This is a genomic window from Calothrix sp. PCC 6303 (genome assembly GCF_000317435.1).
Lineage (GTDB): Bacteria > Cyanobacteriota > Cyanobacteriia > Cyanobacteriales > Nostocaceae > PCC-6303.
Genome location: NC_019751.1, coordinates 1,903,161 through 1,960,831, shown reverse-complemented (window position 1 = coordinate 1,960,831; position 57,671 = coordinate 1,903,161). Strand labels below are relative to the sequence as shown.

The 57,671-nt window shown below is 39.7% G+C and carries 42 protein-coding genes (2 of these 42 cut by a window edge); 23 read left to right on the top strand and 19 right to left on the bottom strand.

The features are described from left to right. From CAL6303_RS08050 to argH, 4 genes are all read left to right on the top strand, one after another. A protein-coding gene (locus CAL6303_RS08050) for a hypothetical protein (protein ID WP_015197345.1) crosses the window boundary here: on the top strand, positions 1-394 show its final stretch. 944 nt of this gene lie to the left of the window's left edge; 394 of the gene's 1,338 nt are visible here — the last part of the coding sequence; the start codon falls outside the window, past its left edge; its stop codon occupies positions 392-394. 581 nt (positions 395-975) lie between these two features. Further along, a complete protein-coding gene (locus CAL6303_RS08045) occupies positions 976-1,395 on the top strand; it encodes a pentapeptide repeat-containing protein (RefSeq protein ID WP_015197344.1) in 420 nt (139 codons plus the stop codon). Positions 1,396-1,621: 226 nt separating this feature from the next. Then, positions 1,622-1,828, top strand: a complete 207-nt coding sequence (locus CAL6303_RS08040) for a hypothetical protein (protein WP_015197343.1) — start codon at positions 1,622-1,624, stop codon at positions 1,826-1,828. Positions 1,829-1,926: 98 nt separating this feature from the next. Next, a complete protein-coding gene (argH, locus tag CAL6303_RS08035; protein WP_015197342.1) occupies positions 1,927-3,321 on the top strand; it encodes an argininosuccinate lyase in 1,395 nt (464 codons plus the stop codon). 140 nt (positions 3,322-3,461) lie between these two features. Here the strand turns inward: argH and CAL6303_RS30705 are convergent, their stop codons facing one another. After that, entirely contained in the window at positions 3,462-3,626 is a 165-nt protein-coding gene (locus tag CAL6303_RS30705; protein WP_015197341.1) for a hypothetical protein, read from the bottom strand. Positions 3,627-4,089: 463 nt separating this feature from the next. On the opposite strand from CAL6303_RS30705, the gene CAL6303_RS08030 reads away from it, so the two are divergent. After that, positions 4,090-4,560: an NUDIX hydrolase gene (locus CAL6303_RS08030; protein ID WP_015197340.1), complete on the top strand. Its 471-nt coding sequence runs from the start codon at positions 4,090-4,092 to the stop codon at positions 4,558-4,560. Between the two features lie 483 nt (positions 4,561-5,043). Here the strand turns inward: CAL6303_RS08030 and CAL6303_RS08025 are convergent, their stop codons facing one another. Next, positions 5,044-5,901 (bottom strand): hypothetical protein, encoded by an 858-nt coding sequence (locus tag CAL6303_RS08025; protein ID WP_015197339.1) that lies wholly within the window; start codon positions 5,899-5,901, stop codon positions 5,044-5,046. Between the two features lie 80 nt (positions 5,902-5,981). Between CAL6303_RS08025 and CAL6303_RS08020 the strand changes: the two genes are divergently transcribed. Continuing rightward, on the top strand, positions 5,982-6,803 hold the full coding sequence (locus CAL6303_RS08020) for an alpha/beta fold hydrolase (protein WP_015197338.1): 822 nt from the start codon (positions 5,982-5,984) through the stop codon (positions 6,801-6,803). Here CAL6303_RS08020 and CAL6303_RS08015 read toward each other — a convergent pair. Beyond that, positions 6,793-7,590 carry a pantothenate kinase gene (locus tag CAL6303_RS08015; RefSeq protein ID WP_015197337.1) on the bottom strand — a complete coding sequence of 266 codons (798 nt, stop codon included), beginning with the start codon at positions 7,588-7,590 and terminating at the stop codon, positions 6,793-6,795. The genes CAL6303_RS08020 and CAL6303_RS08015 overlap by 11 nt on opposite strands. Positions 7,591-7,770: 180 nt before the next feature. On the opposite strand from CAL6303_RS08015, the gene CAL6303_RS08010 reads away from it, so the two are divergent. From CAL6303_RS08010 to CAL6303_RS07990, 5 genes are all read left to right on the top strand, one after another. Continuing rightward, the gene (locus CAL6303_RS08010; RefSeq protein WP_015197336.1) at positions 7,771-9,489 is read left to right on the top strand and encodes a diflavin flavoprotein; all 1,719 of its coding nucleotides are present in this window, start codon (positions 7,771-7,773) and stop codon (positions 9,487-9,489) included. A gap of 220 nt (positions 9,490-9,709) precedes the next feature. Beyond that, positions 9,710-11,422 (top strand): diflavin flavoprotein, encoded by a 1,713-nt coding sequence (locus tag CAL6303_RS08005; protein ID WP_015197335.1) that lies wholly within the window; start codon positions 9,710-9,712, stop codon positions 11,420-11,422. A gap of 492 nt (positions 11,423-11,914) precedes the next feature. Continuing rightward, positions 11,915-16,246 carry a beta strand repeat-containing protein gene (locus CAL6303_RS28400; RefSeq protein ID WP_015197334.1) on the top strand — a complete coding sequence of 1,444 codons (4,332 nt, stop codon included), beginning with the start codon at positions 11,915-11,917 and terminating at the stop codon, positions 16,244-16,246. 571 nt (positions 16,247-16,817) lie between these two features. Then, entirely contained in the window at positions 16,818-17,741 is a 924-nt protein-coding gene (locus CAL6303_RS07995) for a phosphate/phosphite/phosphonate ABC transporter substrate-binding protein (RefSeq protein WP_015197333.1), read from the top strand. 536 nt (positions 17,742-18,277) lie between these two features. Then, positions 18,278-19,600, top strand: a complete 1,323-nt coding sequence (locus tag CAL6303_RS07990) for a serine/threonine-protein kinase (protein ID WP_015197332.1) — start codon at positions 18,278-18,280, stop codon at positions 19,598-19,600. 6 nt (positions 19,601-19,606) lie between these two features. Here CAL6303_RS07990 and CAL6303_RS07985 read toward each other — a convergent pair whose 3' ends face one another. Both CAL6303_RS07985 and CAL6303_RS07980 read right to left on the bottom strand, forming a co-directional pair. Further along, a complete protein-coding gene (locus CAL6303_RS07985; RefSeq protein WP_015197331.1) occupies positions 19,607-20,653 on the bottom strand; it encodes an ABC transporter permease in 1,047 nt (348 codons plus the stop codon). A 282-nt stretch (positions 20,654-20,935) separates the two neighbouring features. Then, entirely contained in the window at positions 20,936-21,454 is a 519-nt protein-coding gene (locus tag CAL6303_RS07980; RefSeq protein WP_015197330.1) for an adenine phosphoribosyltransferase, read from the bottom strand. Positions 21,455-21,897: 443 nt separating this feature from the next. Here CAL6303_RS07980 and CAL6303_RS07975 point away from each other — a divergent pair, with 443 nt between their 5' ends. From CAL6303_RS07975 to rpmB, 3 genes are all read left to right on the top strand, one after another. Beyond that, positions 21,898-22,524, top strand: coding sequence for a DUF3038 domain-containing protein (locus CAL6303_RS07975; RefSeq protein WP_015197329.1), 627 nt, complete (start codon positions 21,898-21,900; stop codon positions 22,522-22,524). A 6-nt stretch (positions 22,525-22,530) separates the two neighbouring features. Next, positions 22,531-24,048: a DUF4335 domain-containing protein gene (locus CAL6303_RS07970; protein ID WP_015197328.1), complete on the top strand. Its 1,518-nt coding sequence runs from the start codon at positions 22,531-22,533 to the stop codon at positions 24,046-24,048. Positions 24,049-24,168: 120 nt separating this feature from the next. Then, positions 24,169-24,405 (top strand): 50S ribosomal protein L28, encoded by a 237-nt coding sequence (gene rpmB, locus CAL6303_RS07965; RefSeq protein ID WP_015197327.1) that lies wholly within the window; start codon positions 24,169-24,171, stop codon positions 24,403-24,405. Between the two features lie 233 nt (positions 24,406-24,638). Here the strand turns inward: rpmB and CAL6303_RS07960 are convergent, their stop codons facing one another. The 4 genes from CAL6303_RS07960 to CAL6303_RS07940 all read right to left on the bottom strand — a co-directional run bounded on the left by CAL6303_RS07960 (position 24,639) and on the right by CAL6303_RS07940 (position 30,635). Then, positions 24,639-26,561, bottom strand: coding sequence for a lectin-like protein (locus CAL6303_RS07960; protein ID WP_015197326.1), 1,923 nt, complete (start codon positions 26,559-26,561; stop codon positions 24,639-24,641). A 907-nt stretch (positions 26,562-27,468) separates the two neighbouring features. Next, positions 27,469-28,512, bottom strand: a complete 1,044-nt coding sequence (gene speB, locus CAL6303_RS07955) for an agmatinase SpeB (protein WP_041739238.1) — start codon at positions 28,510-28,512, stop codon at positions 27,469-27,471. 171 nt (positions 28,513-28,683) lie between these two features. After that, positions 28,684-29,961 carry an RNA-guided endonuclease InsQ/TnpB family protein gene (locus CAL6303_RS07950; protein ID WP_015197324.1) on the bottom strand — a complete coding sequence of 426 codons (1,278 nt, stop codon included), beginning with the start codon at positions 29,959-29,961 and terminating at the stop codon, positions 28,684-28,686. Positions 29,962-30,200: 239 nt separating this feature from the next. Then, positions 30,201-30,635: a hypothetical protein gene (locus CAL6303_RS07940; RefSeq protein WP_015197323.1), complete on the bottom strand. Its 435-nt coding sequence runs from the start codon at positions 30,633-30,635 to the stop codon at positions 30,201-30,203. A gap of 120 nt (positions 30,636-30,755) precedes the next feature. On the opposite strand from CAL6303_RS07940, the gene CAL6303_RS07935 reads away from it, so the two are divergent. Both CAL6303_RS07935 and CAL6303_RS07930 read left to right on the top strand, forming a co-directional pair. Then, positions 30,756-31,367 (top strand): hypothetical protein, encoded by a 612-nt coding sequence (locus tag CAL6303_RS07935; protein ID WP_015197322.1) that lies wholly within the window; start codon positions 30,756-30,758, stop codon positions 31,365-31,367. 329 nt (positions 31,368-31,696) lie between these two features. Continuing rightward, positions 31,697-34,156: a hypothetical protein gene (locus CAL6303_RS07930; RefSeq protein WP_015197321.1), complete on the top strand. Its 2,460-nt coding sequence runs from the start codon at positions 31,697-31,699 to the stop codon at positions 34,154-34,156. Between the two features lie 217 nt (positions 34,157-34,373). Here the strand turns inward: CAL6303_RS07930 and CAL6303_RS07925 are convergent, their stop codons facing one another. Further along, positions 34,374-35,462 (bottom strand): HlyD family secretion protein, encoded by a 1,089-nt coding sequence (locus CAL6303_RS07925; RefSeq protein ID WP_015197320.1) that lies wholly within the window; start codon positions 35,460-35,462, stop codon positions 34,374-34,376. A gap of 329 nt (positions 35,463-35,791) precedes the next feature. On the opposite strand from CAL6303_RS07925, the gene CAL6303_RS07920 reads away from it, so the two are divergent. Further along, positions 35,792-36,142: a Rieske (2Fe-2S) protein gene (locus CAL6303_RS07920; RefSeq protein WP_015197319.1), complete on the top strand. Its 351-nt coding sequence runs from the start codon at positions 35,792-35,794 to the stop codon at positions 36,140-36,142. Between the two features lie 126 nt (positions 36,143-36,268). On the opposite strand, the gene CAL6303_RS07915 is transcribed toward CAL6303_RS07920, so the two are convergent. After that, on the bottom strand, positions 36,269-37,312 hold the full coding sequence (locus CAL6303_RS07915; RefSeq protein WP_015197318.1) for a glycerate kinase: 1,044 nt from the start codon (positions 37,310-37,312) through the stop codon (positions 36,269-36,271). A gap of 402 nt (positions 37,313-37,714) precedes the next feature. Beyond that, entirely contained in the window at positions 37,715-38,044 is a 330-nt protein-coding gene (locus tag CAL6303_RS07910; RefSeq protein ID WP_015197316.1) for a DUF565 domain-containing protein, read from the bottom strand. A gap of 1,032 nt (positions 38,045-39,076) precedes the next feature. Here CAL6303_RS07910 and CAL6303_RS07905 point away from each other — a divergent pair. Beyond that, the gene (locus CAL6303_RS07905) at positions 39,077-39,667 is read left to right on the top strand and encodes a hypothetical protein (RefSeq protein WP_015197315.1); all 591 of its coding nucleotides are present in this window, start codon (positions 39,077-39,079) and stop codon (positions 39,665-39,667) included. A 46-nt stretch (positions 39,668-39,713) separates the two neighbouring features. Continuing rightward, the gene (locus CAL6303_RS07900) at positions 39,714-40,496 is read left to right on the top strand and encodes a nucleoside phosphorylase (RefSeq protein ID WP_015197314.1); all 783 of its coding nucleotides are present in this window, start codon (positions 39,714-39,716) and stop codon (positions 40,494-40,496) included. A gap of 46 nt (positions 40,497-40,542) precedes the next feature. Here CAL6303_RS07900 and CAL6303_RS07895 read toward each other — a convergent pair whose 3' ends face one another. Next, a complete protein-coding gene (locus CAL6303_RS07895) occupies positions 40,543-41,751 on the bottom strand; it encodes a NupC/NupG family nucleoside CNT transporter (protein ID WP_015197313.1) in 1,209 nt (402 codons plus the stop codon). 348 nt (positions 41,752-42,099) lie between these two features. On the opposite strand from CAL6303_RS07895, the gene CAL6303_RS07890 reads away from it, so the two are divergent. Further along, the gene (locus CAL6303_RS07890) at positions 42,100-43,866 is read left to right on the top strand and encodes an ATP-binding protein (protein WP_015197312.1); all 1,767 of its coding nucleotides are present in this window, start codon (positions 42,100-42,102) and stop codon (positions 43,864-43,866) included. Positions 43,867-44,124: 258 nt separating this feature from the next. Here the strand turns inward: CAL6303_RS07890 and CAL6303_RS07885 are convergent, their stop codons facing one another. The 5 genes from CAL6303_RS07885 to CAL6303_RS07865 form a co-directional block, all read right to left on the bottom strand. Further along, positions 44,125-45,795 carry an iron uptake porin gene (locus CAL6303_RS07885; RefSeq protein ID WP_015197311.1) on the bottom strand — a complete coding sequence of 557 codons (1,671 nt, stop codon included), beginning with the start codon at positions 45,793-45,795 and terminating at the stop codon, positions 44,125-44,127. 768 nt (positions 45,796-46,563) lie between these two features. Further along, positions 46,564-47,178 (bottom strand): Crp/Fnr family transcriptional regulator, encoded by a 615-nt coding sequence (locus CAL6303_RS07880; RefSeq protein WP_015197310.1) that lies wholly within the window; start codon positions 47,176-47,178, stop codon positions 46,564-46,566. Between the two features lie 1,329 nt (positions 47,179-48,507). Further along, the gene (gene phoU, locus CAL6303_RS07875) at positions 48,508-49,176 is read right to left on the bottom strand and encodes a phosphate signaling complex protein PhoU (RefSeq protein ID WP_015197309.1); all 669 of its coding nucleotides are present in this window, start codon (positions 49,174-49,176) and stop codon (positions 48,508-48,510) included. Between the two features lie 49 nt (positions 49,177-49,225). Beyond that, positions 49,226-50,563 carry an ATP-binding protein gene (locus CAL6303_RS07870; RefSeq protein WP_015197308.1) on the bottom strand — a complete coding sequence of 446 codons (1,338 nt, stop codon included), beginning with the start codon at positions 50,561-50,563 and terminating at the stop codon, positions 49,226-49,228. Between the two features lie 211 nt (positions 50,564-50,774). Beyond that, positions 50,775-51,527: a response regulator transcription factor gene (locus tag CAL6303_RS07865; RefSeq protein ID WP_015197307.1), complete on the bottom strand. Its 753-nt coding sequence runs from the start codon at positions 51,525-51,527 to the stop codon at positions 50,775-50,777. A 1,109-nt stretch (positions 51,528-52,636) separates the two neighbouring features. Here CAL6303_RS07865 and CAL6303_RS07860 point away from each other — a divergent pair. Further along, entirely contained in the window at positions 52,637-54,364 is a 1,728-nt protein-coding gene (locus CAL6303_RS07860) for an ABC1 kinase family protein (protein WP_015197306.1), read from the top strand. 203 nt (positions 54,365-54,567) lie between these two features. Beyond that, complete coding sequence (locus CAL6303_RS07855; RefSeq protein WP_238993784.1) at positions 54,568-55,248, top strand: cytochrome c peroxidase; 681 nt, start codon at positions 54,568-54,570, stop codon at positions 55,246-55,248. Between the two features lie 710 nt (positions 55,249-55,958). Here the strand turns inward: CAL6303_RS07855 and CAL6303_RS07850 are convergent. Beyond that, complete coding sequence (locus CAL6303_RS07850) at positions 55,959-56,936, bottom strand: transposase (RefSeq protein ID WP_083866358.1); 978 nt, start codon at positions 56,934-56,936, stop codon at positions 55,959-55,961. A gap of 463 nt (positions 56,937-57,399) precedes the next feature. On the opposite strand from CAL6303_RS07850, the gene CAL6303_RS07845 reads away from it, so the two are divergent. Then, a protein-coding gene (locus CAL6303_RS07845) for a J domain-containing protein (RefSeq protein ID WP_041739232.1) crosses the window boundary here: on the top strand, positions 57,400-57,671 show its beginning. It continues 802 nt past the right edge of the window; 272 of the gene's 1,074 nt are visible here — the first part of the coding sequence; it begins with the start codon at positions 57,400-57,402; its stop codon lies beyond the right edge, outside the window.

Genomic DNA, 57,671 nt, shown 5'->3' with positions numbered 1-57,671 from the left:
GGGGCAAATGTTTTTGGCAACCTATACCAAAATGAAATCAATTTTAGCCGCCGAAAACTGGCGAGATATAGAAGGGTCAGAAAAACTAATTCGTTTTTATTTAGAGGATAAAAGTATTAATTCCTTGATTTGGCATAGATTAGCAGAAATTTATCCCAGGCAACTTGAATCAATACTTCGGGAAATTTTAAACCGTCCAGAGTTTAAGTTAGTTACAGAACTCAATTTAGTATTAGAAGAATTTAACAAATTTACAGAGCCAGACTTACCAGAAACGGCTAGTGTCCCTACACATTTACATAATTTATTTCAAGAAGCATTTGCAGAAGTTAATAAATCCAAAACTAAGGGGAAAGCTCAAAAAGTAACAACAAAAGGCTTTCAGCGTAATTGATATAACTTTAGGACTTACGTATTGACAGAAAACAATAAATATATGTTGCGGGAAAACCATATTTCTCGTAGGGGTTTAGCATTGCTAAACCCCTACCCCACGGTTAATTTATCGCTAAAAACAAATTGGTCAAAGTCTGAAACAAGCTATTTCGGTGAAATCATACCATGACTAATTTGTACAGTGCGTAACTCCTAAACTTGTTCCTTGTCTCCGGAGGCTCCACCCTAGTCAAAATAAGAGGCGGAGCCTCAAAGTCAGAGTTCCCAGGCAGAGCCTAGGAACCAGTTAATAGTGTCTAAAATCACAAACAAAGAACGTCAAATTTCTATCAAAATCAACAGCCCAGCCTCTGACTCTGATCGTGAATTTTTTTTGGCATTAATTCAAATGATGAAAGACTAGGTTTCCTATTTCAGAAAGAAAGCGATCGCATTGTCCGAAGAATGCCTTTATTCTGAGAATTATTGCCAAAATGACATTATTGATATCTTTTTGAGAAAAAGCTTAAGTAACAAATGTGACTGTTAAATCTTATTAACAAGGTGAGGCTAATATAAAGGAGATTTGAGCAAAATATTATGAGTATAGATGAGCTTTTAGTTAGGTATCAATCTGGAGAACGAAGTTTTAAAGGCATTAATTTAATTGGAACCTATTTAAACGGAGTAGATTTAAGCGGAGCCGATTTTCAAGGGGCTTCGATTTGTGAGGCTGATTTAAGTAAAGCAATTTTAGTTGGTACTAACTTAACGGAGGCATCTTTAATTAGAACAAATTTGAGTGGTGCTGATTTAAGTGGTGCTGATTTAAGTGGTGCAAAACTATTTGAAGCCAAGCTGAATGGGGCTAATCTTAAAGGAGCAAAGCTGAAGATGGCAGATTTAATTGATGCTGACTTAAGTGATGCAGAGTTAGTAGAGGCAAATTTGTATGGCGCATATTTAGATGGTGCAACCTGGGAAGGTGCAACTATGCCAGATGGTAGATCTCACAAGTAATAATAAACAAAAATAAGTAAAAAATATCACCAAAGTTCAGATAGACTAAAGTGCTATCAGGATCTTTGGTGCCCAAAACGCCTAAGAGAGCCGTTCCTATAGAATGTCTTTCTGGTGAGGAACTGTCAATGTGGACAATTGACAGAACTGGAGGTTATCACATAGAAGTTGGACGCTTATGCTACAGCACACAGCTGACTAAAAATAACTACCATTTGAGAAATTTATGGATTTACTAGGACATTGGGTATTTGAGTTGATTGGGAATTCACCTGTGGATCTGACTGTGATTGCTCAAAATGTTACAGATGCAGACCTTTTAGGTAATATACAAAAGTCTTTCGGTCATTTTGTTCAAACTGGACAGGCTTGGGCGCTATTGATTGGGTTGGTAATTGGCTATATCATTCGGAATCTAACTAGCTACGGCTAAATGATAAAGGTTAGGAGTTAGTAATCCAAATCAGAAACATTAACTTCTAACTTTAAATAAGCCCTGTAAGGCTGCTTTGAACAACCTTCCCTATATTTATGACCCAACAATCAGAATCCAATTGGAGTCCACGATTTGAATCAGCGCTGCATCCAGCGATCGCTATTTTTAATGCGAGTATTAATTTCGATATTGAGTTAATCGAATATGACTTAACTGGTTCCCAAGCACATGCAAAAATGTTAGCTCATACGGGAATCATTTCTCCAGATGAAGGTGAGCAATTATACGCAGGTTTAGAGCAAATTCGCCAAGAATACCGTCAAGGCAAGTTTAATCCGGGGATTGATGCCGAGGATGTGCATTTTGCTGTGGAACGGCGACTAATAGAAATAGTTGGGGATGTAGGTAAAAAGCTGCATACTGCCCGTTCTCGAAATGACCAAGTAGGTACTGATACCCGGCTTTATTTACGCCATCAAATTCAAGAAATTCGCCAAAAACTGCGGGAGTTTCAACAGGTTTTATTGAGCATTGCTGAAGTAAATATAGAGACTCTGATTCCTGGCTACACTCACCTCCAACGCGCTCAACCCATCAGTTTGGCACATCACCTACTGGCGTACTTTCAGATGGCACAGCGGGACTGGGAACGCTTGGGTGATGTTTCTAAAAGGGTAAATATCTCGCCTTTGGGTTGTGGTGCTTTGGCGGGGACGACTTTCCCTATCGACCGTCACTATAGTGCCAAAATCTTGGAATTTGATGATGTCTATGCAAACAGCTTGGATGGTGTTAGCGATCGAGATTTTGCTATTGAATTCTTAGCTGCTGCCAGTTTAATTATGGTACATCTAAGCCGTCTAGCTGAGGAGGTAATTCTCTGGGCAAGCGAAGAATTTGGCTTTGTCACCCTCAAAGACAGTTGTGCGACTGGTTCTAGCATTATGCCCCAAAAGAAAAACCCTGATGTTCCAGAGTTGGTAAGGGGAAAAACTGGGCGGGTATTTGGTCATTTACAAGGGATGTTGGTAATTATGAAGGGATTACCGCTGGCATATAATAAAGACCTTCAAGAAGACAAAGAAGGCATATTTGATACTGTCAATACAGTTAAGGCTTGCTTGGAAGCAATGACAATTTTGTTAGGGGAAGGGATGGAATTCCGACAAAAACGTCTCGCAGAAGCAGTTTGTGAAGACTTTTCCAATGCCACCGATGTGGCAGATTATTTAGCGACTAAGGGGGTTCCTTTCCGCGAAGCTTATAACTTGGTGGGAAAAGTTGTCAAAACCAGTGTCAGTGCTGGAAAACTCCTCAAAGATCTAACTATAGAGGAGTGGAAACAACTACATCCAGCTTTTGAGGCAGATATCTATGATGCGATCGCACCCCGCCAAGTAGTGGCTGCACGCAACAGTTTTGGTGGCACAGGCTTTGATCAAATCAAAAGCGCGATCGCATCTGCACACCATACCGTGTCACATAAGTAAAGTGGGGAGTGGGGGAGTACCTGAGTTTTAGCTAACAGCAGAATCATTCCCCATTCCCAAACAATAAAGGGTGTACACAAAAATTATGTACACCCTTTACTATTAAAAAAGCTTAAAAAATTTATACGCTCGCCAGGTACCTATTCGGTATCCATTGCTGCTGCGCCTTCATCTTCTTCACTCTTCGGCGGTCTTTGTTGGAATCTTCGCTGCATTCGTCCTGTAGTCGTCCGTTTACGAAACTTACGGGCGTAAGCCTGGTTCCGTAGCGCCTTCTCTTTTTTCGGGTTACGGCGCTTTGCCATGTTCACCTCTAATGAATAAACAACAAAAAAGCTACTACTAAGCACTATTCAGTCGGTTTCACATACCAGCTATCACTGATATGTTTGAGCTTAGTTTAGCTATCATTTTATTTTAAACAGCAATCTAGACTACCTTATATTGCATTGCACTGTCAATGGTCATCCAAAAGGCAGAAGCAAGGGAACTCTCAACAGGCGACACAAAGACTATAGGTGTAATCAATTTTGCTTAACTGACTGGAAAAGTTATCAAGGTTAGGGAATAGCCAAAAGTTCCCGTGTTTTATTTTATCAGGTGCTACTATTGGATCTGTTCCATAGCAGACGCTATGACAAAATCCTAACTCTAGAGAAATTATATAATTCAAAACTCAATTTTTCGGTTTTCGAGAACTTGCCAGAGAAGAAAAAATCTAGAGTAGAATATACGTTTTGAAACTTAAACCTTCTTGCTATTTTTGCAGTGACAATTCAGTTTACACGTAACTTATGGCGTTTTGGACAAACTGTGCTAGGTGTTATTTTTCGTCACCCGATACCTGGTACAAGTATCGTCCCAATTTTGCCAGATGGTCGGATAGTATTAATTCGACGACGAGATGATGGTTGCTGGTCATTACCTGGAGGGATGGTTGACTGGGGAGAAAATATTCCCGATACAATCAAGCGTGAACTAAAGGAAGAAACGGGGCTGAATTTAGTCAAGATTCGCCGTTTAGTAGGAGTATATTCTGCACCTGACCGTGACCCTAGAATCCACTCGATTTGTGTAGTTGTGGAAGTCGATGTTGATGGTGATATGCAAGCTGAAGACACTTTGGAAGTAATGGAAATTCAAGCATTTACACCTGATTCTTTACCATCTGAGAAAATGTCCCATGATCATACTCGGCAATTGCAAGACTACTTAAATGGTTTAACTACACTTGCTTGAGTGTCCTGTAAGCGGTTAGCCTTTAACTATCTTAGTCATATGAACTGACTGACCCCTGGCACCAAATTCTACGGTGTACACACAAGTCTTCTAGAGTTGTATCACTGGCTTTTGATCTCCCAAACCCCCTAGCTCTTACCCTGCGGGAACAACTACGGTGAACAGAGCGCCTGAGGCTATGCTGTCGGCAGGCTGAGTGCTTCGCACACGCCAAAGGCGAACGCCTTTCTGGAATGCCGTAGGCGTAGCCGCCCTGAAAGGGCTAGGGCTATACGCCACGCCCCCCGTAGGATGTCCGCAGGGCTGTAGGGCGAACGCCAAGAATAAGGGGGCAAATGCCTTTCAAATTACCCCTTAAAAAGGCGAGCCACTGCATTGGACGTTTAGCATATGGCGTGGGTTTAGGGTAATCTACGACGATTTTGATTTTGTAACAAAGATGTGTCTACACCGTAGGACACCAAATCAGCGGGATTTTAATCGTTATAAAGCTTGTCTGAGTTCCTCAAAAGAATTGGCTAAAACCACACTTCGCAAAATTCCTTGCAGTTCTTCTAAACTCATAATTTGGGAGATTCGCGGCATTAATTCCAATCCCTCACTACCAAATTTTGCCTCCAAACTCATCTCTATATTAGAAAGCATTTGCTCTTTCCGTCCTTGGGTTTCCCCTCGTGCTTCTCCCTCACGCAATATTTCTAGATACCATGGTGACTCGCGTAAAACTCCCATATCCCACCTCATGATGTCTTTAACTAACCCACTTTCTAGTACAAAAGTAGCAAAAAATGCTAGAACCGTCTCCAATTGATTTAAGTCTTGATCCTGACGTAAAACTTGTAGCGCTTCCCTAATTATAGATTCATCATTCCCTCCTTTGAGAATTGGTACAAAAGGAAGTAATGATGGCAAAGGTTGTTGGAAAGCAACATTAACATCAACTTCCCATAGATTAATTACCCGATAATCTTGAATTGCCCTCAACCCAGCCAGATTTGATGTAAAATTTGTGGGGATTTCCACATCGGTGGTTTGCAAAATATTAATTAAAACTGGGTAAGTTGGCAATTCATATTTTTCCTCTGCAAGTGCCGCATAAGCTCGCATTCTACGGGGCATTTTGGAACTGTAGCGTAATTGTAGTTCGTTTAATACCAAAAATTCTCCATAATCAGGACTACTTGCATGAATTAATACATCTGTTTCTCTACTTATCCATTGAAACTCCCCTGATAAAATTTCACCTGCTTTGATGTTGGGAATATTTGTGACCCATTGCACCCAGTTATCGGGTGCAAGGCTAATGAGTTTTTTAGTGCTTGTATCTGCTGGTTTTGCCATTACTTTTAGATGCACTTTTATCTAGAACCTTCAAACAGGTAGTATAAAATACTTAATTGAGCTTAATTATTAAATTTAAGATGGAAGCTTTGTTTCGTAACTCCCGGAGAAAACTAACTCATGGGTTGCTGTTTTGGCGGGAAGTTGGTCAGGGAATACCAGTAGTATTTTTACATGGGACTTGGAGTGATGGCAGCCAGTGGGTAAGCGTAATGGAAATGCTAGGCAGTGATTTTCACTGTTTAACACCTGATTTACTAGGATTTGGTGAGTCTGAAATTCCCGAAATCCATTACTCTATTGATTTGCAAGTGGAAACTATCGCTGAGTGGATTGAAAAATTAAGACTAGAGAAAGTCTATTTAGTGGGTCATTCTCTAGGAAGTTGGATTGCGGCAAGTTATGCTTTGAAGTACCCTGAACGTGTGAGTGGTTTGGTACTTTTGGCTCCTGAAGGTGTAAAAACTCCAGGAATTGAGCAGTATTGGCGGCAAATGCAGCGAATTTTGAACCGTTCTGAGTTGAGTTTTGCTTTGTTGCGGTTGCTACGTCCCATTGCTAAGGTATTTGGTTGGGAAATCAAGGTTGAGGAAGAATGGCGATCGCGTTTGATAATGGAGCAGTATCCTGTAGGGTGTGAGCTATTATTTAACCGCCAATTACCAGAACTTCAGGCTGAGTTAGTGGACAATCGCTTCAATTTACATCAATGTCGTACTCTGATTTTACATGGTGGTAAAGATCGTCAGGAGGTTTTTACAGCTAGTCAAGCTTACACAAGATTGATATCGGGAGCAAAAATGCAAATAATCACCCATGGGGAAAATGATTTACCCCAGTCATGTAGTGGTGAAGTGGCTGAAGAAATCCGAGATTTCTTAGGTTTACCAGTTATTGGTTAGTTGTTGTCATGATTTTGCTGAGTCCCCAAAATATCAAATTTGCTTCAATGATGATGTGGTTTGCAAGTTGGGGATATAACGATTTTAGGTAGGATTGGATGATCACGCGATCGCCTCCTGTCATCACTACCTGTCCTTGTGGGAAATCTTGCCACCAATTTTCCACAAAATCCCTAATTCCTCCTAACAAAGTATGGATAATTCCACTTTGTATCGCTTCAGAAGTATTTAAAGCGAAACGCTGCGGTAACTGTTTCGGTATCTCTACTTGGGGTAATTGTCCGGTTTTTTGACCCAATGTTGCTAGCTGTAAACCCAATCCTGGTAAAATAGCGCCACCAATTAAGTTTTTGTATTTATCTACACCTGTAAATGTGAGTGCAGTTCCCGTATCAATAACTAAAGCCGGAAAACCAAAATAGCTTCCAGCACCTACTACAGCTAAGGCTCGGTCGATGCCAAAGGTGGAATACAGAGCTTTAATTGGGATATGTTCGAGAGTAATTATTTTGACTAAGGGGTAATTCTGCCAAACCATAAACTGGGCTGGAACTACAGATGCGATCGCAATCTGGATCGGGGATAATTCCCAAGGTGAAATATCGGTTTCTATTTCTGCATTCACTAGATGGAAAAAATCCCCAATATTTTCACATTTAGCTAGCTGCTGCACAGTATCAGCATCAATATAATTGGTATCCCAGGTATCTATGAGGGTTTCACCTCTAAATAATCCCCAGTGCAGACGGGAATTGCCAATCATTAAAGCTAACCAAGTTTCAGGCATACTTAAAATTTCCAATTTAGCCCTGAAGCAAATCGTATTATCTTATCAACCTGATTACAGATTCTGAAGATTTTGTTTTCTTTAACTTATCCATAGTTTATTTAATAATTATTTACATTTATCTCGTGCCACAATAGAGACAAAGGTAATAAATACTTAATTTAGATCAGGAGGCTAGTTATGGTGGCACTCACCGAGAAAATCCAGAAACGGCTAACTATACAAGTTGAAGATATAGCAACCGATACCACTACCATTCGTTCCCTAGATTGGGATCGAGATCGGTTTGATATCGAGTTCGGTTTACAAAACGGTACTACATATAACTCGTTTATTATTCGTGGCGAAAAGACAGCATTAGTTGATACTTCCCATGAGAAGTTTCGTCAGCTATATCTTGATACCCTCAAGGGCTTGGTAGATATCAGCAAAGTTGATTATTTAATTATTAGCCATACGGAACCAGATCATAGTGGCTTGGTAAAAGATGTTCTCCAACTTGCCCCATATATTACGGTGGTTGGTTCTAAAGTAGCAATTCAATTTCTAGAAAATCTCGTTCACACCCCTTTCAAACGGCAAATTGTCAAAAATGGTGACAAAATAGATTTGGGGAATGGGCATGAACTAGAGTTTGTGATTGCGCCTAATTTACATTGGCCCGATACTATTTTTACCTTTGATCATCTAACTCAAACTCTCTACACCTGTGATGCATTCGGGCTACATTACTGCACTGAAGCAACATTTGATGAAGATTTGGAAGCGATTTCTCCCGATTATGCTTTCTACTACGAGTGCTTGATGGCACCAAATGCCCGGTCGGTTATATCCGCATTAAAACGGATGGGTGAACTACCAAAAGTAGACACCATCGCCACTGGACATGGACCCTTATTACGGCACAACGTCGCCGAATTAACTGGACGCTACCGAAATTGGAGTCAAACCCAAACCAAAGCAGAGACAACCGTCGGCATATTTTATGTATCAGAATACGGCGCAAGCGATCGCATTGCTCAATCAATCGCTGGTGGTATTAGTAAAACTGGTGTCGCCGTAGAAACTGTAGACTTAAGAACAGCAGATCCACAGGAACTTTTGGAACTAGTGGGACGTTGTGCGGGAATCGTCATTGGGATGCCACCAGCATCAAATTCAGATGCTATCACCACCTTGGGTACAATCTTGGGTGCAGCAAAAGAAAAGCAAGCTGTCGGTATTTTTGAAACAGGTGGTGGTGATGATGAACCTACCTATCCCGTCCTGAATAAATTCCGCGCCCTAGGTCTAAATGTGGCTTTCCCTGTAATCGAAATCCGCGATACACCTAGTGAAAATACTTACAAGCTTTGTGAAGAGGCTGGAACCGACTTAGGACAGTGGGTGACTAGAGATAAAAGCATCAAGGCGATGAAATCCCTAAGTGCTGATTTAGACAAAGCTCTGGGTAGAATTAGTGGTGGTTTATATATCCTCACCGCCAAGAGAAACGATGTCCAAAGCGCCATGTTGGCATCATGGGTGAGCCAAGCCAGCTTCAAACCCTTGGGTGTGTCCATTGCCGTAGCGAAGGATCGGGCGATTGAATCACTGATGCAGGTGGGTGATAAGTTTGTCCTGAATGTTTTGGAAGAAGGCAATTATCAACCTTTGATGAAACAGTTTTTGAAGCGATTTGCACCAGGTGCTGATCGTTTTGAAGGTGTCCGCACATACCCATCGCAAAACGGTGCGCCAATTCTCGCTGATGCTTTGGCATATATGGAGTGCGAAGTTAGCAGCCGCATGGATACAGGCGATCATTGGATTGTATATTGCAGCATCTACGCGGGACGGGTTTCTAAGCCGGAAGGGCTCACCGCAGTTCACCACCGCAAAGTTGGCAATCACTATTAAGGATGAAGGCAGGAGGCAGAAGGAAAAAGTTATTTTATAACCTTTTTGTCCCTTGAGAATAGTCTGTTTATTTCCGCCAAACTCCACTAGTGTTATATCCCCGACTACTTGCAGGATATCAGATACGATAACGATTTTGTGTGATTCCGAACGATGTTAGAGACGTGATATATCGCGTCTCTACAAACCAATTTGTTGATAATTTCCTCATTTCCCAGTTATGCAATCAACCAAACCTCGTGATGTTCAAGTTTTCCCCATTGGTACCAATACCAGGGTGTTTCGTTCCCGTAGCTGGACAAGGTTACGGTTTGAAATTGAATATGCTTTAGCTAAGGGAACCACAGCAAATTGCTACTTAATTGAAGCCGATAAAATTGCCTTAATCGATCCTCCCGGAGAAACATTTACTGATAGTTTCCTCACCACTTTACAAGAACGGGTTGATGTCAAAAAAATCGATTATGTAATCTTAGGTCATGTCAACCCAAACCGTGCCAAAACCTTAAAATCCCTTTTAGAAATTGCCCCCCAAATTACCTTTGTTTGTTCAAATCCTGGGGCAATTAATTTGCGTGGTGCTTTGGAAAATCCAAATTTACCAATTCAGGTGATGCGGGGAGATGAAAGTCTAGATTTAGGTCAAGGACATATTTTACAATTTATCCCCACAACTAATCCTCGTTACCCTGACGAACTTTGTACCTACGACTTACAAACCGAAATTCTCTACTGTGATAAACTATTTGGAGCGCATATTTGTGGTGATCAGGTATTTGATGAAGGTTGGCAAACATTAGTAGAAGATCGGCGTTACTACTTTGATTGTGTAATGGCACCCAATGCCCGTCAAGTGGAAACTGCCCTCGATAAACTTTTAGAATTTCCGGCACGACTCTATGCACCTAACCATGGACCCTTAGTACGTTATGGTTTGATAGATCTCACAAAAGCTTACCGTGAGTGGATTACTCAGCAAACATCCCAAGAAACCAGCGTCGCATTAATCTATGCCTCAGCCTACGGGAATACGGCTACATTAGCACAAGCGATCGCACGCGGCATCACGAAGGCAGGAATCGCAGTCCAAGCAATTAACTGCGAATTTACTGAACCCGATGAAATCCGCGCTGCTATCGAGAAATCAGCAGGTTTCATTATTGGTTCTCCTACCCTCGGTGGACATGCACCCACCCCTATCCAAACAGCTTTAGGTGTAGTTCTTTCCACAGCCACAACTAGTAAAATTGCAGGTGTATTTGGTTCCTTTGGTTGGAGTGGTGAAGCCATCGATTTACTGGAAACCAAACTCAAAGATGCCGGATATCAATTTGGCTTTGAACCCATCCGCGTCAAATTCACACCCGACGACAAAACCTTGCAAATGTGCGAAGAAGCAGGAACTGACTTTGCCCAAGGTTTGAAAAAAGTCAGGAAAGTCCGTGCCGTCAGTCAACCAGCCACTAATGTTGAACAAGCAGTAGGACGTGTTATTGGTTCTTTGTCTGTTGTTACAGCAAAACAAGGGGATATATCCAGCGCCATGTTAGCCTCTTGGGTATCCCAAGCTAGCTTTAATCCTCCCGGCTTAACCATCGCCATTGCCAAAGATAGAGCAGTGGAATCACTGATGTATTCTGGTAGTAATTTTGTCTTGAATATTCTCAAAGAAGGCAACCATATTGGCTTGATGAAGCAGTTTCTCAAACCATTTGCCCCAGGAGAAGACCGTTTTGGCGGTGTTGCCGTCCAAGAAGCCGCAAGTGGCAATCAAATACTTACTGATGCCTTAGCATACCTTGATTGCACTGTGCAAACCCGCATGGAAGTTGGCGATCATTGGTTGGTCTATGCCACCGTTGATGATGGTAAAGTATTGAATCAGGATGGTGTTACCGCTGTGCATCATCGGAAATCAGGTAATCACTATTAAATCAGTTAACAGTTAACAGTTATCAAGGCGTATGGTCTACGGTGTACACACATCTCTGTACCACTATACTTGGTAGCTGAAGCACCCAACGTGATACCAAATTCTCGCCCTGCTACGTCTGCTTGTGCTAATGTTCGTCGGTAATGGGAGAGTTGGGAACAAGAAATACTTTACGCTACATACTCCGAAACGGAGAACCAAGCTACGCAATGACATTCGTTGTGTAATTAATCCTGTTTGGTTACTTATGCGATCGCATGTGCGCGGGATTGCATGATATTAACCTGTTGTCTTCACAATTTTGATCTCACCGTAGTCTATAAATCTTCTGTTGTCGGTTTTTTGTTCACTTCAATATATTAATTTATCTAGCTACAACTATACTTCACAATCTAACATTAACAAACGTAAAAACAAGATTTTGAAATACTTATAAATCGTGATATATCTAACATTAGCACTGTGTATATATACATTTTGACAGGGTAGCTAATGCGTAAGATACAATTCCTATTTGCAAGCCTTTTCTTATACAATTTTACAATTAATCATCTTCCTGTAAAAGCACAAATTACACCTGATAGTACCCTGGGAAATGAATCTTCACAAGTTAATCCTAATGTCTTAATCAAGGGTTCTAACGCAGACCAAATCAATGGTGGCGCAACACGGGGAAGCAACCTTTTTCATAGTTTTAGCGAGTTTAATATTAGTGATGGGCAAAGGGTGTATTTTGCCAATCCCTCTGGAGTATTAAATATTTTGACGCGGGTGACAGGGAACAATTCGTCAAGTATTTTCGGGACTTTGGGTGTAGATGGAAATGCCAATTTGTTTTTGATGAATCCCAATGGAATTTTATTTGGGAAAAATGCCAGTTTGGATGTGCAAGGAAGTTTTATCGGGACAACTGCCAACGGTTTAAAGTTTGGGAATCAGGGAGTTTTTAGCGCGACAAATCCTGAAGCACCAGCTTTGTTAACGATTAATCCCAATGCATTAACCTTTAGTCAGCAAGAATCCGGTGCAATTACTAGCCAATCCCAAGCACCTGCGGGTGTAAGTCCGAATGGAAATAATACTAGAGGGTTGCGAGTACCTGATGGTAAGAGTTTATTGCTTGTAGGTGGGAATGTCAGTGTAGATGACAGTGGACTGAGAGCCTACGATGGCAGAATTGAAGTAACAGGTTTAGCAGCACCGGGAGATATTGGGTTGAATATGACAGGGGATATTCTAAGTTTGAATATTCCCAAAGATGTCACCCTAGCAGATGTATTTTTGAGTAACGATACTGGAATCAGTGTTCTTGGTACATTTGGTGGGAATATTGCCATTAATGCTCGAAATATAGATATAAATAGTTCAACATTATTTGCGGGAATAGCGATAGGGAAGGTAAGTCCAACAACCCAAGCGGGAGATATTACCTTAAATGCGACTGAAAATATTACATTAGGGGGGAATTTTAGTGCTATAGATAACCAGGTGTATGAAAATGCTATTGGTAACGGGGGAAATATTCGTATTTCTGCTAATTCGTTGACTTTAAAAGATGACGCAAGTTTGTCTACTTATACTTTTGGAAATGGGAATGGTGGAAGTGTATTTTTGCAGGTCAATGATGCTGTGACGTTGGAAAATAGTACTATTTTTAGCACTGTAGAAGCTGGTGCAGTTGGTAATGGTGGTGATATTAATATTCAAGCTGGTTCCCTGACTTTAACTGATAGCGCTCAATTATTAACAACAATTCGTCCTGCACGAAATACTTTACGTGCGGGTAAGGGAAATGGTGGGGATATAAATATTAATGTTCGTGGTGCTGTCACTTTTGCTAATCCAACACCGGGATTAATCAACGGAATTGGGGCAGAAGTCGGCAAAGGGGCAGATGGAAATGGTGGAAATGTTACTATTAATGCTGCTTCAGTGGATATTACTGGTGGTTCTGAAATTCAAACCAGTACTCGTGGGAAAGGAAATGCAGGGAATATTACGATAAATGCCCGCGATAGTATCAGATTTGATGGTAAAGGAGAAACAGGAAGTTTTAGTCGTGCTATAGCCGCAGTTCAAGAAGGTGCAGAAGGAAATGCAGGTAATATCAATATCACCACGGACACCCTAAAATTAACTAATGGTGCTTTCCTCAGTGGCAGCACACTGGGTCAAGGAAATGCAGCAAATATAACTATTAATGCCCGTGATATCAGTTTTGATAGTATAAGTAGAGCCAGTAGTGATGTATTTAAGACTGGTCGTGGTAATGGTGGTGAGATTCGCATTACTACAAATTCTCTTTCCCTAACTAATGGTGGGGAAATATCAAGTGATGTTTTAGGAGAAGGAAATGCAGGTAATATTTTTATCGATGCAAAAGATTCGGTAAAAGTTGATGGAGTTTTAGTTGATGCAGGAAAGCTTGAAGGTAGCAACCTAGATTTTGATGCTTGGAGTAATATTAGTAGTGACTTACTGGGTGAAAGTATCGGTAAAGCAGGAAATATTCAAATTACGACTCCTTCGCTTTCTCTGACCAATGCTGGGCAAATTTCTAGTACGAGTAGTGGACAAGGAGATGCAGGTAATATTACTATCAATGCGCCTAATAACGTTATCATTTCCGGTTTTGCTGGTAGGTTTAATACAAATAGCCAAGTATCGAGTTATGTAATTCGCAATGCTGTTGGTAATAGTGGTGAAATTCGCATCAAGACAGGTAATTTAACTGTAAATAATGGCGGTGCAATTGGTACGAATAACGGAGGTATTGGAAATGGCGGAAATATTTTTATCGATGCTACTGACACCATTACTTTTGATGGTATTGGTGGTAATGGTCAAGGAAGTCAAGCAGTTAGTTTTGCAACTAACGGGAATGCAGGAAATATTCAAATTAAAACTGGTTCTCTATTTTTAACCAATGGTGGAGTCCTTTCTTCTACTTTGAGTGGTAGAGGTAATGCAGGTAATATCGTCATCAATGCCCGCGATACCGTCAAAATTGATGGCATAATTCAAGATGGTACGGATGCAGATGCTAGTACTTTAACAAGCGCCTTGCTGAGTGGTGAAGGCAAGGGAGGAGATATTGAAATTATCACAGGTTCACTTTTTGTCACCAATGGTGGAGTTATTTCTGCGAATACAAGTGGACGAGGAAATGCAGGAAATATCACCATCAATGCTAGAGATACAGTAACTTTTGATGGTGGAGTAAATGGTTTATTTACTACTGCTGGTAATGCAACGCTGGAGGAAAGTGTAGGTAATGGTGGTGATATCCGGATCAATGCCAGAGCGCTATCTTTAAAAAATGGTGGTTCACTCGCTGCTTTTAGTAGTGGTTCGGGTAATGCAGGAAATATCTTTATAGATACTCTTGATAGTATCAACATTGATGGAAGTAATGGTAACAGCATTCCCAGCCAAGCAACCGCTTTCGCAATAGGAAGCGGAAATGGTGGAAATATTCAGCTAAAAACAGGAACTCTGACATTAACAGACGGTGGTCAGTTGACTACTTATGCCAGACGAAATGCGGGAAATATAGATATTAATGCCCGTGATGCAGTTTTTATCGATGGTATTAGTGGTGATACCCAAAGCGGTGCTTTCACCTCTTTGCTTCCTGGAGGTGTGGGTAAGGGTGGAGATATTCAATTAACAACCAACTCTCTCACAGTTCAGAATCGAGGGCAGTTAGCTACAATAACATTCGGTCAAGGTGATGCTGGAAACATCTTAATTAATACATTTGGTGATATTACCTTGAAGAACGGCTCTACCATCAATGCTGCAACTGTTGGACAAGGAAATGCAGGTAATGTCACAGTAAATGCTGGAGGAAAGATCTTCCTTGAAGGAACAACTGTCGATGGTCTTAAATTTGACACTGGTATTTTTACCATAGTAGCGTCAGATTCGGGATTTACTGGTCAAGGTAAAGGTGGCAACATTAATGTGACATCCCGCGATTTATCCCTCAATGGTGCAACGATATCTGCTAGCAACTTAGTCGATGGGAATGGGGGTGATATTAATATCAACACTGGTAATATTAGGCTAGATAACAAAAGCGCGATCGCATCTGTCACCAACTCCGGTAACGGTGGTAATTTCAACCTAAATGTTAAAGATTACATCCTACTCAGAAACAACAGTCGCATTTTCACAACTGCCGGATTTGATAATAAATCTAGTGGTGATGGTGGTAACATCACCATAAATACCCCTTTTATCGTTGCTGTACCCAAAGAAAACAGCGATATCTCCGCAAATGCTTTTAGTGGTACTGGTGGTAACATCAACATCCAAACCCAAAACCTCTTTGGTATCGAAGCACGTCCCAAACCCACAAATCAAAGCGACATCACCGCAAGTTCCGAACTTGGTGTGCAAGGGGAGGTTTCCATCCGCAAACCTGATGTAGATTCCAATCGAGTTTTAATACAGTCACCTCAAGTCTTCAAAGATAAAAGCGATGAACTAGATCAACTTTGTGGTAGAGGTAAAAAGCCTTTAGGTCGGTTTATAGCTACAGGAAAGCAGGGTACTTTACCAACTAATCCGGTTATAAATCCGATGCAGGGTGGAGTTGATTTTAGTGAACTTGCTACTTTAGATGAAAGTAATACTACTAATCGAGTCAATCAAGTTCCAGATAGTTTGACGGTGCAGAACCCATCACCAAATAGGATTGTGGAGGCTCAAGCCCTAGTTCGGGGTGCCGATGGAACTTTACACTTGGTAGCAGAAGCACCCAACGTGATACCAAATTCTCGCCCTGCTACGTCTGCTTGTGCTAATGTTCGTCGATGATGAGATAGTTGAGAACTTTGACACTCTGCCCTCCAAAGAGAGGCAGATTCTTTAAGACTTGCTTAAAAGGCATAGTCAAATATCCCTCTAGACACCAAAATCGTAGTAGATCCCCCTAAATCCCCCGATAAATTGGGGGACTTTGAGAGGTATTCTGCCCCCTAGCTCTTTTAGAGCGGCTGAGGCTTCGCCACGCCAAAGGCGAACGCCAAGTGTAAGGGGGTTGGGGGATCAAAAGCCTGGGGCAACCCGAAAAGACTTGTGTGTACACCGTAGCCTTCCCTGGTAGGGAAGGGATTGGGGGTTAGGTCTGTATTAAACTCAACTGCAAAACGCTATAGTAGTCTGTCAAAATAAAAATGACAGTTGCAGAGACGTAGCAATGCTACGTCTCTACGGTATTGTGGATTTGTACACAACTGTCAAAATAAAATTGACAGACTACTAGGATATTGCTTCAAAAAGTGGGATGCCCCCTATTTATGTGACTTATTTACCTTCAATCTGCTGTATTTTTAATATATTTAAAGATGATGAACTTAAAGCTGTGTAAATAATTTTACAAATTGTAATGAAAATTAACTTTATATCGAAAATTTTATTCCTAAAAATTATCATCCTCACCGGATTATTAACTACTAGTTGTAATCAAAAGCCTCCAGAATCTCGTAACCCAGAATTAACAATTGGTGTTGTTAGTTATGGGGAGGGAAATGTGTCTTTGGAAAAGTATGATCGCTTTAAAGACTACCTTGGGAAGCAAACGCGATCGCGTATTGAATTGGAACCCGCTTTTAACGAGTTACAAGCCATTGAACAAATTCAGCGCCAAAAGTGGGATATAGTATTTGCACCTCCTGGACTGGCAGCGATCGCAATTAGCAAGCAGATGTATATTCCAGTGTTTTCTATGGAGGGTGTCAGCAGCACTCAACGTTCATTATTGGTGGTGCGAGATGAGAAACCATATCAAAAGGTGAGCGATTTAAGGAATAAAGTTGTAGGGATGGCAGAAATGGGTTCAGCTGCTGGCTACTACGTTCCATTGTATGACCTTTACGGCTTAACTTTAGCCCAAATCAAGTTTGCATCCACCCCCAAAATAGCCCTCTCTTGGTTAAATGATAGTAGCGCGGATGCAGTTGCGATCGCTGAACGTGATTTTGAAGTGATGAAGCGGGAATTTTCGCCAACAAAATTTAGAGTCCTACATACCAGTCGCTGGATTCCTTCAGGAGTAGTACTAATTGGACCGAGTATTGATCGGACTCGTCAAACTCAAATCCAGAATATCATGCGGGAAGCTCCTGGTGATGTCACCGCTGATGCAGGCTATGTGCCAACTGCTAAAATACCCAAATACGATCAATTTATTCAATTAATTGATAAAGTCAGACCATTGGAAGAGCGAGTCAAGAAACAACCAGTTGTTTTGTTACATCAAGAATCGTTAAATACCGCAACACCAACTCCCCAAGCTACTAATAGTCCCTAACCAAAGTTGATTATTGTGGATGAGATTGATCCAGATACAAGCATCTACTTTAATATTTGTGAAATCAATTGATTTACAAAAGTTAACTTTTTTTGCTGCATAATTTATGTAAATCTCCCTCATTATTTATATAGGAGTGTGAGGCAGAATACAAATAGAACAGTATCGTTAACTTAATTTAACAAAAAATGTAATCCTTGCTAATTTTATGAAGCATCTATTTACAAAATATTATACAGAATCGCGCCAATAAAATTGGTTATTTTCTGTATATAAATGCCAATGCATCAGCAAGCGGTTAAGAACATAGATAATTAATTGGTGCTTAAAAATACCAAAAAAGGTTTTGAGATCTTGATTGGGGATATTAAGTTTTGATCCAAATAGGAACCAAAGTCCATATATATACAACAACAAAACCACAACTATCGTAATTGTGGCTGAATTTATTTCTCTAAATTTGTTTTGAATTAATTTACATCAATAATCCGTTATAAAAAATTGTTATTCCGAGAAATCGCTAGGAGTGGGATAAAATGACTAATTTACCCTTTACAGGCTCAGAAATCGCTGCTGGCACTTTAATTGATAACCGTTATATCATCCAGAAACTTTTGGGGCAAGGGGGTTTGGGACGTACTTATTTAGCATTTGACACTCGTCGCTTCAATGAACCTTGTGTACTCAAAGAGTTTGCACCAATTGGTACAGGGGAAGGTGGTTTAGAGAAATGCCGTAATTTATTTAAACGGGAAGCAAAAATTCTCCACAAGTTGGAACATCCCCAAATTCCGCGATTTTTGGCTTGTTTTGAAGGTGATGGACGGCTATTTTTAGTTCAAGAATTTGTCGATGGTAAAACCTATTCTGACCTATTACGCGATCGCCAAAGTCGTGGAGAGTGCTTTTCTGAGTTTGAAGTCATCGATTGGCTGAGAAAAATACTGCCTATCTTAGACTATGTTCACGAACACCATATTATCCATCGTGACATCTCCCCAGATAATATCATGCTACCTACAGGGGAAACCTTACCTGTGTTGATTGATTTTGGCGTTGGTAAGCAGATAGCCGACTTAAACGAAGGAAGTACCCCAGAAACCGCCACATTCGTTGGTAAGGTATCCTTAGTGGGGAAAGTGGGGTATGCACCTAGAGAACAAATTAGCATTGGAATGTGTTCCCCTAGCAGTGATTTATATGCTTTGGGTGTAACTGCCGCTGTTTTACTCACAGGACACGATCCATCATTTTTAATGGATCAATATTCATTAGAATGGAAATGGCGCGGCTTTTGCGAAGTTAGCGATCGCTTTGCCGAAATTCTCGATAAAATGCTAGCAGACAGACCAAAGTATCGTTATCAGTCAGCCAGTGAAGTCTGTTGGGATTTGGATGAATTAACGAAACAAGATGAAGATTTTTCCGTAAATTTTAGTGACACATACACTGACACAGATTTTGATGCTGATATTTCAACCCTCTATGATTTAGCACCTGAATCATCTACGACTAACTCTGAATTATATAGCAAATTACAAAACGATAATTTTAGCCAACCACACAGTAATAATTTCAGCCAGCTAAAAAACAACAATTTTAATCAAACACACAACAACAGCTTTAATTCTTTTCTTTCTCCCCAAAATCAGCAATCAGCATCTTCCATTACTCCTGATTTTCTCCAACGCTGCCAACAACAATTAGCCTCATATATTGGACCAATGGCTAGCCTGATTATTGAGGAAACCTTAGCAGATAATCCTGATATTTCACCATATCAATTAGTTGAACATCTATCAAGGGAAATATCAGAACCCCAGGCAGCCCTAGAATTTACAAGGACATTATTCACCTAAAATAACCTAGTTTAAATCTTCCAACTTAATGCGTGGATCAGCAAATTTCAGCATTAAATCTGCCACTAAATTACCCAAAATTAACAATACTGCCCCCATCACCAAACTTGCCATTAACACATACAAATCTTGATCTTGGACTGCCTTTAAAGTTAATCTTCCTAAACCGGGCCAATTGAAGAAAAACTCAGCAATAAAAGCACCACTTAACAAACCAGCAAGCTCAAAACCCAACAACGTAATCAGAGGATTAATGGCATTACGTAATGCATGAACATAAATCACCCGATTTTCTGGTAATCCCTTAGCACGGGCAGTTTGGATATAATCTTGCCGCAATACATCCAGTAATTCACCCCTAGTAATTCGCTGTAATCCAGCAAAACTAGTAACACTCAAAGCAATAGTTGGCAAAATCATGTGCCATAGCACATCCAAAATTTTACCAAACCAATTGAGTTCTTCATGATTAATACTGGTAATACCACCAGTTGGGAAAAGGGGTGTTGTGATTTGGGCGAAAATTAATAAAAACAAGGCAGTAATAAAACTAGGAAAACCCTGCCCAATATAGCTAATTACCTGTAAAACTCTATCAGTGGTGCGATTTTGTTTAACTGCTGCCACAATTCCCAAAGGAATCGCAACTACCCAAGTCATCACCAACGAAGAAACCGCTAATAGTAATGTGGCTTGAACTCTTTCTCCAATTAATGAAGCTACAGGACGTTGGGAAAGAAAGCTTTGATTAAAATCCCACTTTGTAAAAATTCGCCATAGCCAGAGAAAATATTGTTCAGCCCACGACTTATCTAACCCATACAAACGTGTTAACTCAGCAACACGATCTTCTGAAATTTTGGGATTTTGCCTGAGGACATCAAGATAATCACCTGGGGCTAACTGAATGATAAAAAATGACAAGGCAGATGCTAATAACAGTGTAAAAGATGCCTGTAATAGTCGTTTAATTACATAGATTAGGGTTTCACTCGTTAAAAACCGAATGAACCAATCTTTACCTGTTTCCCAAGAAACCTTACTGGCAGTCATAAGCAATCAAGTCTCTAAACTCAATGATTAAAAGTCAATAGTCCATTTATCCAAGGAATCAATCATATTCCAATACCGTTCAGTTAAACCCAAAATTCCTTGTAGAGACGCGAAATTACCCTACGGGTAGACACGGAGTGGCTTCTGGAAGTAGCAAGCTACGCGTCTCTACATGCCGAAATCAATACCAAAAATCTCTAACAGAACCGTATTGAATTATATTCCTGGAATTATTTGACTGTTGACTGTGTAATTAAGTTGACAGTCAGCAGTCAGTATAGACTAATATTCTACTATCGAGATAATGGGGACATCGGGTAAATGTTTACGCCCATGTAGATCTCGTAGCTCGATGATAAACCCAAAACCCACCAATTCGCAGCCAATTTTCTGTAACAGGTGTGCCGTTGCCTTAGCAGTTCCACCAGTGGCGATTAAATCGTCTACAATCAGAACGCGATCGCCTGGTTTTAATGCATCTTGATGAATCTCTAAACTGTCAGTGCCATATTCTAATTGATACTCAACTGAATAAACAGCACTAGGTAATTTACCAGGTTTGCGAACCGGGATAAAACCAGCCCCGATTTTGTAAGCTAAAGGTGTACCAAAAATAAACCCCCGTGATTCCATTCCGACGATATAATCAATCGTCAAACCTTCTTCCTGGCACTTTTGCGCGAGTAAATCAATCGTATACCGCAGTCCCTTAGGGTCAGATAGCAGTGTAGTGATATCTCGGAATAAAATTCCTGGCTTGGGAAAATCAGGAATGTCACGAATCAGAGCTTTTAAATCCATGGAAATTTGAATTAGGGAGTAAAAGAATAAATCAAAATACAGGAGTCAGAATATTGCACCTTCAAGGCTACATTTTGGGTAGATCACTGAAAATGCAAGAACACCAGACAAATCGTACACTAGATTTACTCCGGTAAGGTAGCTCCGAAATTTTATATAATGTCATACGGCTATATGCTCAGATAAGTGATTGCACCCACGTTCTCCATTGACTATTAGGCTAATCTACATAAAGCTAGGGATATATTATGACTAAATATAATGAGGTGAACTAATGTATTAGCAACTTAGCTTTAAGTATACGGAAATCTTTGAAAAGAACAAGTAACTAATGTATATATATCAAGCAGTGCCATCACTGCAGCAAGCAAGTGTATTCTTGTTTGATAAATTATCTTAAATTTGCTTTCCCAATCTGTTGCAGCCTGTATCAGGTATTTATAATGAATATCTCCGCCAGTTTAACACCATATAACACTACGCCTCCCCAGTCATTGCCGATGATTCTGGACACACTTCCCGAACCAGTTGTTGAAGGACAAGTATGTCCCCGCAAAACTAGGTTACAAATTGATTTAATTTTACTAGCAATTGAAGCTCTGGAATTAGATGGCTCCGAAGCTATTTTAGTGTTTTCAGAAGAACTAGATTTAAAAGGAGTTATCAAAGATCGAGTAAACTTGTGGCGAATGCGTAGCAGTAACCCGATGCGAAGAGCTTATGCTCGCCGTCCTTTGAGTATCATGGAAGCAAAGGCTTTGGTAGTAATCGCTTGCTATATCGCTCGACGCTTAACAGTGGTGATTCGCCAATTGTTAATTGTTTATCAACAATTGAACGAAAAGCAAATACCTTTGGAACAAAATCTACGCTTATCTAACTATTTAGAAAGATTTAGAGTCCACTTTAAAAGTCGAATGAATCCAAGACGCTCAAGCTTACTACAATTAACTTCAGATGCGAAAATAGATGAGCTAGCTATTAGTTTATTAGGTCAACTGCTGTTTTGTACGGGGACTGCGGGGATGCAGCGATTCTGGATTAGTCTTTTTGACGGTGAAGTAGAGTAAGTAGAAATGAATATTCAAAGAAAATATAGTTTGCCAAATTGTACATTGCTTCTGGAGGGTTTAAGTGATTCTAGCAGGGCTGCACATTATCAAGATATGCGCCCAGAATTATCAATTTTGGTAAATGCAGAATGCTATTTATCTGGTTTGAGTAAGCCTTTGGTGGGTGGACGAGAATTTTTTGAAAGCTTGGTGCGGGCTGTTAGCGGTTATGCTCAACTATTTTTGAGTAATGTGCCCAATTTTCAAGTTTCCAATCAAAATTCAGAAATTGTTCAAATACATAAAGTTGATCCAAATTGCCATAGATTGGTGATGCATCCGGAGACTGAACAGGATCTAAATTCAAATTTACAAACCACTCCAGAACCAGTAGAAACAGATTTAAATACTGTTCAACTATTCGATTTAGTAGAAGCCATAGATCAATTTTTTGCAGATAGTCAAACTTTGCCAGAATTGACATTGCAATTGCAGTCTGTTTCTAAACATGATAGTGGCATCAGTCAAGGGGCATTAATTAAGCAGGCTGTTCCCGCTACAGTTGGTTTGTCTGGGTTAGCAGCAGCGGCGGTTGTCTTAAGTTTAATTCCGGTACCATCAGTTAAGGAACTTCAACCTCAAGAACAAGTTAGCAGCAAGACAGAAACCACCAACGTCACACCGTCTTTGGCAGCTAGTGATACTCCAATTCCCACAGTGGCAACTAGTGAACCAGCATCTGTTGTCCCAACACCCACAGTTTCGGCTTCGATGGTGACGGCAGAAGCGGCAACCGCCACCCCATCGACAACACCTGTACCAACAGCTACAGGCTCACCTGGTGTAAATGCTAACCTAGAATCTCTATTAGCGACGGTTCCAGAAATTACCGATGCATCTCAACTGCGATCGCTTAATCGTCAAGTCTATAATTCTATCAACCCAGCTTGGACAAATCGTGGCAGCTTACCAGAAGATGTAGTTTACCGAGTTGGTGTCGCCGCAGATGGGGCAATTGTTGGCTATAAAGCAGTTAATAAGGGTGCTAACGATGTAGTTGATCAAACCCCTTTACCAGGCTTACTTTATAACCCTGCCACCCGTGCTACAGTTGCTAACGAACCAATTGCCCAATACCGAGTCGTTTTTAGAAAGCAGGGTGTCTTAGAAGTTAGTCCTTGGAATGGATATTCTCAAAAACCCCAGATAGTTGGTGAGAAAATCTCAGAACCCAACCAGGTTAAAGATTTAAGCCAAAAACTCTACGAACAGGTTCGCAAAGATTGGGGTGGAACTCCCACATTTAAAAGTGATTTGAAATATCGAGTCGCTGTTAATAAAGATGCTGTCATCTCCGATTATGAACCATTAAACCAAGTGGCTGTTGATCATTCCAACGAAACACCCCTACCAAAAATACTCAAAGATATCTACGGTTCAAATCTCAAACCACCTACTAGCAACGAACCCCTAGCCCACTATCAGCTAGTATTTAAACCTAACGGTACTTTGGAGATTCAGCCTTGGCAAGGATATCAATAGTTTTCAATTGGGAATGAGGAATTTAAAAATTACGGTAATTTTTTCCATTCCCATTGACCTAGCATCGCCTAGGTTGTATACAATAAAGGATTGTGTCCGCAATATAAGGAAATATTTATCATGTCCCGTCGCTGTCAACTCACTGGCAAAAAAGCAAACAACGGCTTTTCAATATCCCACTCACACCGCCGCACCAAGCGTCTTCAACACGTCAACCTCCAAAGCAAACGTATTTGGTGGTCTGAAGGCAATCGTTGGGTGAGACTCAAAATATCCACCAAAGCCATCAAAACCCTTGAAGTTAAAGGTTTGGCAGCAATGGCGAAAGAAGCAGGTATTAACCTCAACGATTTCTAAAGATTTTATCTTCAAATATCAAATTTTCGTGGGACTAACCGTAGGTTAATCCCATGGCTGCTAAATTGAAACAATATTCAGAAAATATTCAGAAAATATTCAGAAATATTTCAACTTATTCCACTTGAAGTTCCGGTAACTGAAAACTTCACAGAAAAACCCGATTTTCCATCTAAAATCGGGTTATAAATTTGCAAGAACCGTAACGTCTCTAATACACCCAAGCCGAAACTTTAAACAATATCTTCAATCTTCCATTTGGGATCGAGAATTTCATATAGCGCGACTTTTTGGTCTAGTACTGGAATAGATGTAGCATTCTTTATAATCCAAAGTTCACTTTCACCAGAATCATAATTGCGCCAAGCTACATCAGTTATCCCATCGCCATTAAAGTCAGAAACTCCAGCAACAGACCATTTGGGGCTATTTGCCTTCTCAATTGTGAAGCGCTTATCTAAGCTTATACCAGTCACTTCATATTTCATTTGCCAAATTTCATTCTCGCCAGTACTGGAATTATTCCAAATTAGATCTTTTTTGCCATCACCAGTAAAGTCTCCCACACCCACAATATTCCAATTACTATCGGTAAATGAAGTGATGGTTGAGGTTTTTGCGGGGGATATAGTGCCAAAAGGTACTGTATTAGAAACACCTCCATGTTGCATACTCCAAATATTATTCTCACCAGTTACGGAGTTGCGCCAAACTATCTCTTGACTGCCATTATTGTCTAAGTCTGCAACTCCTGCCATTGCCCAGTTGGTATCACGAGATTGGAAGAATATACCTTGATCATTGCTAAGTTTTCCACCATTGCTAGTTTCTTGATTCATCAACCAAACACCATTTTCACCAGTAGCATAATTGCGCCAAAGTATATCTTCAACACCATCGTTGTTAAAGTCTGCTAATCCTTGAACTTTCCAATTAGCACTGTCCCCAACTTGATAAATAGTAGTTTTTTTATCTAATCCTAAACCAGTTGCAGTATCTTTCATCTTCCAAACAGAAGCTTCCCCAGTTTTGGCATTGTACCAAAATAGGTCTTGAACACCATCTTTGTCAAAGTCTGATACAAGTTCCATTTGCCAGTTAAGATCGACTTCCTTCTCAAATAGTGCTGTTTTGTCACCCAGTTTCACACTGAATTTTCCAGTATTATCTGTGCTACCTATCACTTGCCAACGAGAGTTGTCACCTGAAGTATAATCCCTCCAGTAAATGTCTTTAGACACTTGATTATTTAATGTCAATGTTATGTTTCCAGATAGCTGTAATCCTGACGCTTCATACTCAATTAAATAGCCAGCATTAAAGCCATCATCAACATCAGCCCATTGTCCTAGGGGAATACTAGATAAAGTACCATCACTCATAACTAGGGCATTTTGGTTGGTTGTTCCATTGGGTTCACCACTATGCCAGTTTACATACTTCCCAGAGACTGCAACACCCAAGGTACTAAATTGGGTATCTTTTTCTACTCCTCCTACTATCCATTTCCATTGTCCTTCGCTTTCTGCATCACTACCACCAAGCCATGCAACTCCTTTAATTTGCTGCTGTGCCCAAGCTTGTTCGGTATCAGAGGTAATGGTTGCAAGGTATCCTTTAATTCCTAGGAATTCTTGGTTGCTAGATTCTACATCAGTCTTAGCAGCTTGATAGCTGACGGAATTGGAAACATATTTGTAATAGTTTCCGTTACCGGGGTTAGCTATCAATTCACCTAAACTAAACTGAATATTTCGAGTTGCGTTGGTAAGTGTAGTGTTGGAATTGCTGTAGGTAACTTGGCGGAGTGCATTTTGGTAATCAGCAGCAGTACCAGCACCACTAATAGTTAGTATTCCTTTTGCTGAATCATAGTTTGCAGTTAGGGAACCAATACTACCAGTGATGGCAAGGGTATCTTGGGCAGAATTAAAATCGCTGGTGATTGAGACTCTCGCACCGTTGATAGTGCTACCACCAGTGATTGTTAGGGATGATGCGATCGCTTGCGCGCTACTACCAGGTGTATAGTTACTAGAATTGGAAGTAAAAGCTAATACTGGTGATGTTCCAACTGCTGCCGCTAAAGGTGATGATTGTTTAAGATTAATATCTGTAGTTAAAGCTGATGAAGCAGAAAATTGATTGTCACTCACAAATTTGTCCTCTCAAAAATTAAATATATTTTTTTCCAAGTCGATTTACAGTTTTACTGCAATTAGTAAAACTGAGAATCATCACATCAAGTAATAGAATTCCTAATAGGGAAGTATTTTTAGAACTACAAACAGTTTTGGTGTGTTTTCGGTTACAGCAGATTTTAACTGCATGAAGCACAAAAATACCTTATCTACGCTATCGCGCACCCTCCACTTAGAAAGATGGGGGTGTAATACTTGCAAAATGCTGTAATTTTGTCCCGTGGAAAAACAAGCTGTGACTAACATTGAATAATTATCAGCTTAGTATCAAAAAATACTGGCTTGCTATCCAGGATTTATTGTTACATAAAAAACCGATGATTTAAATGTTACACGCATCGTTTATTAAAACTTTATAGTAATGATTTAAAATTAGCGTCGGTACAGATATTTTTTAAATTTTTTCTGATTTTAAATACGATAAATCAATAGTTCTAAGGGGTTCATAAAATCTTAATCTGAAATAATCCTGATGGGAAATACGGTGATATATCTAGGGAAGTTAATATTTTTTTTGTATAGAATATTGTTTATTGTTTCGTGAATATCCCTAAGGGTTAGTTATATGATTTTTATTTAGATAAAAAATATTACTGATTATTGTTTGAGATCGCGTTTAGCGATCGCTAACAGGATAAACTGTTAAGCACCTAATTTGTATATCTAAAGCGGGCAAGACTTCGGCGTGAGCGCTCACTCCTTACCTCCGGTACACTTCGTTCCGACAGGCTCAGGAACCATCGAACGCTGCCCGCACCACAAAGGTTATAATTTTTAAATTTATCGGATTTAGCTACCTAGCAGCTTATGATCCCTATTTATCAGGACTAAAGTTCAACAATTGATGCTTACTTCGACAAAATTATCTTGATTTTTGTGATAAATCCAATAAATTAGCTAGTTTCAAGACAATTCTCGCACCTACGTTTCCATCCCACTCAGCGTCACCAACTTCACACAGATCAAAACCAATAATCTTTCTGCCACTATTAACTACTTCTCGAAATAAACAAAAGCTTTGTTCCAACTCCAATCCACCGGGAACGGGTGTACCAGTATTTGGACAAAGTTTAGGATCTAATCCATCAACGTCAAAGCTGATATGAACGTATTCTGGAAGATGGGAAATGATCTCTCTGCACATCTCAATCCAGGTTGTTCCCCCGTAGATTTTTTGTTGAATTAGGGAGTCATAGTAAGCAACTATTCGCTGATTTGATTGATTAATTATGTCTACTTCATCTTGACAAATATCCCGTAATCCTACCTGAACTAACTTGGAAATTTGAGGTATTTTCATGGCATTAAACATAATGGAAGCATGGGAAAACTCAAATCCCTCATAAGCATCCCGCAAATCAGCATGTGCATCAATGTGTAAGATGCCAAAATCTGGGTACTTTGTCGCTAATGCTTGGAAATAGCCCAAAGGAGAACTATGATCTCCTCCAATTACAGCGACTCTTTTACCTTGACTAATTGCTTGTTGACATTTGTCAAATAACCATTGATTTACCTGCTGGCAAGTTTGATTAATTTCTGTTAGCAGTGATGTTAAATCTGGTGTATCTGTCAGTAATTTGCCTTGTTCTAATCGCTCAATAATTTTTGCTGCTTGCTGACGGTAATGTTTATTCTTGGTAAGTAAATCTGGAGAAATTTCCGCCATAAATATCCCCTGCTTCCAACCATCAGGATGATCGAAATCAAATAAATCTAGTTGTGGGGAAGCATCTAAAATTTGTTGAGGTGCATTTGCAGTACCCGCACCGTAGGATACTGTGACTTCCCACGGTACGCTAAAAACTATTAAGCTTGCAGAGTCATAATTGAATGGCAAACCAAAAAGGTTCCCATTTGCTTGACCAACACCACTAGGATTATAATCTGTGGAAGGATTATTCATGATCATAAGTAAAATACAATATTGTTTTCAGCCACTGCCAAGATATTTTAATTTGGACTAAAAGCTTGCCCATTTTGAGAAGCGTACAGCCCTTTACACACCCTGCCTAGGCAACCGTGAGACAGGGGATTTGACATCCTCCCCGGCATAAATGCACGGGGATTCCAAGAATCACTTCTTGGGTTTCCTCTTTCCACGAGTTGATTTGCTTGGAGGAGTTTCCCCACCCAAGTATTGATCAGTCTCTCCAGAGGCGTTAGTTCCGACGTGACCCGCCGTACTTAATCCTTTTTCCAGTATATTGCGTGCTGCGTTCCAATCTCGGTCTTGGGTATGCCCACAATGAAGACAAATATGAGTTCTAGTGCTAAGAGTCTTCTTGACAATTTGCCCACAATTCGAGCAATTTTGACTCGTGTAGTGAGGCGACACAGCAACTGTCACCACCCCAAAGACCTTGCCAAAATACTCAACCCATTGACGAAACAGCGACCACGACGCATCACTAATCGACTTAGCCAAGCGATGATTCTTGACCATATTCCGCACCATCAAATCCTCATACGCCACGAGGTCGTTAGACCTCACTACGCACCTTGCTGTTTTTACAGCAAAGTCTTTACGCTGGCGACTTACTTTGAGATGCTTACGCGCAAGTTTATTTCTAAACTTAATTCTGTTTTGAGACCCTTTTTTAGTCTTGGACATCCGGCGCTGCAACCGTTTCAAAGACTTCTCGGATTTACGCAGGTGTCTAGGATTGGTGACTGTTTCCCCATTGCTATCTGTATAGAAATGGTTCAACCCCACATCAATACCAATAGTTTTACCCGTTGGTTCTCGCCTTTCAACCCGTTGGTGATCAATGCAAAATTGGGCATAATACCCATCGGCACGACGCACAACCCGCACTCTTTTAAACTGTTTGAGTTGGTAAAAGTGCAGGTCACGGGTTCCCCAGAGTTTAAAAGTTCCTGCTTTAAAACCATCAGTGAAAGTGATGAACTTGCGATCATCGGACAAACACCATCCAGTGGTTTTATATTCAACACTCCCGTGAGTTTGTTCTTTCTTAAACTTTGGAAATCCCTTCTTGCCTGGTTTAGACTTTTTGCAATTGTCAAAAAATCTAGCAATGGCAGACCATGCTCTTTCAGCACTAGCTTGACGAGCCATCGAGTTAAGTTTCGACACCCAAGGAAACTCGGCTGCTTTAGCAAGCACAGCACAATAAGCGCTCAACTCGTACCTGCCAATACCTTTGTGAGGCAGTGCGTTGGGCGGGTCTCCCGACTTGTTCGCTGAAAGCGTTCCCGCAGGGTAGCACCTGCCGTTGTCCATCCAATATCTGATACAAGCATTGCGAACAAAACGAGCAGTTCTAATTGCTTCATCAAGCAACTGATACTGTTCTTTAAGTCCCTCAAGCTTTGCCTCAAATACCAGCATATTTACGTTGGATGTACTAACGTAATTTTACCACAATTATGAGCAATAATCATGAAAAAGCCGTCCTACAAGGACGGGGCTTTAGACCCAATTTTTTGGTAAAGCGATTCGATAATAATTTTGCAATTGATTTAGTTTCCCCACCATAGCTGTCGCATAATGTACCGCACGGGGTGATTAAAGCAATATAAACTAAAAAAATAATCAGGTTCAGTTTCACTAGTTCTCGAAAGTTGGTTTTACTTGCGAACTTGGGCACTAAATCCTGCTGCTTTAAATTGCTTGAGTTGTAAAGGTTCAGGCTGGTTTGCAGGTACAGTGATGCGAAATTGGAAGTTGCTTTTACCAGGGGGGACTTCTGCTATTGCACCGATACGGGTGCGGTTTTGCATTACAGAGTCATTATTCGCATCGTAGATCCGACCAAATATATCTGCATCGTAAACATACTTATTAGTGGCGTTCTCGGCTATACCATTAACCAAAAAACAACTAGCAGCGACGGAACTTGCACCGCTACCTACAGAACCTTCACCTATTTCTGGTGGACACTTTTCGTAGGATATATCAGAAAGCTTTATTTGTGTTAGAGCGATCGCGTTGGGAGTAGACACCAATGATAGTAACGCAAAGACACAGGTAAGGAAAATAACTGCAAGCGATCGCAACTGCATAAAGCACACCGTATATAAATCTTATAAGGAGATTTTAACCCTAATCGTGAATGGAAAAATGGGAATTTGAGCCTTTAATTTTAACTAAAATCAATAAATTTAGAAAATCAAACCTCATATATGAAACCAAATCAGATGGAATCACTTCTCAAAGTCGCTTTTCGCCACTGTGATATTGCTAGTTGTCCCCTTACTGAGGAGCAGAAGCAAATTTTACTACAACTAGTTGAGCAAAGTCAGCACGCATCGGAAATAAAAGAGCTAGATGATAATCCGTTGGTTGAGTTAAACTCGGATGAGTTGGAGACTTTTTTACAGTTTGTCAGAAACCAAGAAGCACAACAAATTCCCTGGAAAGCTCAATTACTCAATGATTGGCTACATGGAAACGACTCTGGTGGAGTTAATTTTATTCGTCAACGCTTTGGAATGCAATGGTTAGATCGGTTGCAACCCTATCATTTTCAGCAAATAGCTACCGAAAATCTACTACAACTGAGAGTAGGCGATCGCATTGAGGTTTGCAATGTACTCTGGGAATGGGTACAGGATAAAAACCCCGATAATCGTGAATGGTATCCTTGCACCGTAATTCACGTAAATAAAATTCAAGATGGAGAAGATATTTTTACCAATTGTGTCATTCGCTTTGAAAATGGTGCTGAATATGAAGTTCAAGGCATTTATGAATGGAACCAGTATAATTGGCGATCGCCTAACTATCAAGGCTAATGCTTAGGGTGTATGACTACGTAAATAAATATATTCCGCGAAATCCCAATTTTCAATTCTCTGCGTTAATCTCAATGCTCGATTTTATAATTAATGGTGAGCAAACTATCACTTGTTTATTTTCTAGTAGGATCTTCAAAGATTCTTTTGCAAGATGAAATTAACTTTCAGTAGAGTTTATCCCTTTTCAGTATTCATAAATACTTAATGACTTTACCAACTACTTTCAAAATGAAAAAATATATAACTTTTAACATCCATCAGGTTGACATTGTTTAGTCACCAAGAAATATACTTTAATATTATATTCCCTATTTGGCAGTAATTGTATGAGTTGGAAACCACTAAGAGAGCGACTTCAACAATTACCAATAGTTTTAGCTGGACCGATTATTCGATGCAGCGAGCCTGAGGCAGTAACTATCTGGTTAGTATTAAAGGAGAGTCGCACAATCACTTTAAATATTTTTGATATTTCAGGTAATTTATTACTTACTGGTAGTCAAAAAACTATTCAAATTGGGACTCATATACATTTGGCAACAGTGACCGCAAAAGCCTCAAATAAAAGGCTTTTGAATGGTGAAAATTATTTATATAATATAGATCTTGGAAATGGAGAAACCTTTGATTCTCCCAATATTTTCACAAACCAGTTCCATAATTCAAATATTACATATCCTGAATACAAATTACCCAGTTTTGCTTTACCTCCCAATAATATAGACGAGTTACGCTTGCTTCATGGTTCTTGTAGAAAGGCACATGGTGAAAGTATAGATGCTTTAGCAACGGTAGATAAAATAATTGGAGAAGCTTTATCTCAGAATCCCCAAAAACGACCGCATCAACTATTTTTAACTGGAGATCAAATTTATGCCGATGATGTGGCAGATGTTTTACTGTTTATGTTACGTGATGCCAGTGAGACACTTTTGGGTTGGTCAGAAGTATTGCCAGATATTGAAAATATTGAAGAATTAAATCCAGGTAGACGCAATCATTTAGCTACAAATATTGCGGGATTGACAGCAAGTATTAATAAAATAAACAAAATTAATAATATTTCTAAAAGTCATTTATTCACATTTAGTGAATTTTTAATGATGTATCTTTTTGTTTGGAGTGATATCTTGTGGGTACATCCTGAAGATTTTCCCACCTTAGAACAAGTTCACCCTGACACAAAACTTTCCCGTAAAGCCAAGATATTATTTGATGATGAAGTTCAGGAATTAAAAGAATTTTACTCAACTATTCCCCAAGTTAGGCGCGCTTTAGCAAATATTCCTACCTACATGATCTTTGATGATCATGAAATTACCGACGATTGGAACCTGAATCTGGCATGGTGCGATCGCATTTACACTAAACCCCTTGGTAGACGGATAATTCAAAATGGTCTCCTAGCATATGCCCTATGTCAAGGTTGGGGAAACACCCCAACACAATTCATCTCAAACCAACCAGGGGGAAAACTACTTCAAGCTGCTGAAACTTGGTTTCTCAGTGGAGGAGAAAATAAATCAGCACTAGCAGCAATAGAATTGCATCTAGGAATACCCAAAGTCGCAGATATCTCCCAAAGCAATCCTAGACGCTTAACTCCCAATCCAGAAGCATTAACGTGGCACTATATCATTACTGCGCCAAGTTATGAAGTAATTGTTCTTGATACCCGTACACAACGAGAATTTCCTGGTGAAAATTTCGATTTTCCTGCGCTGTTGAGTCAAGAAGCTTGTGAAAAACAAATTACTCAAGCACGTCACCAAGAAGGAGTTAAAATAACTTTAATTATTTCACCAAGTCCAGTAATTGGTGTTCCGTTTCTGGAAACTATTCAAAGATATGCTAAAAGTATCACCGAGAAATTAGGAACTGCGGCTTGGGGTTATGATACTGAAGCTTGGGGATTACAAGTTGCTGCATTTGAAAGGTTATTAGCTACTTTAGCTTTAAGGGCAGTACCTTCTCACCAAAGCCGGGTAATTATTTTATCTGGCGATGTACATTATAGCTTTTCTTCACGTTTACAATACTCTGCCACACGTCCTTTTCAACATCAAAATTCAATAAGCACTGAAATGATCATTACCCAATTTACTAGTAGTTCTTTTAAAAATGAAGCTAGCGGATTTGGCGGTAGTCAATCATTACACAATATGGGCTTTTTCCCTGTAGAAAGTATTAATAATTTACCAAGTTCCGAAATACTAGGATGGACAAATCCCACTGAGAAAGAACTAGAAATTGGTCTTTCCTACACGTTTATCAATGATACAGTGCAAACAATTCCCTGGAGAATTAAGGGGAATCCAGCTATGGCTGATTTAGTTGATGAACGTGGCTGGTTTCGGGCATTAGAAGTTAAGAAAAAACCAGAATGGTGGTATCGAATTGACTTTTTATTAGCTGAATATGAACAGTTACAAGTTAGTCAAACGAAACATCAATCAACATCAAATTTATGTATTTCACCTTTACCAGGACAAGATAGAACTTTAGCCCTAGAATCATATTTATCTAAAGCGAAAAACCATCGAGAATATTGTAATCAGTGGGGAAGTGGTAAAGAAATTGTAGGAGTAAATAATATTGGTGAAATCACTTTTGAATTAACAAATGGTCGAGAAATTGCTGTTCAAACACTATGGTGGCGTTTGGAAAGTTGGGAAGAAGGGAAACTTTTAGAACCATTTCCCTTAACTAGGTGTGAGGTTTCATTGAGTTTTAATGATCAAAAACACCCGATGAATGAGATATTGAAGGAAGTGAGGCAGGATTAAAATGAGTAATGAGTAATGAGTAATGAGTAATGAGTAATGAGTAATGAGTAATGAGTAATGAGTAATGAGTAATGAGTAATGAGTAATGAGTAATGAGTAATGAGTAATGAGTAATGAGTAATGAGTAATGAGTAATGAGTAATGAGTAATGAGTAATGAGTAATGAGTAATGAGTCTCCAAGCGATTTTCCCATACTCACTATTCCCTACTCACCATTCACTTAGTATTTATGGTAACTTTTGCCGACATTCCGGGATGAATACGAGCTTGAAAGTCTCCGAGACTATCAGGCTCAAAGGTGATTTTTACAGGAATTCGACGCTCATTATTAACAGGAACATTAGGAATATTATCTGTTTTGTTATCTGAAGAAATTGGAGTAATTTGAATTGGAGAACCAGAAGCAATGCTTTCAACATTACCGATAAATTTACGGCTAGGAAAAGCTGCTATTTGAATTTCTACTTTTTGCCCCGGCTGGATTTTTTCCAGTTGATTCTCGCGGAAATTAGCCACAATCCAAGGACTTTGTTGAACTATCTCCATCAGGGTTTGTCCAGCTTGAACCTGTTGTCCAATGCGGATATTTTGATTACTAACTTCTCCTGGAACTAATGCTGTTACTTTGCTGTAGGATAGCTTGAGTTCGGCTTGTTTTAACTCCGCTTGCTTTTGAGCGATCGCAGCCAGTGCAGCCTTATACTGTTGACGGTTGACTTCGATTTGTTTGGCATTAATTGGTGAAAGTGCTGGTAGTTTCACGGGTTTACCATTACTGCCAACTACCGAACCCACTATGGGTTCCGCATTTGCCGTTGCCAACTCCACATTATCTTTAGTGACTTCGGCTTGTTGTTTGGCAACATCCAAAGCAGCCTTTGACTGTGCTAATTGTACCAAAGACTCCCGTGAGTCTAACTTCAGCAAAGGTGTACCGGGAGTTACAGCTTGCTTCTCTTTAACCAAAACCTCCGTGACAATTCCCCCCAGACGGGTAGTAACTGGATATATCTCCGCACTGATAAAAGCATTATCAGTTTGTTGATGATATTGGGCATATTGCCACCAACGATAAGCATAGATGCTTGACGCGATCGCTGCACTACCCAAAGCCACACCAATAACTAACTTTGGTAAAACTTGACGGAAGGAAGAAGTACCAGATTTGTTTTCTGTTGCTGGGGAGATATCTGGATCTACCGTTGTAATTGCGCTACTTTCAGATTCTCTCACTTTAATTTTCCCGTCTTCATCTTCAGGTTGAGCGAATTGATCTGCTGGCTGTGATAAATTAGTATTTTCCATAATTGGCACCAAAGCGCACCCAATTAAATATTAAGGTTAAGTTCATAAATTCTCAATGTAAGTATTCAGCGTTATTTTTTGTACATCAGGGTAAATTTAACAAAAGTGGAGTTTTGTTATTAAGTGGCTTGTCGCAGACTAGCATAAGTCCGTAGGATTAGTTACCGCTAAACTGTTAAATTTGACGAAAGTCTTATGTCAATTATTTTCTCAATATTTCTTTCTTCGTACCCAAATATCGTAAGATCCAGATGAGAACAAGATCGAAAAGAGTGCAAAATCCCAAGTCTGCCACCTTACAGTTGGGAATATAAAGAGAGGAAGAGTTGATGAGTTGGACAAAAGTTCTTTCCCAAGACGAATTACCACTTGATGCCCGTAAAGTTGTTAAAGTTGAACAACGTGCCATTCTGCTATTGAACCATAAAAATAAAATTTACGCAGTCGATAATATCTGCCCACACCTGAAGTTACCAATGAATAAAGGCAAGGTTACAGACAACGAAGAGATAATTTGTCCTTTTCATCGTAGCTGCTTTAAGTTGGATACGGGGAACGTCGTTGAATGGACTCCATTTCCACCTGGTGTTGGCAAAGTGTTAGGAATGATTTCTAAAGAAAAACAACTCCCGGTTTTTCCTACCCGCATTGAGGAAGGAAGTATTTGGGTAGAAGTCTAATCATAAAATTATTCGGATAACGTAGAGACGTGACATGTCACGTCTCTACAATTTTTTTGGGAATCTAATTGATCAATAGTAGGGGGTTTATTTAATACCCCTACTGCCCACTGCCTACTGCCTTCTTTAAGTTGCTTCCTTTCCGTACACAGCACCAAAAGAATGATCCGCATTAACTTCAACTACTAAGTCAACAAATTGTGGTAATTTTAACAAGGGTTTAATAAATAATTCTGGGTGTAATGCTCGCCAAAAGTAATTGACAAACTCCTCAATTTGCATGTCAGTCATACCACTTTTCCCTTTAGCAATCATTTGATGTTCAGCTTGTTTCCGCCACTGGAGCGAATAACGATAATCTTTAGGATATAAAATCATCAGATGATCTAAACGTTGCCAAAGTGGTAAATAATTAGCAAGTTGACGATTCATATCACGAGCAAATTCTCGATCTGTGTAGGTATTGATGGGAGTAGGTGGTTGATCAAAAGCTTGAGGATCGATGGGACGAACACCTACAAACCAACCTTCAAACAAAACTATATCAATATCAGAAACAACATCGGGAGTAGTTCTATCACCCATCCCATTGTGGGCAGATTTATCAAATCGAGGTATGGAAATTAGCTGATTAGATTCACGAACTTGATCAAGCACCTCAATCCCTAAATTAATATCATGGGTTCCTGGTGGTCCACGCCAAAGTAGACGAGAATCTTGCTGTTGGAGTTGAATGCGATCGCTATATGTTTTGTACAGGTCATCTAGCGATAAACTTAGGGTTTTATATCCTAATTTTGCTAAAATTAACCCCATGGCTTGAGCCAGGGTGGTTTTACCTGTCCCCTGCCCTCCCAAAATACCCTGAATCAAGGGACGCTGCAAATTTTCCCGGCAGTTTGCCAACTTTAACCCCAAAGGGAGCCACAAATCCCACAATAGGGAACGACTTATGTCGTGGAAGCTTTCCATTTCCTCTGAATTGGTTTTTATTTTTAATACGTTGATACAGAATTCGCAAAACTCTGGATACACAAGTTTAAATAATTCTGCACGCTCTTCAATTGCGACATCAATATTTTGAGGTGTGATTCCAAATGCTTTTGCTCTCGAAGTATCTGTTAATATTGTCGCTTTGGCAGTAATTAAAGTTTTATCTAACCAGTTCATGGAAATCAGTTATCAGTGAACAGTGAACAGTTAAGGATTTGATCCTCTTTTCTCCCTTCCCTCTTTTCCCCCCTACGGTGTACACACATCTCTGTCCAAAATAAAAATCGTCGTAGATCCCCCTAAATCCCCGATAAATTGGGAGACTTTGAGAGGTATTCTGTCCCCTAGCTCTTTTAGAGCGGCTTCGCCAAGTGTAAGGGAGTTGGGGAATCAAAAGCCTGGGATGCAACTCTAAAAGACTTCTGTATACACCGCAGATCCCTTTGAGCGAAGTCAACATGGTACAAGTCTCCCCTTTTTAAGAGAAAGTGTTTGCTTTCCTGTTCAAGCTTCCTCCTTCCTTCTGCCTTCTGCCTCCTGCCTCCTGCCTTCTGCCTTCTGCCTCCTGCCCTCGTCCCATCATGATCCCAGTTTTAGTGCTTCAATAAACAGACTATACATTAAACCAATTTTGAGGGTATTTAGAACTTCCAATCCTAGGGAGTTGGTTCCGTTTCCTCGTCGATAGTATATTCGGCTGACAGTTTCTGTAATTATAAGAATAAATGCGGCAGCAACTATATCAAGTTCGGCTTTTTGTCCGGCTGTAGTGGAAACTGCTGTTCCCAGGAAAAAACCAGACAGGAAGCTAATTACAAGCAGTGATAATCTCCTCCAGGGATTTACAAATACCTCCTGGGTTCTGCGTGCGATCGCATCAAACAAGTTGTTTAAACGTGTATTCTGCATTTGGAAGCAACTTTGGAAAATTTTAGTGAAAATAAAACTATTATTAAGTATCCTAATAATAGGGATATAAAAAGTGGATGATTAAGTTTAAATAGTATTAAGAGCAGTATTTAGTTTTCACTGTTGTCATCTCCATTGTACATATCCTCGAATCTCTGCGGATAAAATTCTGATACAAGTTCAAATTGTAGTCTAGGATACAATTAGTCTGAAACTTATAGGCGAATCTATCAAGAGAATAATTCTGTTGATGTGTTTTTTGACTAGGCTTAGATACCAGGTAAGCTAGGGAACTACTGCCACTAATGAAAGTATTTTTACGATACTTTACGTTTGGCAGTCTAATCTGAGAAGGCAAGTTTCGGTAAATAACTAATGACAATTTAGCCATAATAGGCAAGTATTGAGATAATAATTTTATCTCTAGGAGAAAAACCCCTAGTTATTCTCTGTTTTCTTATTGATGCTATATAGTTCGTAGTCCAAAAAACAAAATACCAAGGTAGTTCTCAAGTTAGAAAATAAAACCAGCTTGAGCAACTATTTAATTAGTTTGTTATTTAACCGTGATTTACTTAGTGCCATACCATACTAGTTTTGGTTCGCTATAGGTATTTAGCTCCTCGACCTCTCAAAGAAGTAGGTTAAACCTCGTCCATGATGAAACCCGGAGTTTTTTGAGCGATTCAAATGCGTCATTGCGTAGACGCGTAGCGGCTTCCCGGAGGGTCGTAAGGTAGACGCGTACCATAGCATGTCGTCTTACGACATAGCGGCTTGTCGCAAACTAGCATCAGCCCGTAGGGCTGGCTACGCCTACTCAAGGTTTTGATGGAAAACTACAGTTCCCAAGATAGACGAAGTTTATCTATAAATCTATAGACATTTAATACTTTTCTGTCTGGGTAGAGAAGCCCTGATTATCGATCCCCAGTTAGTTATCTGTAGCTTATTATTCGATATTCTTGTTTGATCGAAATTACTGCTTTGTGTTTATTCAGACTTCAAACTAAATCTTATTTCTAATTAACTATGAATATAAAATTGCCAAGGTATCGTCAAACTATTCTGGCTGCATTTTGCTTGGGAATATTAGGAGTATTTGCAGGATGTTATCAAGTAAGTATTTCTTATGAACCCGATCCAAATGATTCTAGTTCAGTTTCATCTGTCGAAGTTCCAATAGTTTCTGAAAAAGATGTTGTTTCTTCATCTCCAAATCAGGTTGTAAATCCAGCAAAGCTACTGACATATAAAATTGATGTAGGTAATAGTCAAGTTGGTGTGGGAACTTTGCGAATGAGCAATCAAACTAATCAGGCTGTCAGATTAGCTTTACTTTCGCGGGGATCAGAGCAAAAAGCCACTGCAACAGAACAGTCAAAAGTCACAAACGTACCAGCGCATTGGGATTTTGCTCCACAGGAAGGAAGCGAACGTGGTTTATTACTGTCGCTGCCACAGGGAAGTTTAAAGTTAGGAAAAGGTGATATTTTAGTGGCTTTTGCCCAAGATGGTTCCCGTCGGTACTGGGGTCCCTATGTAGTTGGTGAGACTCCTGTACCTGCTTGGAACTCTCAACGCAAAGAGTGGTGGCTGATTTTGGATCAAGAAGTTAAGTAATTTTCAACCCACTAGTGGCAATCAAGATTGGAGTTAACTATTTTAGGTGACTAGTAACAAGCTATACCATATCGGTTTTGGAAAAGATGAACTTGGGAAATCACCACCAACTATAGCCTTACTATCTGGTGATCCTGAGAGAGCATTGATAATTGCTCAGTCATATTTAGATTCAGTAACTGTAATATCTTCTAATAGAGGATTGAATAGTTATCTTGGTATTCTGCCTAATGGGAAAACGCTTTTATCTACCACTAGTGGGATGGGAGCATCATCTCTGAGCATTGTTGTGAATGAATTAATACAGGTTGGAATTAGGCAAATTATTCGTGTTGGTACTTGCGGATCAATTCAAGAACATATACCTGTAGGTAGTATCGTGATTACCAATGCTGCTTTGTGTCGTCAAGGTGCAGCTAATGATATTGCACCAATTGAGTATCCAGCAGCCGCAGATCCATTTACCACAGTAGCTTTGGTTAATGCTGCACGGGACTTGGGTGTAAAATACCATGTAGGTGTTACCGCGTCAGTTGATACCTTTTACGAGGGACAGGAGCGTACAGATTCAGCTAATCCGCATTTGATGCGATCGCTTCAAGGTATCACAGATGAATATCGACGTTTAAATATACTCAATTATGAAATGGAGTGCGGCACTTTATTTAAGATGGCAAGTGTTTATGGTTTTCGTGCTGGTTGTGTATGTGGGGTACTAGCACAGCGGACGATTGCTGAAAATGTGATATTGGAGCAAAAAAGTATTGCTATTGATAATGCCATCAAGGTAGCCGTGCGGACAGCACAGCAATGGATTGAACCTGATTAAGTTGAAACTCCCCATGTGCAGAAAGGGGAGTTTCATGGTTGTTAGTTTAAATTAGCATTCCCGCGATCGCAGCTGTGATGAAACCCGCTAATAAACCACCAGTCATCGATCTTACACCCATTTTCGCTAAATCATGCTGTCTGTCGGGTGCCATCCCGCTGATTCCCCCAATGGTAATCCCAATAGAACCAACATTAGCAAAATTACATAAAGCGTAAGTAGCAATAATTATTCCCCGTTGGGAAATTTGCTTATTGTCAATTAATACTTTTAAATCCTGATAGGCTAAAAACTCATTTAAAATCGTCTTCTTACCTAAAAGTACTCCTACCTGCATACAATCTTGGGTTGGTACACCCATTAACCAAGCCAAAGGAGCCATGACAAATGATAAAACCCACTCTAGCGAAAGTTGTGGCAAACCGATACGAGTGCCGATAAATGCTAAAAAGGCGTTAAAAACAGATAAAAGCGCCAAAAAAGCCAGAATCATCACCCCAACATTCACAGCCAACTTTACACCATCCAGCGCCCCTGTGGTTGCAGCATCAATGGCGTTAGCGTAATTGGTTTCCACCTTCATTTTGACATTACCAGCAGTCTCAGAAACTGAAGTTTCTGGATAAATTAGCTTTGCCACCACCAAAGCAGTGGGTGCAGTCATAAAAAAAGCAGCTATTAGGTGTTCTGGTGGAATCCCAAATGATAAATATGCACCTATAACACCACCTGCAACTGTTGCAAATCCCCCCGTCATCACTGCAAATAGTTCCGATTGCGTCATCTTTGCCACAAAGGGTTTGACTAACAAAGGTGATTCAGTCGGACCTAGAAAAATATTTCCCGCAGTGGATAAAGATTCTGCACCAGATGTTCCCATGGTTTTCATCATCACCCAAGCTAAACCATTGACTACCCACTGCAAAATTCCGTAATGGTAGAGAATACTGATGAATGATGAGAAAAAGATAATTGTTGGGAGAATTTTAAAGGCAAAAAAATGGTCTTGGAAATTTTTACCAAAGACAAATTCTGCACCTTTGTCAGAAAACGCCAAAAAATTACTTACTCCATCACCCAAAGATCTAAAAATTTTTAAACCCCAAGGTGTTTTGAGAATCAGGATTGCAAAGGCAAACTCTAACCCCAAACCCCAAGCAACTGTTCGCCAACGCACAGCTTTACGATTGACGGATAAAGCGTAAGATATACCAATAAATACTAGTATACCGAGTAGGGAAATTCCTCGTTCCATATATCTTTCTCTAGACGCACCACTACAAAGGATAAGCTAAAAATAATACACCTGAGAGTAAAATAAATCACAGTACGTTACAAAAACATATTTTTGCTTCTCATACCTTTGATTCTTGTCACTCAGTCAGTTGATAGATTTTCAGACAAATGCTTTGTAGTAATATATATTGCTAAGGACAGTAGCGGTTTTGTTGCTTAGTTTTTTGATAAATCTCTAGATTAGCTATTTTTAACATCCGAAATCTTGACTATTCAACTATTATTTATTGATACGAAGATTGCAGACTGATACTTAAGTCCAAAAAGGCAAAAACATATAGACTATTCACAAACATACATTAATGTAATGTCGTCTGAACCTAAAGTAAACATTCTACTTGTGGATGACCGTCCAGAAAACCTACTAGCACTGGAGGCAATTTTAGAAAGCTTAGGTCACAATTTAGTGCGAGCAACATCGGGAACCGAAGCACTAAAATGTATACTGAATCAAGATTTTGCTTTGATTTTGCTAGATGTCCAGATGCCGAATATTGATGGGTTTGAGACAGCAACTTTAATTCGACAACGCGATCGCTCTCGCCATACACCTATTATTTTCCTGACTGCTTTCACCTCCACTGACAAAATGGTGAGCCGAGGTTACTCCTTGGGAGCAGTGGATTATTTATTTAAACCCATCAACGGCGATATTTTGAAATACAAAGCGATCGCATTTGTGGAATTATACCAAAAAAATGCCGAGTTAAAACGACAAGCTGCTCAATTAGAAGCCCTCAATCATGACTTACAACAAAGTGAAGAGTTATTTCGTAGTCTCAGCGCTTGTTCACCAATTGGTATTTTTACAACAGATATCCATGGTGTTTGTACTTATGTCAACCCTCGCTTTCAAGAAATTTATGATACGAAATCCGTTGTAAGCTGGACAGAGGCAATTCATCCGGAAGAACGGGAAGAAGCGATCGCTAATTGGCATGAAGCATTGCAGGTTGGTACTACCTATAACCGAGAATTTCGCATCCTCACTCCCCAAAATATTGAGCGATGGATTTTCTTGAGTTCTGCTCCTCTACATTCAGATACAGACACAGTTATCGGTTACGTAGGTGCAGTTGAAGATATTACCAAACGCAAAGAAGCCGAACAAAAACAAATTGAACTGGTGCGGGAACAAACAATTAGAAAAGAAGCCGAAACAGCAAACCGTCTTAAAGATGAATTTATTGCTACACTTTCTCATGAACTTAGGACACCGTTGAACGCTATATTCGGCTGGGCAAAATTACTGCGATCGCGTAAACTCGACCAAAACGTAATTGAAAAAGCCTTAGAAACCATCGAACGTAACGCCATATTGCAAACCCAACTCATCGACGATATCCTCGATATTTCGAGGATTATGCATGGTAAATTGCGTCTTAACTTGTCTCCGGTAGATTTAATATCGGTAATTTCGGCTGTGATTGACACTTTGCAATTGGAAGCAAAAACCAAAAACATTCAACTTGAATTTATTAAACATATTCAAACACCAGATGATACTTCCACAACGGAAAATTATAGCTCCACTCTTGAATCTGATGCACCCCAATCAATGGATTCAGCATCCAAAAACCCCAATCAGACTTTTAACTTAGATAATATTTCCCTAGTTGAAAACAAGAAAATCACATCTCTTTCTACCCATTCACCCATACCACCAATATCAGGTATTTCTAACTCCGTCAACTCGACGAGATCCCCCTCCCAATTCATCGTTGCTGGTGACTCCAGTCGTCTTCAACAAGTAATTTGGAATTTGCTTAGTAACGCGATCAAATTCACAAATAGCGGTGGAAAAGTGGAAATTCACCTGGAAAAAATTGACTTTCAGCAAGCAAAAATTACTATCAAAGACACTGGTATCGGCATTAAACCGGAATTTTTACCCTATGTTTTTGACCGTTTCCGGCAAGCAGACGGCAGTACAACAAGGCATCACGGAGGTTTAGGATTAGGGCTATCGATAGTTAGATATCTTGTAGAAATTCATCACGGAACTATTAGTGCTATCAGCCCCGGGGTTGATCAAGGAGCAACCTTCTGTATCAACTTACCACTTTTGAAATAGTTGAACTTGTCCAAGTGGACGGGGGAATTATCCCACCTTGTTGGAAGAGAATCTTCCGTATGCAAGACAATCCCCGTTGAAATTAGAAACCCCATCCCTGTATAGGGTGGGGTAGTTTACCTAATTCAGGAAGAATTTAGGAAAAATTTTAGCCTGCGGTAGACGCGTAGCGTGTCGTCTTACCACATAGCGGCTTCTCTTTGAGTGGTAGGCTTGGTTCTGATAGAGCTACCTTGATGTAGCTCTATACATTCACAATTAGAATGAGAAGGTTGTCCGCAATGTACCAACGTAGATGGTATCGTTGTTGTCGTTATTTTCTGGGTTGAAAATCACCAATAAACCGGGTGTTACAGCAATGTTATCATTGAGTTGCATCCGGTAGAGAGTTTCTAGGTGGTAGGAAGTATCAGCATCGATTTGGCGAATACCACCAACTCGGTATGTATTACCATTGAGTTTAGGAGGTTGACCAAAAGTGACACCAAGTAAGTTACCTTTTGAACCAAAGTCTTTCAAACCAAGGTTAGCAGCCCAGTAGAAAGCTGTTGCTTCCTTACCTGTGATATTAGCACCACCACTTTGAGCTTCCATATCAGCGTAGCCAACCCAACCACCAACGGCTAATTTATCAGAAGCTCGGAAGTTAGCTTGTAAGCCGTAGTGGTTTGCAGATGTTGCATTGTTACCAAAAGGTCTGTTTACCAAGTCGCTACCTGTGGAATCGAATTGGTTGATGCCACCAACACTATTTTGATAAGTGCGGGCATAGGTTAAACCAAGACCAATTTTATCACTGGCTTGGAAACCTAATTGCGCGATCGCAGCATAGTTACCATCAGTTAAACCCTTTTTGTCAACAGGATCATTACCGACGTTAGCACCACCACCACCAGCTAGATAACCAACTGATGCCGAAATTGCACCTTTTTTGGGAGCAAAGTTGATGGTTACACCGCTACCACCGTTACCTTGACGGTAGATGGGGCTGAATCTTCCGTAACGTGCGATCGCACCTCTTGAGTCACTGGCTAAATCAGGGTTGAAGTTGTTCATGTTATCGTAAAACTCACCCGCATTGGCATCAATTCTGACGCTAAGTGCGTCGCCAAGGGGGAAACGATACCAGAGTTTATCAACAAAAACATCGTTACCGTTATCGCCATCAAACGATAAACGGGTCATGTTTGTTCCAGTAGTACCACTATTGGAGACAGTATTTCTCGCTTGTAAACGGATTTGCAACTGATCTTTTCCGCTAAAGCTGGTGTTTAAACGCAAGCGTACACGATCAGAAAAGGCTAAATTGCTATCTAAACCTCTTTTAGGAACAGCCGCATTGGGACTATTAATTAAGACACTTGAACGGGTTGCTTGGTTATCACCAAAGGAATCGCTCAAATTGAAAATTGCTTCCCCAACTAATTTAGTTGTGGTGGAAAATTGGTTTGCTTCCAATTCAGCAGTGCGCGTTTCCAACGCATCCACACGACCACGTAAAGTCGCTAGTTCTGCCGAGAATTCCTCTTGTAAGCGTTGCAATGCTGCCAAGTCTTCCTTCTTAACTAGATCAGCAGTTGCAGTTGCAATCAACTCATTTACTCTATCTAAGCAAGCATTTAAACCAGCCGCAAATTCATAACGAGTTAAAGCCCGATTTCCTCTATAGGTTCCATTGGGGTATCCTGCAATACATCCATAACGTTCAACAAGGGATTGTAAAGCTTGGAATGCCCAATCAGTGGGTTGAACATCTGAGAATTGAGAAACTGATGTCACCTGACCTAGATTCTCAGAGTTTGACTCTAGCTGGGCAACGGATGTTACATCACTTTTTACTTCTGATGCTAAAGTCACTTCTGTTGTAGCTAATGTTGCAGCAACAACAACGGGACTTAATTTGAGAAGATTCCAAAATAGTTTAGTCATGATCCTGTACTTTTACTCACACCGACTGAAAGTATTCTACATTTATTTTGACTATTTTTAGCAGTCTTTTTAAAGATATTTTGCTTAATCAAATATAAGTGTATTTTTATAACTATAATGTATAATCAGCAACAATGTCCAACAGTCAAAATTGTGATTTAATCCTATATAGGTTTGTTATGATTGGTGCAAACCTATTTATACGACACTTAAACAAGATAAAATTAATACTTAACATATTGATGACGTAAATATTAAATTTTTCATATTTTTCGTCATACATAAATATTTTTAATATGCTCTTTACTTCGCCACTGATGATTATTGCAGCTAGTCTGTTTTATTAATGAGCAATTTCTGTCATTAATTTATCCATGGGGATTTTTGAGGACAGAATTCCATATTAATAAACTTATTTGAGGCGGAACCATACTAAACACTTGTATCTTACTTCATGGGAGCATCCTACTTTTTTGGTTATCGTTATGTAAAGCCTAACGGCATATGATAAATAAATGCGTACCGTAGATAGGAAATAGTTTATTTAAGGCTAGTGGTGGCAATCCCATCAACTCCTTAATATTGAACATTGTGGGATTGCTATCCTAACTCTTTGAGGTTGGCAAAACCAAAGGGACGTTACTAACATAGTCCCTCTAGATAGTTCCTCCACCCCTACCTTTCTGGAGAAAACGGGAACATCTAACTTGGTAACAGCTTCCCTGAACGACCAATGGAATGAAAATATTATTCTAATTATATGTAATCCTAATATCTAAATTTTTGCTCAGATACTTGATTTGAGGAGTTCAAGATAATTCTGCGTTTGTGACGTATAAGCTTTTTTTCTTCCTCAAACTGTTGCAACAAACGTGTCACAGTTACTCTTGTGGTGTTCAGAACTTCCGACATTTCTTGATGAGTAATATTTAAATCAATCAGTTTACCTTGTTCGACATCACGTCCGAACTTATCACTCAGCCAAGTTAAAAATTGCCATAAACGTAAATAAATCGGCTTACGATGAACAATACTCAAGAGTTCTTCGGCTTGCTGAATATGTACTACTAAAGCATTAACATCCTGATACCACAAATGTGGAGGAAGTATAGTTGCTTCCACACTTGTTAGACACTCAATTTGATAAGGTTTAACTGTTGATAAAGGATAGCCAACTACATCTCCTGCTCCCCAATATCCAAGAGTGATGAATGCTCCATCTTCACTCCATGTTAAAGTGCGAACTGCTCCCCGTTCAATTTTCCAAAGGGCATCATTCCGATTTGGAATAATTTCACGACGGGTAAATATTCTCTGGGGTAACTGTCCAGTAATGGGATTTCCAGGTATTCCAGAGTGGTTGGTGCTACTTGTGGAGTGCATAGTGTTTCGGATGTAGATAAATGGGCAAGTTTAGACACTAAATAAATCTTTGATAGTCGTTGTCCAAAAAAAATTATGATTCATAGCAATCTATAACTAAAAAATATAACTATGAAAATTAGCAGCTATAATTAAACATTTTTCCATAACCTAGAATTCAATTAGCTTCACCTTGAAGTTACTTTGTTTTGAATTAGGTATAGTGCTAGGGGTTAGCCATTAGCTATAGTATATATAAATAAATACTAATAGCATTTTGAGAAGTTTGCTTTCTAACCGTTCTTAGTATACGTCTTCTAAAAGCATTTTCCTAAAATTTGCGTTTAGAAAACATAAATATCTATACCTCTCACTAGGTGAATCGTCTTAATGTGCCAAATTTCAAATGTACGACAAAGATCAAGTAATAAAAATCCACAGAACAAAACTGTCAGCATTCAAGACTGAAAACAAACGGTCGAACTAATTAATAATTTATCCCCGGTTATTTCTGGTGTGCAAAAAATAGCTTGAGCTTAGACTATCTCAAAGCATATTATGCTAATTAAGAATTTATGTCAATTGCTTAGAAGTGCTACGTAGGTTTTTTGTAAGAGTTTTACATCCACAGCTTGTTAATAGCTAGATTTTGGGCAGCTACTAGATGCTAGCTTGGATATAATCTACGGTAAGTCAATCTACTATATGTAGATTAATTCACACTAAAAATAATCTCATAGTTTTCACTAGAAAGCAAGGAACACACAAAAGCTTTCATCCTTGGTAAGGGTGAAATCCTTGTTTGCCTCTTTAGTTGTGATAAAGATAAGTGGTGTAACTCCACTGACTAAGGGCGGCAGCGCGTTTTGTATCCGGGTGGCAGCAATGCGGGTGAAAAGTTCCTCGACAAACGTGGGTTGTCTAAATACTCCCTATATCCATAGGGGCATTTTATAAAGGCGTAGCCTTTTAGGGCTTAGTTTGACGGGAAGAACATCTAAGCGCTAACTTCTCTCCGTTACAAAACATACTTATTATTTATTACTCATTACTCACTACTTATTTTTTAAGGGCATTACATTGACTTTGAAAGCAAAAGAGAGAAATACAATAATTTGAATTGTGTGACATGAACTTTTGCTCTAATTTGACTTTAAATTCTGTGTTAGATAAAGCACAATCGAATTCACTGTAGTCACTTTAGTCTGATAAGTTTAAGAGGAGGTAAGGGTTTTCTTAAATGTATATTAGTTAAGGATTGAAAATATTGAGTAACGGAAAAAAACTAGTATTTAGAAATAACTAGAAAGCTATATCGATGTATATTAATTTACCTCAAATTTCCTAGAGCTATGAACGTTGACCTGTGACGATATAAGCCACACGTTGACCGATGTTGGTGGCATGATCTGCCATTCGCTCTAAACAACGAATCGCTAATCCTAGTAAAATAAAGGGTTCTAGAACTCCTTTCACATCCTGTTGTTGAGCTAAGGCTTGATAAACTTCTTCGTAAGCTTGATCTACTGCGTCGTCTAAATCTTTGAGGCTTCTACCATTAACATCATCCAAATCCGCTAAGGCAACTAAACTGGTGGCTAACATTGCTTGGGCATGATGTGACATCATGGCAATTTCTGGCAATTTAGGATGGGAAGGGTAGGGAAACATTTTGACAGCAATACTACCTAAATCTTTGGCATAGTCTCCGATTCGTTCTAAATCACGTACCAGTTGCATAAATGCAATTAAACAACGAGAGTCATGTTCCATCAATGCTTGACGGCTCATGATGTTGGTACAGTCTACTTCTATTTGTTTATAAAAGCGGTCAATTTTTGTGTCTATTCGGGAAATTTGCCCAGATGCATTTAAATCACGAGAAAATAAAGCCTGATGACTTAAACGAAAGGATTGCTCTACTAGGGCACCCATACGTAGAACATCGCGTTCTAAACGGCGAATATCACGGTCTAACTGGGATGTTCCGGAATTAGGAGTACGGGGGTGGGCTTTCACACTTCCATTCTCAAACGAGAAGATACTTTTAACTATAGTCTTGAGTTGATCAGTTTGCCATTAATGCTGGTAACTCAATTTGTATCCATGCTCCACCAAATTCGGGGTGATTCATGGCTTTGATGGAACCGCCATGTGCGAGTATAATTTGCCGAACAATGGCTAAACCTAAGCCTGTACCGACAATTGCGATCGCTGAATTAGTTTCTGTCTTACTAGAACGGGATCGGGCAGTGTCTCCTCGATAAAATCGCTCAAATACTTGGGGCAAATCGACTTCTGAAAATCCGAATCCACTATCGATAATATTTACCTCTAGTGTTGGGGGAATAGTTGTATTTTCACAAATCACTTTTGCTTCAATGTGAATTTTAGCATGGGGTGGACTGTATTTGATGCTGTTATCAAGCAAGTTGATGAATACTTGATAGATTCTGGTTTGATCTCCCTTCATCCACAGATGTTGTGGTCCAGAATAGGTAAATTCAATATCTTGGCGCTGGGCTAAAGGTTCGAGGGTTTCCCAAACGGAGGTAATTAGCGATCGCACATCAAATTTTTGGTAGTTTAATTGGACGGTGGGGTTAGTTTCTAGTTGAGTCAAATCTAGCCAGCTTTGTACTAGATGAATTAACCTATCTACTTCCAACATTAAACGATCAACCCAACGTTTGAAGGGTGAAGCGTTTGCAGAAGTAGTTGTCCCCGGAAGACTTTCGCGGGTATCTAACCTATCTTGGAGTGTCTCCACCAACAAACGAATAGAAGTCAAAGGTGTGCGAAGTTCATGTGCTAAATCCGAAAAAGCGCGATCGCGTGCTTGGTTGAGTTCCTGCATCGGTTGGCGATTTTCCAGGAAGACACCAACTTTCCCCTGAGCAAGGGGTAAACTGGTTGCTCTGACAACTGTGGATTTCATTTCCTTCATGGCTGCGGTATTCTCGTAAGAAGGATGAAACACCCATTCTTTAACTTGAAGAATTTGGCGATCGCGTGTCAACTCAATTAGCCTATCCAACTCATAGGATCTAACTATCTCCAGAAGTAGACGAACCTGTCCCGGTTGCCAACGCTGCAAATACAAAATTTCCTGTGCTTTTTCATTGCACCACAGCAACTGATTTTCTTCATCAACCTGTAAATAACCTACTGGAGCAAATTCCAACAAATCTTTATAGGTTTGTAATTTCTGTTGTAGATGCTGCCGTTGATGCTGAACTGAAGTAATTTCTTGGCGCAAACTTGGAATCAGGGGTAATCCAACCCAATTAGAATGCACATTCAAAGGTCGTAAAACCTGTTCCAAATGGCGGTTTAGTTGAAACTGTTGCCACACCCAGAAGCTGATTCCAACAGCCAAACCCAAGCAAAATCCTAGTATCAACATTACAAAGTTGCCAGCATGATTAAATCAGTGAACAGTAAACAGTGAACAGTTATCATGGTTTCGCTCCTTGGATTTAACACCCACTTAAATCAGTGTAGATGAGTAGCGAGAAACCGCAGGCTACAGTAAACAGTGATTTATAGATATAGTAGATGATTTGAATCTCAGCCTCGACGTTCGCCTCTAACTGATAACTGTTAACTGATAACTGTTAACCAAAACGATAGCCAAAACCACGCACAGTCACAATATATTCAGGACGGCTGGGATCTTGTTCTAGTTTCTCCCGCAACCAGCGAATATGTACATCAACAGTCTTACTATCACCCACAAAATCTGGACCCCAAACTTGATCGAGTAATTGTTCCCGTGACCAAACTCGACGAGCATAGCTCATAAATACCTCCAGAAGTCGAAATTCTTTAGGAGATAAGTTTGCCTGTTGCCCTCGCACAACCACCCGGCATTCTTGGGGATACAACATTACGTCTTTGTATTGTAAGACGGGAGTCGCAGGTACAGTACTCAGACGTTGACGACGTAATAAGGCTCGACATCTAGCAACTAATTCTCTGACACTAAAAGGTTTGGTGAGATAATCATCCGCACCCACTTCTAAGCCCAAAACTCGATCGGTTTCGCTACCTTTGGCACTTAACATCAAAATTGGTACAGGGTTTCCTTGATGACGCAGCAAGCGACAGATATCCAAGCCGTTAATTAAAGGTAGCATCAAATCTAAAATCACCAAATCAAACTGTGGTTCTCCCGAATTCGGCTCATACCCTTTAAAATGGTCTACTGCCGAACGCCCATCAACAGCCGTTACTACTGCATATCCTTCTTCTTCCAGGGCTAAAACAAGCATTTCTCTGATCAATTCTTCGTCTTCAACCACTAAAACGCGGCTAGTTTGTCCAAAGTCCGCAGTGGGAGGATACTTGGTCAGTTCGCTAGTATGCATGGGTATCACAAAGTTTATTGTTTGTGCTTAATTATGTATGTCAATTTTTCTATACCCTGTGTGAAAATGGCGGAAATTACCACGGGCTAGTTATTCTGTAGCATACATGACAGTGTTCATCACTCAATATAAACCAATTACAATGCTCAGAATCAATTTTTTTTGATAGATGTGTAAATTTTACGGATGTTCATCACTGACGGTGTTTTTCAAGCTAATCAATAGCCTTTGATTAAATTAGTGAACAGTGAAAAGTTATCAAAGCCTATGGTGGGGGATTTAAACCCGCCACCAACGCCGACCAGGTTCTTTGTGGGGGACTCTTATTCCCAACGATAAACACATCACCCTTGACTGATAACTGATAACTGGTTAAATATGCCTCTGTATTGATTGTAGAAGTTACCGATTAATGCATATTTAGAGCCAGATGTTTAGATGAGTAAATCCGGATCCCCAACTTTTGTAAAAATCTGGAGATCTTATATTTGATCATTTGAGAATTCTGGGTCTCCAAATATTAAAAAAATATTATAAAATCTTCTTAGTTGAGTATTTTCTGCATATCAAGTCTATTGATCATCTATAAATTAAGTTGTATGACGAAAAGTAAAGCCGTCGGGGATCCCGACTATAGTCAGCAGTTGAAGGAATGGGATAACTCTGGCACTGTCTTGATTAAATCAATAGAGAATTAGCTATTTGTAGGAATTATATCTTTGTATTTATCTGTCGATGTTAGTGCTACATAACTATACTTTTTTTTACAAAAAAAACAGTAATTTCTCAATTAGTTGTACTTTCGTGAATTATAATGAAGAAAATGATATATAAGTACAGGTAATAACCAAGGGAAGAAATGCACAATAGCTAATAACTTAGATATGGGGGATGAAAAGATATTGATTAGCAAGCTTTTCAGCCTATGTAAATAGTTAATAAATGATTGCGCTGTCCCGGTTTAGTTAGTTGCCCGGAAACAAGTATATTGAATGTGTTTTTAAAGAAAATTGTGGCGCTCTAACCAGATGATGAATTCATTGGGTTAGGTGTTAACCGCAAAATGTAAATTTGTGTAAATTTTTTAGTATCAAGAGGCAAAGATCGGCGTGGGTCAGTATCAACCTGCTCAACTCAACCGTTATAATCCAGACGCGATCGCGCGTCACTACCGTTTACGTCCCTGGAAAGGGTGGGGAAGAACTTTTAAGATTATCTGGTATTTTGCTGGTTTTCTTCTGGGCTTGAAATTGGACGAGTGGCAAGGTTTAGTTGAGGAAAATAAACTCAAACGTGCCACACAGATGCGGAAAATTTTGACGCGTTTAGGACCAACCTTTATTAAAGTTGGTCAGGCACTTTCAACTCGTCCCGATTTAATTCGTCAGGATTTCTTGATGGAGTTGATCAAACTTCAAGATCAACTACCTGCATTTGATAACGCGATCGCATACGACCTGATTGAATCACAACTTCAACGCTCCATCTCCGAAATATTTAGCGAACTTTCACCTGTACCAGTTGCAGCGGCAAGTTTAGGTCAAGTTTATCGCGGTCGGTTATTAAGTGGCGAAGAAGTCGCAGTTAAAGTTCAGCGTCCTAACTTGCGTCCGTTGCTTTCATTAGATTTATACTTAATGCGGTGGGCTGCTGGTTGGTTGTCACCTTGGCTACCCTTGAATCTGGGTCACGATCTCACGCTGATTGTAGATGAATTTGGCACAAAATTATTTGAGGAAATCGACTACCTCAACGAAGCCAGAAACGCCGAAAAATTTGCCAATAACTTCCGCAATGATACCCGCGTGAAAGTGCCATCTATATATTGGCGCTTCACAAGCGATCGCGTTCTGACTTTAGAGTGGATTAACGGCTTTAAACTCACCGATACCCAAAGCATTCGCGCAGCTGGCTTAGATCCAGAAAAAGTCATCCAAATTGGTGTCACCTCTGGGTTACAACAGCTACTAGAACACGGATTTTTCCACGCAGATCCCCATCCTGGCAACCTTTTTGCTTTGCCCGATGGTCGCATGGCATACATTGACTTCGGAATGATGGATCAACTAGATGAAACTAACAAAGAATGTTTAGTTGATGCCCTAGTTCACCTCGTCAATAACGATTACAACGAATTAGCTGTAGATTTTGTTAACTTGGGTTTCTTAACCCCAGGTACAGATATTCGTCCCATCGTCCCCGCATTAGAAGCAGTTTGGAAAGATGCCCTAGGTAAGAATGTTGGTGATTTTAACTTCAAAACCATCACCGATAAATTCTCAGAACTAGTGTACGAATATCCATTCCGCGTCCCTGCGAAATTTGCCCTAATTATTCGTTCACTAATTACCCAAGAAGGTATTGCCCTCAGCCTCAACCCCGAATTTAAAATAGTTGAAGTTGGTTATCCCTACGTAGCGCGACGATTACTCAACGGGGAATCACCAGCACTGCGAAGACGCTTACTCAATGTCCTATTTAAAGATGGGAAATTTCAGTGGGAACGCTTGGAAAATCTAATTTCCATCGCCCGTACAGATAATAACTTCGATTTGCTACCAACAGCACAACTAGGATTCCAATATTTACTATCCGATGAAGGTAAATTTTTGCGGAGTCAGTTGGTATTAGCACTAACCGAAGATAACCGTTTACATACCGAAGAAGTTCAACGTTTGTGGAACCTAGTAAAAGCCGACTTGCAGCCAAATCGACTATTTAGTGTGGCATTTGACGCATTGACGGAGTTGTCAAGGGAAAGTGTAGCGGCAATTCTGCCCAAAACTCCATTCCTTGCTGTATTTGCCAACAATAATGATGCAACACACAAAGGCTAGTTTTTTATAACTCTCGGCAAACATTGGTAAATATTGCTAAACATTATTGGTGAATTAGAACGGGTTAAATTCTAATTCACCAATTTTTTGTTGTCAGAACCTAATGACGACGATTGTAAGGGTATTATGGCAAGTTTTGGTATTCCATTTGGAAAGCAAAGCACCCCGAAACAAACATTTTTTAGTGTAAAGAAATACTCAAGATGTTACGTGAAGATGCAAATTATCAAAAAATGTTTGCAGATGCCTTTGCAAGTGGAGAAAGCAACATTAATCTGAAGAATATCACGAAAGCGATCGCATCTTTTGAACGAAGCTTAATTTCCGTTAATTCACCCTATGACAAATATCGTTATGGAGGTGATCAGAATGCGATTTCCGCAGCAGCAAAGCGAGGAGAAACCTTATTTAATAGCGAACGTTTAGAATGTTTTCACTGTCACAGTGGGTTTAATTTTAGTGACTCTGTTAAACACGAACGGTTAGCGTTTGAGGAAATAGCTTTTCACAATACAGGACTTTATAATCTGGATGCTAAAGGGGCATATCCAGCAAATAATACTGGAGTGCATGAAATAACCAATAAACCAGCAGATATGGGCAGGTTTAAAGCTCCAACTTTGCGAAATATCACCCTGACTGCCCCCTACATGCATGATGGCAGTATTAAAACCTTAGAAGAAGTAATTGACCATTATGCCGCAGGTGGCAGAACAATTAGTAGCGGAGAATTCGCAGGTATCGGCAGTAAGAATCCTTTGAAGAGTCATTTTATTACTGGATTTGCTTTGAATCCCCAAGAGAAACAGGATTTGCTGGAATTTCTCAGCAGCTTGACGGATGAAGAGTTTATCAAAAATCCAGCCTTTAGCGACCCCTTTTAAAGACTTCCAGAAATTGAAGAACACAGTAAGCGTGTTTTGAGGGATACACGGAGTGGCTTCTGCAAGTAGCAAGCCACAGACAAGGCAGCTTTTGGGGGTCATCCGAACTCATTACTCATTATTCATTACTTATTACTCTCCCATCCCCAAAAAACAAACTAAGTTTTCGGGGTTTGAATCAGTGCAATGTCGCATAAACCACCAACCCCTCAGCACAAAAATTTACGTTACACCCTTTCCATGTCACATCCAACTTTCTAATTTTGATAAATGTTCATAGTGAACTGTGAGTTTTTGACTAGTGGCAGTTGCGAAACTGGCACTTGATAGATTCCGCGAGTAAATACACAAGCGATATTCTGTAGTAGTGCAAGGAGTGATACCGCTTCACATAATGTTTGCCACTGTTTATTCTCACAAAGCCCTTCCATCAAAGAGTTTGTGATTTTCAAGTGTTGCAGCAAACAGGTGAATTGGTATAAGCTTATACGGGGAAGCGCTGAGGTCGAAAAAAATCTCAGGCGCTTTTTTATGTGCGTATGTAAAAATTTTATACCAAGGGCACAAAAAAAATGTATTTTTTCACTCTCTCTGTAACTTAAGATAGATTCCGGATTTTGGTGATGTATCTAACATTGCCAATGTCAGATATTATCCCTGTTTGGAAATATATAGGACTTACGCATTGACAGGAAAGCTAGTTTATGTATTCAAGCGGCACAACTAGCATTCAAGTTATCCAAAACATATTCACGAATAACTTTTGTGAATAGATTCCTTTGTACTTCATACCAATTGTCAATGATGTTTTCAGAACGCATTTTCTCTAAACGAACAAATGCTTGAAGTGAGCAGAATATATGTGTTTTGATTGCGTGGCTATCTCTAACCATAAACCTACAAATGCCACATAGCTGTTTTACTGCTCTATGGAAACTTTCAATACCCCAATGTGTGTCATGAATAGTGATAAATTCAGTTCTAGTTATTTGTTGTAAGACTTCTTTCTGATTCTCGTCATCAGGCTGATAAAATATGTAGTGTCTAGAGTCTTCTTTCTTAAACACTTTCCTAAACAACTTTACAAATCCAAATTCTCTTAAATGAGTTATCAAACCTTCATCGTAAATCTCTAAAGTACTTACCTGACAGTACTTTCCAGGCTCATTTGATACTGTTCTATTTTTTTCAACTCCGAATAAAAAACCTAATTTCTGGTTTCTCAAAAATTTCAGATTTTCTACTCCTGAGTACCAACTATCCCCTGTGACTATTCGCGGCTTTAATCCCCAATCAGTCACTTCTATTAGCATCTCTTGGAAATAATCATTTTTGGTTTTTCCCTCCTTCTTATCGTATATCCTGTAATTTATGGGAACACAATTGCCTCGAATATCGCTGTAATAAAGTGTTATTAAATTTAAACCTTTAATCGTTTTATGATATTTACCAGACCAAAAATATCCAATTAATTCTGCGTATTTTGGGTTGCTGTACAGCTTTTCTATTACTGTATCATCAACACTTAAAATCCCTCCTTCTATATTGATTATCTCTTTTACTATGTCAAATAAATCTTTTGGCTCGTATCTTTCTCTCAGCAAAAACCTATTCACACTATCATGTGAAACATCTCCCAAGATTTCTGCCAATCGACTGCACCCTCCATGCTTTGGCTCCGATAGCAAGAACAGGGTGTAATGTTCCAAATTACATTGTGCTGTCGAGGGTTTGCTGATTTCTCTAATTGTCCGATACCTTGAAAGTAGACGACACCGTTTTCCAATGCATTATTTTACCATCCCGTCAATGCGTAAGTCCTAATATACTGTGGTTTGGATTGGGATCGCCCATCAGAAATAGAAAGACATATTTAACGAACTTTGGGGTTTAAGTCCCTAGCAATCAACGACGGCAGTCCGTTTGGGGTTGGGGTAGCAGTTATAAGCTGTCATTAGTGACTATGGAAATTTATATGGTGAAACACTACGTTAGATTTTTCATAAAAGGTAGTAAAGTATTGCTATGAGGTGCGGGCAAATTATGCAATGCAGCTGTTCCCACTTTGAAAAAGAGACTCTCATGGATATCCACCTAAAAAATTAGGTGGTTATGTCGTCTTTACAAAACCTGAACTCCCTGATATTTCCTATGGCTCGTCGTAAACCTTCATCTACAACTCAACCTGTTTCCGCTCCATCATTGGCTCTTTCTGATCTACATATTCGTCTGGGAGTGCTGGAAAAGGAACAACAGTCTTTACAAAAACAGATTAAAAAGAAACGAACAGAACTCAAAAATTTAATTGAGCAAATGCGTTCCTTTGCTACGGAAATGTACGCTAAAGTAGCTCCTGTTTTTCAGAAAATATCTGACATGGATCAGGAAATACATGCTTTATTTGATGAAATTTTTTCAACTCG

Coding starts and splice junctions, on each gene's coding strand:
- CAL6303_RS08045 (WP_015197344.1), top strand. CDS start 976: ATGAGTATAGATGAGCTTTTAGTTAGGTATCAATCTGGAGAACGAAGT.
- CAL6303_RS08040 (WP_015197343.1), top strand. CDS start 1,622: ATGGATTTACTAGGACATTGGGTATTTGAGTTGATTGGGAATTCACCT.
- argH (WP_015197342.1), top strand. CDS start 1,927: ATGACCCAACAATCAGAATCCAATTGGAGTCCACGATTTGAATCAGCG.
- CAL6303_RS30705 (WP_015197341.1), bottom strand. CDS start 3,626: ATGGCAAAGCGCCGTAACCCGAAAAAAGAGAAGGCGCTACGGAACCAG.
- CAL6303_RS08025 (WP_015197339.1), bottom strand. CDS start 5,901: ATGGCAAAACCAGCAGATACAAGCACTAAAAAACTCATTAGCCTTGCA.
- CAL6303_RS08020 (WP_015197338.1), top strand. CDS start 5,982: ATGGAAGCTTTGTTTCGTAACTCCCGGAGAAAACTAACTCATGGGTTG.
- CAL6303_RS08015 (WP_015197337.1), bottom strand. CDS start 7,590: ATGCCTGAAACTTGGTTAGCTTTAATGATTGGCAATTCCCGTCTGCAC.
- CAL6303_RS08010 (WP_015197336.1), top strand. CDS start 7,771: ATGGTGGCACTCACCGAGAAAATCCAGAAACGGCTAACTATACAAGTT.
- CAL6303_RS08005 (WP_015197335.1), top strand. CDS start 9,710: ATGCAATCAACCAAACCTCGTGATGTTCAAGTTTTCCCCATTGGTACC.
- CAL6303_RS28400 (WP_015197334.1), top strand. CDS start 11,915: ATGCGTAAGATACAATTCCTATTTGCAAGCCTTTTCTTATACAATTTT.
- CAL6303_RS07995 (WP_015197333.1), top strand. CDS start 16,818: ATGAAAATTAACTTTATATCGAAAATTTTATTCCTAAAAATTATCATC.
- CAL6303_RS07990 (WP_015197332.1), top strand. CDS start 18,278: ATGACTAATTTACCCTTTACAGGCTCAGAAATCGCTGCTGGCACTTTA.
- CAL6303_RS07985 (WP_015197331.1), bottom strand. CDS start 20,653: ATGACTGCCAGTAAGGTTTCTTGGGAAACAGGTAAAGATTGGTTCATT.
- CAL6303_RS07980 (WP_015197330.1), bottom strand. CDS start 21,454: ATGGATTTAAAAGCTCTGATTCGTGACATTCCTGATTTTCCCAAGCCA.
- CAL6303_RS07975 (WP_015197329.1), top strand. CDS start 21,898: ATGAATATCTCCGCCAGTTTAACACCATATAACACTACGCCTCCCCAG.
- CAL6303_RS07970 (WP_015197328.1), top strand. CDS start 22,531: ATGAATATTCAAAGAAAATATAGTTTGCCAAATTGTACATTGCTTCTG.
- rpmB (WP_015197327.1), top strand. CDS start 24,169: ATGTCCCGTCGCTGTCAACTCACTGGCAAAAAAGCAAACAACGGCTTT.
- speB (WP_041739238.1), bottom strand. CDS start 28,512: ATGAATAATCCTTCCACAGATTATAATCCTAGTGGTGTTGGTCAAGCA.
- CAL6303_RS07950 (WP_015197324.1), bottom strand. CDS start 29,961: ATGCTGGTATTTGAGGCAAAGCTTGAGGGACTTAAAGAACAGTATCAG.
- CAL6303_RS07940 (WP_015197323.1), bottom strand. CDS start 30,635: ATGCAGTTGCGATCGCTTGCAGTTATTTTCCTTACCTGTGTCTTTGCG.
- CAL6303_RS07935 (WP_015197322.1), top strand. CDS start 30,756: ATGAAACCAAATCAGATGGAATCACTTCTCAAAGTCGCTTTTCGCCAC.
- CAL6303_RS07930 (WP_015197321.1), top strand. CDS start 31,697: ATGAGTTGGAAACCACTAAGAGAGCGACTTCAACAATTACCAATAGTT.
- CAL6303_RS07925 (WP_015197320.1), bottom strand. CDS start 35,462: ATGGAAAATACTAATTTATCACAGCCAGCAGATCAATTCGCTCAACCT.
- CAL6303_RS07920 (WP_015197319.1), top strand. CDS start 35,792: ATGAGTTGGACAAAAGTTCTTTCCCAAGACGAATTACCACTTGATGCC.
- CAL6303_RS07915 (WP_015197318.1), bottom strand. CDS start 37,312: ATGAACTGGTTAGATAAAACTTTAATTACTGCCAAAGCGACAATATTA.
- CAL6303_RS07910 (WP_015197316.1), bottom strand. CDS start 38,044: ATGCAGAATACACGTTTAAACAACTTGTTTGATGCGATCGCACGCAGA.
- CAL6303_RS07905 (WP_015197315.1), top strand. CDS start 39,077: ATGAATATAAAATTGCCAAGGTATCGTCAAACTATTCTGGCTGCATTT.
- CAL6303_RS07895 (WP_015197313.1), bottom strand. CDS start 41,751: ATGGAACGAGGAATTTCCCTACTCGGTATACTAGTATTTATTGGTATA.
- CAL6303_RS07890 (WP_015197312.1), top strand. CDS start 42,100: ATGTCGTCTGAACCTAAAGTAAACATTCTACTTGTGGATGACCGTCCA.
- CAL6303_RS07885 (WP_015197311.1), bottom strand. CDS start 45,795: ATGACTAAACTATTTTGGAATCTTCTCAAATTAAGTCCCGTTGTTGTT.
- CAL6303_RS07880 (WP_015197310.1), bottom strand. CDS start 47,178: ATGCACTCCACAAGTAGCACCAACCACTCTGGAATACCTGGAAATCCC.
- CAL6303_RS07870 (WP_015197308.1), bottom strand. CDS start 50,563: ATGTTGATACTAGGATTTTGCTTGGGTTTGGCTGTTGGAATCAGCTTC.
- CAL6303_RS07865 (WP_015197307.1), bottom strand. CDS start 51,527: ATGCATACTAGCGAACTGACCAAGTATCCTCCCACTGCGGACTTTGGA.
- CAL6303_RS07855 (WP_238993784.1), top strand. CDS start 54,568: ATGTTACGTGAAGATGCAAATTATCAAAAAATGTTTGCAGATGCCTTT.